This window comes from Celerinatantimonas yamalensis (assembly GCF_046054155.1).
GTDB lineage: Bacteria > Pseudomonadota > Gammaproteobacteria > Enterobacterales > Celerinatantimonadaceae > Celerinatantimonas > Celerinatantimonas yamalensis.
Genome location: NZ_JBEQCT010000012.1, coordinates 1 through 57671, shown reverse-complemented (window position 1 = coordinate 57671; position 57671 = coordinate 1). Strand labels below are relative to the sequence as shown.

At 47.9% G+C, this 57671-nt stretch carries 47 protein-coding genes (1 of these 47 running past the window's edge); 33 read left to right on the top strand and 14 right to left on the bottom strand.

Features of this window, described 5'->3' with window-relative positions; translation table 11 throughout:
• From hypF to ABUE30_RS17715, 3 genes are all read left to right on the top strand, one after another.
• On the top strand, positions 1–1778 hold the 3' portion of the coding sequence (gene hypF / locus ABUE30_RS17725) for a carbamoyltransferase HypF (RefSeq protein ID WP_408625174.1). It extends 523 nt beyond the left edge of the window; 1778 of the gene's 2301 nt are visible here — the last part of the coding sequence; its start codon lies off the left edge, out of view; it ends in the stop codon at positions 1776–1778.
• Between the two features lie 28 nt (positions 1779–1806).
• Complete coding sequence (locus ABUE30_RS17720; protein WP_408625173.1) at positions 1807–2829, top strand: HoxN/HupN/NixA family nickel/cobalt transporter; 1023 nt, start codon at positions 1807–1809, stop codon at positions 2827–2829.
• A 68-nt stretch (positions 2830–2897) separates the two neighbouring features.
• Entirely contained in the window at positions 2898–3677 is a 780-nt protein-coding gene (locus ABUE30_RS17715) for an N-acetyltransferase (protein WP_408625172.1), read from the top strand.
• A 111-nt stretch (positions 3678–3788) separates the two neighbouring features.
• On the opposite strand, the gene ABUE30_RS17710 is transcribed toward ABUE30_RS17715, so the two are convergent.
• Positions 3789–4268: a MarR family winged helix-turn-helix transcriptional regulator gene (locus tag ABUE30_RS17710; RefSeq protein WP_408625171.1), complete on the bottom strand. Its 480-nt coding sequence runs from the start codon at positions 4266–4268 to the stop codon at positions 3789–3791.
• Positions 4269–4337: 69 nt separating this feature from the next.
• Between ABUE30_RS17710 and ABUE30_RS17705 the strand changes: the two genes are divergently transcribed.
• The 7 genes from ABUE30_RS17705 to ABUE30_RS17675 all read left to right on the top strand — a co-directional run bounded on the left by ABUE30_RS17705 (position 4338) and on the right by ABUE30_RS17675 (position 10558).
• On the top strand, positions 4338–4838 hold the full coding sequence (locus ABUE30_RS17705; RefSeq protein WP_408625170.1) for a carboxymuconolactone decarboxylase family protein: 501 nt from the start codon (positions 4338–4340) through the stop codon (positions 4836–4838).
• Entirely contained in the window at positions 4835–5272 is a 438-nt protein-coding gene (locus tag ABUE30_RS17700) for a GNAT family N-acetyltransferase (RefSeq protein WP_408625169.1), read from the top strand. The genes ABUE30_RS17705 and ABUE30_RS17700 overlap by 4 nt, the downstream gene beginning before the upstream one ends.
• A 355-nt stretch (positions 5273–5627) precedes the next feature.
• A complete protein-coding gene (locus ABUE30_RS17695) occupies positions 5628–6443 on the top strand; it encodes a phosphodiesterase (RefSeq protein ID WP_408625168.1) in 816 nt (271 codons plus the stop codon).
• Positions 6440–7510 carry an ABC transporter ATP-binding protein gene (locus tag ABUE30_RS17690; RefSeq protein WP_408625167.1) on the top strand — a complete coding sequence of 357 codons (1071 nt, stop codon included), beginning with the start codon at positions 6440–6442 and terminating at the stop codon, positions 7508–7510. The genes ABUE30_RS17695 and ABUE30_RS17690 overlap by 4 nt, the downstream gene beginning before the upstream one ends.
• Positions 7507–8814, top strand: coding sequence for an ABC transporter substrate-binding protein (locus ABUE30_RS17685; protein ID WP_408625166.1), 1308 nt, complete (start codon positions 7507–7509; stop codon positions 8812–8814). The genes ABUE30_RS17690 and ABUE30_RS17685 overlap by 4 nt, the downstream gene beginning before the upstream one ends.
• Before the next feature lie 54 nt (positions 8815–8868).
• Complete coding sequence (locus ABUE30_RS17680) at positions 8869–9732, top strand: carbohydrate ABC transporter permease (protein ID WP_408625196.1); 864 nt, start codon at positions 8869–8871, stop codon at positions 9730–9732.
• Complete coding sequence (locus ABUE30_RS17675; RefSeq protein ID WP_408625165.1) at positions 9722–10558, top strand: carbohydrate ABC transporter permease; 837 nt, start codon at positions 9722–9724, stop codon at positions 10556–10558. The genes ABUE30_RS17680 and ABUE30_RS17675 overlap by 11 nt, the downstream gene beginning before the upstream one ends.
• Positions 10559–10633: 75 nt before the next feature.
• Here ABUE30_RS17675 and ABUE30_RS17670 read toward each other — a convergent pair whose 3' ends face one another.
• Both ABUE30_RS17670 and ABUE30_RS17665 read right to left on the bottom strand, forming a co-directional pair.
• Positions 10634–12427, bottom strand: a complete 1794-nt coding sequence (locus tag ABUE30_RS17670; RefSeq protein ID WP_408625164.1) for a glycosyl hydrolase family 28 protein — start codon at positions 12425–12427, stop codon at positions 10634–10636.
• 73 nt (positions 12428–12500) lie between these two features.
• Entirely contained in the window at positions 12501–13532 is a 1032-nt protein-coding gene (locus tag ABUE30_RS17665; protein WP_408625163.1) for a DMT family transporter, read from the bottom strand.
• A 128-nt stretch (positions 13533–13660) separates the two neighbouring features.
• On the opposite strand from ABUE30_RS17665, the gene ABUE30_RS17660 reads away from it, so the two are divergent.
• The 3 genes from ABUE30_RS17660 (at position 13661) to ABUE30_RS17650 (ending at position 15184) form a co-directional block, all read left to right on the top strand.
• Positions 13661–14257, top strand: coding sequence for a class I SAM-dependent methyltransferase (locus ABUE30_RS17660; protein WP_408625162.1), 597 nt, complete (start codon positions 13661–13663; stop codon positions 14255–14257).
• Positions 14258–14319: 62 nt separating this feature from the next.
• Positions 14320–14664, top strand: coding sequence for a hypothetical protein (locus tag ABUE30_RS17655; protein ID WP_408625161.1), 345 nt, complete (start codon positions 14320–14322; stop codon positions 14662–14664).
• Positions 14665–15049: 385 nt separating this feature from the next.
• A complete protein-coding gene (locus ABUE30_RS17650) occupies positions 15050–15184 on the top strand; it encodes a hypothetical protein (RefSeq protein ID WP_408625160.1) in 135 nt (44 codons plus the stop codon).
• A gap of 92 nt (positions 15185–15276) precedes the next feature.
• On the opposite strand, the gene ABUE30_RS17645 is transcribed toward ABUE30_RS17650, so the two are convergent.
• Positions 15277–16113 carry a DUF2076 domain-containing protein gene (locus tag ABUE30_RS17645; RefSeq protein WP_408625159.1) on the bottom strand — a complete coding sequence of 279 codons (837 nt, stop codon included), beginning with the start codon at positions 16111–16113 and terminating at the stop codon, positions 15277–15279.
• Positions 16114–16326: 213 nt separating this feature from the next.
• Here ABUE30_RS17645 and ABUE30_RS17640 point away from each other — a divergent pair, with 213 nt between their 5' ends.
• The 11 genes from ABUE30_RS17640 (at position 16327) to ABUE30_RS17590 (ending at position 30182) form a co-directional block, all read left to right on the top strand.
• Positions 16327–16995, top strand: coding sequence for a 2OG-Fe(II) oxygenase (locus ABUE30_RS17640; protein ID WP_408625158.1), 669 nt, complete (start codon positions 16327–16329; stop codon positions 16993–16995).
• A gap of 622 nt (positions 16996–17617) precedes the next feature.
• Entirely contained in the window at positions 17618–19468 is a 1851-nt protein-coding gene (locus ABUE30_RS17635) for a methyl-accepting chemotaxis protein (protein WP_408625157.1), read from the top strand.
• Positions 19469–19963: 495 nt separating this feature from the next.
• Positions 19964–20971: an N-acetyltransferase DgcN gene (gene dgcN, locus ABUE30_RS17630; RefSeq protein ID WP_408625156.1), complete on the top strand. Its 1008-nt coding sequence runs from the start codon at positions 19964–19966 to the stop codon at positions 20969–20971.
• A gap of 14 nt (positions 20972–20985) precedes the next feature.
• Positions 20986–21954, top strand: coding sequence for an N-acetyl-D-Glu racemase DgcA (gene dgcA / locus ABUE30_RS17625; RefSeq protein WP_408625155.1), 969 nt, complete (start codon positions 20986–20988; stop codon positions 21952–21954).
• 19 nt (positions 21955–21973) lie between these two features.
• On the top strand, positions 21974–23794 hold the full coding sequence (locus ABUE30_RS17620; protein WP_408625154.1) for an ABC transporter ATP-binding protein: 1821 nt from the start codon (positions 21974–21976) through the stop codon (positions 23792–23794).
• A gap of 63 nt (positions 23795–23857) precedes the next feature.
• Positions 23858–25402: a glutathione ABC transporter substrate-binding protein gene (locus ABUE30_RS17615; protein ID WP_408625153.1), complete on the top strand. Its 1545-nt coding sequence runs from the start codon at positions 23858–23860 to the stop codon at positions 25400–25402.
• Between the two features lie 20 nt (positions 25403–25422).
• Positions 25423–26343, top strand: a complete 921-nt coding sequence (locus ABUE30_RS17610) for an ABC transporter permease subunit (protein WP_408625152.1) — start codon at positions 25423–25425, stop codon at positions 26341–26343.
• 7 nt (positions 26344–26350) lie between these two features.
• The gene (locus tag ABUE30_RS17605; RefSeq protein ID WP_408625151.1) at positions 26351–27232 is read left to right on the top strand and encodes an ABC transporter permease subunit; all 882 of its coding nucleotides are present in this window, start codon (positions 26351–26353) and stop codon (positions 27230–27232) included.
• Positions 27233–27274: 42 nt separating this feature from the next.
• Positions 27275–28348, top strand: a complete 1074-nt coding sequence (locus ABUE30_RS17600; protein WP_408625150.1) for a DmpA family aminopeptidase — start codon at positions 27275–27277, stop codon at positions 28346–28348.
• A 21-nt stretch (positions 28349–28369) separates the two neighbouring features.
• A complete protein-coding gene (locus ABUE30_RS17595; RefSeq protein WP_408625149.1) occupies positions 28370–29191 on the top strand; it encodes a M55 family metallopeptidase in 822 nt (273 codons plus the stop codon).
• A gap of 13 nt (positions 29192–29204) precedes the next feature.
• The gene (locus ABUE30_RS17590) at positions 29205–30182 is read left to right on the top strand and encodes an isoaspartyl peptidase/L-asparaginase family protein (RefSeq protein ID WP_408625148.1); all 978 of its coding nucleotides are present in this window, start codon (positions 29205–29207) and stop codon (positions 30180–30182) included.
• An 89-nt stretch (positions 30183–30271) separates the two neighbouring features.
• Here ABUE30_RS17590 and ABUE30_RS17585 read toward each other — a convergent pair whose 3' ends face one another.
• Complete coding sequence (locus tag ABUE30_RS17585; protein WP_408625147.1) at positions 30272–31516, bottom strand: MFS transporter; 1245 nt, start codon at positions 31514–31516, stop codon at positions 30272–30274.
• A gap of 260 nt (positions 31517–31776) precedes the next feature.
• Between ABUE30_RS17585 and ABUE30_RS17580 the strand changes: the two genes are divergently transcribed.
• Both ABUE30_RS17580 and ABUE30_RS17575 read left to right on the top strand, forming a co-directional pair.
• Positions 31777–32676 (top strand): LysR family transcriptional regulator, encoded by a 900-nt coding sequence (locus ABUE30_RS17580; RefSeq protein WP_408625146.1) that lies wholly within the window; start codon positions 31777–31779, stop codon positions 32674–32676.
• A 404-nt stretch (positions 32677–33080) separates the two neighbouring features.
• Positions 33081–33950 carry an aldo/keto reductase gene (locus tag ABUE30_RS17575; protein ID WP_408625145.1) on the top strand — a complete coding sequence of 290 codons (870 nt, stop codon included), beginning with the start codon at positions 33081–33083 and terminating at the stop codon, positions 33948–33950.
• A 113-nt stretch (positions 33951–34063) separates the two neighbouring features.
• Here ABUE30_RS17575 and ABUE30_RS17570 read toward each other — a convergent pair whose 3' ends face one another.
• Positions 34064–35767, bottom strand: coding sequence for a methyl-accepting chemotaxis protein (locus tag ABUE30_RS17570; protein ID WP_408625144.1), 1704 nt, complete (start codon positions 35765–35767; stop codon positions 34064–34066).
• A gap of 439 nt (positions 35768–36206) precedes the next feature.
• On the opposite strand from ABUE30_RS17570, the gene ABUE30_RS17565 reads away from it, so the two are divergent.
• The 7 genes from ABUE30_RS17565 (at position 36207) to ABUE30_RS17535 (ending at position 48374) form a co-directional block, all read left to right on the top strand.
• Positions 36207–39872 carry an ATP-binding protein gene (locus ABUE30_RS17565; protein WP_408625143.1) on the top strand — a complete coding sequence of 1222 codons (3666 nt, stop codon included), beginning with the start codon at positions 36207–36209 and terminating at the stop codon, positions 39870–39872.
• Positions 39869–40489 carry a hypothetical protein gene (locus tag ABUE30_RS17560; RefSeq protein WP_408625142.1) on the top strand — a complete coding sequence of 207 codons (621 nt, stop codon included), beginning with the start codon at positions 39869–39871 and terminating at the stop codon, positions 40487–40489. The genes ABUE30_RS17565 and ABUE30_RS17560 overlap by 4 nt, the downstream gene beginning before the upstream one ends.
• On the top strand, positions 40489–41730 hold the full coding sequence (locus tag ABUE30_RS17555; RefSeq protein ID WP_408625141.1) for a hypothetical protein: 1242 nt from the start codon (positions 40489–40491) through the stop codon (positions 41728–41730). The genes ABUE30_RS17560 and ABUE30_RS17555 overlap by 1 nt, the downstream gene beginning before the upstream one ends.
• A gap of 196 nt (positions 41731–41926) precedes the next feature.
• On the top strand, positions 41927–43171 hold the full coding sequence (locus ABUE30_RS17550) for a pepsin-like aspartic protease (protein ID WP_408625140.1): 1245 nt from the start codon (positions 41927–41929) through the stop codon (positions 43169–43171).
• Between the two features lies 1 nt (position 43172).
• Positions 43173–44000 carry an avidin/streptavidin family protein gene (locus tag ABUE30_RS17545; RefSeq protein ID WP_408625139.1) on the top strand — a complete coding sequence of 276 codons (828 nt, stop codon included), beginning with the start codon at positions 43173–43175 and terminating at the stop codon, positions 43998–44000.
• A gap of 343 nt (positions 44001–44343) precedes the next feature.
• Positions 44344–47067, top strand: coding sequence for a response regulator (locus tag ABUE30_RS17540; RefSeq protein ID WP_408625138.1), 2724 nt, complete (start codon positions 44344–44346; stop codon positions 47065–47067).
• Between the two features lie 404 nt (positions 47068–47471).
• Entirely contained in the window at positions 47472–48374 is a 903-nt protein-coding gene (locus ABUE30_RS17535) for a diguanylate cyclase domain-containing protein (protein WP_408625137.1), read from the top strand.
• Positions 48375–48399: 25 nt separating this feature from the next.
• Here ABUE30_RS17535 and arnF read toward each other — a convergent pair whose 3' ends face one another.
• The 8 genes from arnF to aphA all read right to left on the bottom strand — a co-directional run bounded on the left by arnF (position 48400) and on the right by aphA (position 56917).
• Positions 48400–48813 (bottom strand): 4-amino-4-deoxy-L-arabinose-phosphoundecaprenol flippase subunit ArnF, encoded by a 414-nt coding sequence (gene arnF / locus ABUE30_RS17530; protein ID WP_408625136.1) that lies wholly within the window; start codon positions 48811–48813, stop codon positions 48400–48402.
• Positions 48810–49124, bottom strand: a complete 315-nt coding sequence (locus ABUE30_RS17525) for an EamA family transporter (RefSeq protein ID WP_408625135.1) — start codon at positions 49122–49124, stop codon at positions 48810–48812. Before ABUE30_RS17525 ends, arnF begins: the two co-directional genes overlap by 4 nt.
• Entirely contained in the window at positions 49121–50773 is a 1653-nt protein-coding gene (arnT, locus tag ABUE30_RS17520) for a lipid IV(A) 4-amino-4-deoxy-L-arabinosyltransferase (RefSeq protein WP_408625134.1), read from the bottom strand. Before arnT ends, ABUE30_RS17525 begins: the two co-directional genes overlap by 4 nt.
• Positions 50760–51668: a 4-deoxy-4-formamido-L-arabinose-phosphoundecaprenol deformylase gene (gene arnD, locus ABUE30_RS17515; protein WP_408625133.1), complete on the bottom strand. Its 909-nt coding sequence runs from the start codon at positions 51666–51668 to the stop codon at positions 50760–50762. Before arnD ends, arnT begins: the two co-directional genes overlap by 14 nt.
• Entirely contained in the window at positions 51665–53650 is a 1986-nt protein-coding gene (arnA, locus tag ABUE30_RS17510) for a bifunctional UDP-4-amino-4-deoxy-L-arabinose formyltransferase/UDP-glucuronic acid oxidase ArnA (RefSeq protein WP_408625132.1), read from the bottom strand. Before arnA ends, arnD begins: the two co-directional genes overlap by 4 nt.
• Position 53651: 1 nt before the next feature.
• Positions 53652–54638 carry an undecaprenyl-phosphate 4-deoxy-4-formamido-L-arabinose transferase gene (gene arnC / locus ABUE30_RS17505; RefSeq protein ID WP_408625131.1) on the bottom strand — a complete coding sequence of 329 codons (987 nt, stop codon included), beginning with the start codon at positions 54636–54638 and terminating at the stop codon, positions 53652–53654.
• 5 nt (positions 54639–54643) lie between these two features.
• A complete protein-coding gene (gene arnB, locus ABUE30_RS17500) occupies positions 54644–55786 on the bottom strand; it encodes a UDP-4-amino-4-deoxy-L-arabinose aminotransferase (protein WP_408625130.1) in 1143 nt (380 codons plus the stop codon).
• Between the two features lie 417 nt (positions 55787–56203).
• Complete coding sequence (aphA, locus tag ABUE30_RS17495) at positions 56204–56917, bottom strand: acid phosphatase AphA (RefSeq protein WP_408625195.1); 714 nt, start codon at positions 56915–56917, stop codon at positions 56204–56206.
• Positions 56918–57671 lie beyond the last annotated feature (754 nt).

The window sequence follows — 57671 nt, the reverse complement described above, 5'->3', positions numbered from 1 at the left end:
AATCAACCGCCTGCCCAGAGTGTGGCCCAAAGCTGCATTGGTGGACTGAAACAGAGCGTATTATTGCTCATCCATCAGATCCAGATGCACCGTTAGATGCAGCTGTCACCGCGCTTAAGCGTGGCAAAATTATTGCGCTCAAAGGACTAGGCGGCTTTCATTTGGTCTGCGATGCGAGCAATCAGCAGGCCGTCATGAAACTGCGGCAGCGCAAAGCACGGGTTAGTAAGCCACTGGCAGTGATGGTGGCCGATCAAAGCGGTTTGACTCAATTGCTTGAGCCTACACAAATAACCAATGCCCATTATTGGTTATCATCGTCAGCGGCGCCCATCGTACTGGCTGATAAAGCTTGCGTGTGTGCGCTAGCTTCAGCTGTGGCACCCAATCTGGATGAAATCGGGGTCATTTATCCGTCCAATCCATTGCAGCATCTGCTCGCGCGGGCGCTGCGCCGACCCTTGGTGCTCACCTCCGCCAATCGTTCCGGTGAAGCGCCGCCGCTGGATGATGAGCAGGCATGGCAAGATTTGAGTCACTTAGCCGATGGGTTATTAGGCCATAACCGGCGGATTGTTAGCCGCATGGATGACTCGCTGCTGCGCCTTGATGGTGGGCAGGGGCTGATGATGCGGCGCAGCCGCGGCTTTGTGCCGCAAGCCGAATCACTTGTGGAGGCACTAGGCCAAAGCCCTTGTGTGTTGGCACTTGGGGGCGATCTGAAAAATACCTTTGGGCTGCTCAGTCATGGCCAAGTGACGTTAAGTAGTCATTTTGGTGATCTGGCGGTGCACTCCATTGAGCAGCAATGGCAACAAGCGATTGAACACTACCTACAGGTCTATCAGTGTCAGCCTCAACACATTGTGATTGATGCGCACCCGGGGTATGCCAGTCATCGCTTTGGGCAACGATTGGCGGCGCGCTGGCAAGTGCCTGTGCAGCGTGTGTTCCACCATCATGCGCATGTCGTCGCTGCCATGGTTGAAGCAAAGCTGAGCGCTGCGCAATCGGTGGTCGGGATCTGCCTCGATGGCCTAGGAATGGGGGAGCAGGGCCGGCTTTGGGGCGGCGAGTGTTTGGTGGCCAACTACGCCCACTTTGAGCATATCGGTGGGTTACCTGCGGTGGCCTTACCGGGTGGTGATCAAGCTGCCACGCAGCCATGGCGTAATCTACTGGCGCAGTGGCACTCGTTTGTACCCGATTGGTCTGCGCATTGGCCACAAGCGTTAACCGATTGCCCAGCCGATGCGCTTAGCCGCGCGATTGCGAGCGGTTTAAATTCGCCGCTGGCCAGCTCCACCGGCCGGTTGTTTGATGCGGTGGCTGCATATCTTGGCATTCATGCCCTACAACTCGATTATGAAGGGCAGGCGGCTATCATCTTAGAGCAGTTAGCGCGCCGGGCGATCGATGTGCGCGCGCAGGTAAGCATGCCAGTGTATCGGGCGAAAAATGGCAAACTGCAACTGGACTTAGCCGCCTTTTGGCGTCAGTGGTTAGTTCTGGATGGGTCGCCAGCACAGCGAGCTTGGGTTTTTCATGATGCTTTGGCCGCAGGCTTTGCCCAGATGGCCAAACAAATCGCTCGTGAGCGAAGTATTGATACTGTGGTGGTGTGTGGTGGGGTGATGAATAATCGGTTGCTGCGCGAGCGATTTAAATTTTATCTGAGTGATGTCAATGTGGTAATGGCCGAGCGTTTTCCAAGTGGTGATGGAGCATTAGCACTGGGTCAGGCTGCGGTTGCTGCCGCTCGCCTTGGTGCGCTGTGATGTATCGGTTGATGAATAAGGAAAATGAATGAACTATTTTGGCAATAAAGAGAATTCTCGCGGCATCGTCCTTATCGGGGGGTTATTGGCTGCGAATGTGGCTGCTTGGTTGTGGGCGGTGATGGTCTTTCATCAACATGCGGCGTTACTTGGCACGGCGCTCTTAGCGTGGACCTATGGGCTGCGTCATGCTGTCGATGCAGATCATATTGCCGCAATTGATAATGTCACGCGCAAGTTAATGCAACAACAGCAAAAGCCACTAGCGGTAGGGGCTTTTTTCTCACTAGGCCATTCGACTATTGTGGTGCTGGCTTCGATTGGCATTGCTGGCCTAGCCAGCCATTTTACCGCCCATTGGCAGTGGTTGCATGATGTTGGTGGGGTGATCGGTACCTCTGTGTCAGCGTTGTTTTTACTGGTGTTAGCCGTGGTCAATTTGGCGATTTTACGTGATGTTTGGCGGCGTTTCCAAGCGGTCAAAAATGGTCAACAACAACATGATGTTGATCTCGATACGGTTCTTGCTGGTGGACTGATGAGCCGCTTATATCGCAAACTCTTTGGCCTTGTTGAACACAGTTGGCAGATGTATCTCATTGGCTTTTTATTTGGCTTGGGGTTTGATACGGCCACCGAAGTGGGGTTGCTTGGTATCTCAGCGGCTGGTTCGTCCAGTGGTTTGTCGGTGTGGTCGATCATGGTTTTCCCAGCGTTATTTACCGCAGGGATGGCGCTGGTTGACTCGCTGGATAATATGGTGATGGTACATGCCTATGGCTGGGCTTTTGATAAACCGCTACGCAAGCTTTATTACAATATCACCATCACTGCAACCTCCGTGGTCGTGGCACTTGTTATCGGCGGATTAGAAGCGCTGGGGCTCATTGCTGACCAATTAAACTTACAAGGTGGTATTTGGGATGGTGTGGCACTGGTCAATGATCACCTCGGTAATGCAGGCTTTATTGTGATTGGTATTATGGTGGCGTGTTGGGTGCTTTCATTGCTGAACTACCGCTGGCGCGGGTACGATGATATGGTGGCTTAGCTGATTCATCACCGTTTAAATGGTTGCATAGGATCAGCGCCCTTTTTGCTGTCAATGAAGGAGACTCGATGAGTCAACCAACTAGAGCCATTCAGCAAGCTTGTTATGATCGCTATTTTCGATTTAATAATATGCGGACTCTATCAACCGCACAACCTAGTGCACTGCGTTTAGTCCGTCGACCGGGCGTGAGTGCATTTGTTGACGGAACGCGCCGTTATGATAACCAAGTATTGATCCACCAAGCCAACGCGAATGGCTCGATCGCTGAGGTGATAGCGCTTTATGCTGAGACTCATTCACCTGAAATTAGCATTGAACCCGATGCGATGAGTCTATCGCTGTCGCACTCTTTATCTGCCCATGGTTATCTGCCTAGTTATGCCCTGGAATTTTTGGCTTTAGAGACGGCCCATTATCAGGTCCCTGCTAGACTTGCTGCGCTGAACGTAGAGATGTGGGATAACAGCCACGCCGACGCATTTTTGCAACTGTTAAAAACGTCTGGATTGGCCTGTGATGATGCGATTTGGGCCATCAAGCGCCGCTATTATTGTACCGAAACGTTTCGCTGTTTTGTCGCTTTTATTGATGATGTCCCGCGCGCGTGGGCGACGTCGTTTATAGAAGGTGATTGTGCCATCTTTGCCAACGCTTTTACCCAAGAGCCTTCGCGTCGTCATGGTTGTCAAAGTGCACTGTTACATGCGCGCATTAACGATGCCAAGGCGCTTGGCGTAGCGCATCTGTTTACCGATGTGATGCCGCATTCGGTTAGCAGCAAAAATTGTAGAGCGGCTGGTTTTTCAACACTGACACACCGCACCGTATGGGAGAAATATGTGTAGCGATGTCAGGCTCTTACCCGCTGAGCCCAGACATTTCATCTATAAAACGATGAGATGTCTGGGCGCAACCGTTTTTTGCTTGTGATACCGCTTATCCCGCTTATCTTATATTCACAATGCTTTGTGGCCTTTGGCAACATCAACCAGCCAACGTCTGACAATACCTTCTTCATCTGGCGTGATGCCGTCGAGTAGCTCTTTTTCTACCGATTCGGCAATTAATTTACATTGTGCCAGCAGCGCCAAACCCTCACTGGTCATATCGATGAGTTGAATGCGCCCATGTTCTTTATTTGGGTGGCGGGTAATTAATTTCGCTTTTTCTAAATTGCTGAGAATGACACTCATTGTTTGCGGCGTTAGTAAGGACAATTTAGCTAAATCTGCGCCGGATGCCCCAGGATAGGCCACCAACATGGTTAATACTGAAAACTGTGGCAAGGTGATTGCCAGTTGCGCCAATGCTTTCTCCATTCGAATTCGCTGCGCTGCGTGAGCTTGACGTAGCAGGTAGCCTATATGACCTTGCTCACCTCGTTTTTCTTCGCCAATGGCTGGAATATTAACGCGCGTGTTTTTCTTATTGCTCATAATGTAAGAGTTCTGATATATTCAAATATGTTCGAATTCTTATATTATAACTTTGTTGGAGAGAAAGAAATGACAAGTAGTGATAAATCCGCTCGTATTGACTATGCATCTTACAAGAGGTTGGCACCAGCGGTTGTGGCGGCGTTAACTGCGTTAGGTCAAGCCATTGATGATTCGGGCCTTGAAAAATCATTAACTGAATTGCTAAAAATCAGAGTTTCTCAAATCAATGGCTGCGCGTTTTGTCTGCAATTGCATCTGAACATGGTGCAAAAATTAGCGTTGCCTATCGCAAAAATCAATTTGCTCTCGGTGTGGCATGACGTGGATTGTTATTCAGTGCGTGAGCGGGTCGCACTTGAGTGGGCTGAAACATTGACAATGATGGCGCAACAATCTGTTGATTCAGCATGTTTTGACAAACTAACACAGCAATTTTCTATCGCTGAGATAGGCTATTTAACTGCGGCTATTGCCAACATCAACGCGTGGAATCGCATCGCTGGTGGACTGAAATTTACGCCTATGATCCCCGCAGCCCAGTTGATTGCAGTGGAGCGCCAAGCATGAAGCCACAGCGTTATCAGCTTAAAGAAATAACAGCGCCAAGTGAGGTCGAAGTGCTTTATCCATTGGTCACTCAACTGCGTCCTAATCTGCAAACAGTTGACGAATTTATTCAATGCTGGCAGCGCCAGCGCCAGCAAGGGTATTGCATTATTGCACTCTATGATAAGCAGGTAGCGGTGGCTATGGCAGGTTATCGGGTTGAAGAAAACTTAGCCCATGGGCGATTTCTCTATGTTGATGATCTAGTGACAGACCAACATGTGCGAAGTCAGGGCTATGGGGAACAGCTATTGGTCTTTTTACGCGATCAAGCCATTATATTAGGGTGCAAAAAGATAGTGTTAGATACCCCGTTGAGTAATGCGTTAGGGCATCGTTTTTACTTTCGCTGCAATCTATTGGCAACTTCTTTGCGTTTCGCTCAGACAATTTAAGCCACCATTTATTGCCGCCGGGCTAGCTCATTTTAAAACGTCATGTGACGCCGAATACTTCAAGTCAAACAGCGCTAGCTCATCACCCAAAGTCATTTGGGTGTCAGCGGATGGCTCAGTGAGCCGTTGCCTATCAGTATTGCGACGATTGGGGTGGGATGTAATTCCAAGATGAGACAATCCATTGCCAACGGCGGCTGTAAGTCCTTAGAACGTTTCGTTTATTACTAATTAATTTTATATTAATCAATAGTCTACGCCGATTAATGTCACCGTTCTGTCATTTTAACTTCATTGCAATGTCATCAAATCACTCTAATTTGGCAGACATGAAAAGGCACTGAGGTAAGTAACGATGCGAATTGCCCAATTAAGTGATATGCATTTTGTGAGCGCAGGTGAGCGCTTATATGGCAGCGTTGATGTGAATGCCCAAAATGCCGATATTATCCATCAGCTTAATCAGCTGCATGAACCCGTGGATGCGGTAGTCATTACGGGTGACATCAGTAACGATGGAATCAGCGCACAGTATCAAGCAGCAGCCAAAATTTTAAGTTATATCCGCTGTCCGCTGTATGTGATTAACGGCAACCATGATGAGCGCGCGGCATTTATTGATGCGTTCGCGCCGTTATGCCCACCTTTGCAACAAGCTGGCGAGATGCGTTATGCCGTGGAGTATCCGTTTCATCGCTTGTTATTTGTTGACTCAACTGTGCTAGGACAAACATACGGGCATTTGAGTGAAGCATCTCTTGACTGGATTGAGGTGCAGCTTAAAAGTTGTGATAAACCAGTGGTTGTCTTTATGCATCATCCCCCGATATCAATGAACTCGGCGCATATGGACCCTATCTGTTGTCTAAACGGTGATACCTTGCTTACATTCGCGCAGCGTTATTCGCATTTCAGCGGTATATATTGTGGGCATAATCATTGTTTTAGTATCACCAGTTATCAGCAATTAATCATTGCGGCGGCCCCAGCAACATCAGTGCAAATCCCCGTTTATCAAAATGATAGCACCCCCTATTATCAATTTGGCCAAGCATCATGCCTTATCCATACCGTCACCGATAATGGCCGATGGGTGAGTTATCAACATCATTTTAGCGGTCTGCAAGGGATGCGCCGTTTTCCTTGGGTGAATGAAAGAGTAGTTCAATGAGCCAGGTTAAATTAACCCATATCCATAAAGCGTATGAAACAGCTACGGTTATTAATGATCTTAGTTTAGAGATTGCAGATGGCGAGTTTTTAGTCTTAGTGGGTGCCTCCGGCTGTGGTAAGTCGACCTTATTGCGGATGATTGCCGGTCTTGAGCCGGTGTCTTCCGGGGCGCTCTATTGTGATGGTAAAGAGATCACTCATAGCTCGCCAAAAGTCCGTAATTTTTCGATGATCTTTCAAAGCTATGCGTTGTTTCCGCATATGAGCGTGGAGCAAAACATCACCTTTGGCATGAAAGTGCGTGGAGAAAAACTGCGGGATAAACGCGATTTACTCGCGCAGACGGTGGCGATGTTACAACTGGATGAATTACTCAAACGCCGCCCTAAAGAACTATCGGGTGGGCAACGGCAACGCGTTGCGATGGCGCGAGCTATTGTGCGCGATCCTCGATTATTTTTAATGGATGAGCCCCTCTCAAATTTAGATGCCAAACTGCGCCATGAAGTGCGCGATGGCATCATGGCGCTGCATGCGCGACTGAAAACCACCACTGTCTATGTGACCCACGACCAAGTTGAAGCGATGACTATGGCGGATCGCATTGTGGTGCTTGATAAAGGGGAGATCCAGCAGATTGGTTCGCCAGAAGCGCTCTATCACTCGCCTGCCAACTTATTCGTTGCGAGTTTTATCGGCTCACCGAGCATGAACTTATGGTCACTTCCTTTGCAAAATCAACAGCTACAGCTGTGTGATTGGACGGTTCAGTTAGATGTCGATGAGTCGAAAGTGTGGTTGGGACTTCGCCCTGAACATATCAAGCTCGGTCCCAGTGCTGATGGTCGTTATCAAATGAGTGGTCAGTTACTGCGCCATGAGCTGCTGGGTCATGTTCGACTGGTGTGTTTGCAAACAGCGTTTGGTCCATTGCAATTTTTTTGTGAAAACGATGTGTCGCTGCCCGATGTGGATGCGACGGTTACTTGTCACTTTTTACCAGAGCGGGTTCACCTGTTCTCTGGTGCGACTCAACAACGGATAGCCGATAAGGATCTTCTATGAACAAACAGACGTTGCTCGCAGCCATCATTGCCGCGGGAACTATAGCGCCGACGATGGCCGCAACCCATATTGATATGATGTTCCCAGCCCCTGTGGATGGCAAGTTGACTGTCGAGATGAATAAACTCATCAAAAACTTTAATCAAGAACATCCCAATATCAAAGTGCGACCGATTTTTACGGGTAGCTATGATACGACCAAACAAAAAGCAGAAGCTGCGGCTAAAGCTGGCAATCCACCTGCGTTGGTGATCATGTCTGCCAACTATACGGCTGACTTGGCAATTAATGATGAAATTTTGCCGATGGATGCACTGTTTAAATATGGTAAAGAGCATGATGCGACAGCCTTTTTAAAGGCGAATTTTTGGAAGGCCGTACAAAAAAATGCCATGTTTGATGGTAAAGCGTATGCCATCCCATTTCACAACTCCACACCTGTGCTTTATTACAATAAAGATCTGTTTAACAAGGCAGGGATCGCTCATGCGCCGAATACTTGGGCTGAACTGCGTGAAGATGCTCGCAAACTTACTAATTTGAGCCAAGGTCAATGGGGCATCATGTTGCCATCGACCAACAATGACTATGGCGGTTGGGTTTTATCATCATTTGTACATGCCAATGGCGGCTTTTTCAATAACCCGGATTACCCCGGTGAAGTCTATTATAACTCGGTCACCACCATCGGCGCGTTGGATTTATATAAAGATTTAATATTTAAAGATAAAACGATGCCAAAAGGGGTGCTTGATAGCAAACAGATCGATGCGCAGTTCCTCTCGGGTAAACTGGGTATGACGGTGATGTCGACCGGCTCTTTAAGCTTTATTCGTAGCCATGCGAAATCATTCCACCTTGGGGTCGCAATGCTGCCGAAAAATGTTCGTCGTGGGGTGATCATTGGCGGCGCGTCATTGGTTTCATTTAAAGGGATTAGCACGGATCAGAAAAAAGCCGCCTATACCTTGTTGCAGTATTTGGTGAGCCCGAAGATCAACGGTCAGTGGTCACGCTTTACCGGTTACTTTGCCCCGCGCAAACAAGCCTATGATCTTCCTGAAATGAAGGCCTTTTTAAACAAATACCCAAGTGCATTGGTGGCCTTTAAGCAGCTTAAATACGCCTATCCTTGGTATTCTACTTATGAAACGGTAGCCGTTCGTCAAGCGATGGAAAATCAGCTCGCAGCGATGATTAGTAGCCCGGATATCACGCCGCAACAGGCCGCTGCCACTGCACAGGCCAATGCCGATAAAATCTTAGCGCCTTATCAGCAGCAGACTGCACTTGATCAACAATAATCTATCTAAGAGCCCGCGTTAAGCGGGCTTTCATCGCTCAAGGAGGCTTTGGTGCTGCGTGCTCGTCCTTATTTATTACTGCTACCGACGCTCGTTTTCTTAGGGCTATTTACCTACTTGCCGTTTGTTCGTTCGGTCATTGATAGTTTATTTGATACGCGTTTGGTTAATCATGTTCACTTCGTTGGGTGGGCAAATTATCAGCGACTGTTTGCCGATCCGGTGTTTTGGCAAGCCAGCTATAACAACGTGATCTATATTGTCATGACGTTGGTGCCTAGTTTGTTGTTAGCGTTGGCTCTAGCCCTATTGCTACAACGTAATACCCGCTTTAACCAAGGGTTACGAGCGGTGATATTTATGCCGATGGTCTTGCCGCTAGTCAGCGTTGCTACCCTGTTTTTATTTGTCTACCTGCCGTCCATGGGGTTGTTGGATTACTACTTGAGCCAATTATTTGGCTGGATGAATACCAATTATTTGGGGCTTAAAAGCTCTGCGCTGATCGCCATGGCCGCACTTGGCGTATGGAAGTTTACCGGCTATTACATGTTGTTCTTTTTGGCGGGGTTGCAGGCGATTCCAGATGAGGTGATCGATGCAGCACGTATGGAAGGGGCTAATCGTTTTCAGATATTCTATTCAGTTACCTTGCCGCTGCTGCGTCCGACCATCAACTTTGTTGTGACAGTGGCATTTATCTACGCGGTTACGCAAATTGATCATGTGGCGGTGATGACGCAAGGTGGCCCCGATCAGTCGACTAATGTCTTGCTTTACTATATTACCCAATTGGCGACCCAAACCAATGACTATGGCAAAGCTTCGGCAGCCACCTTCGTTTTATTAGTGGTGATGATGGCAGTGACGGTGTTTAATTTACGAATGCTTGAGAAGGGAACTCACTATGCACATTAATCGCAAGTTGACCCTTGGTGCGGGCATTGGCGTGCTCGTGATGCTGTGTTTGGCTATTTTGTGGTTGTCGCCAATTTTATGGATGGTGAAATCTTCATTTGGGCAAACGCTGTTTGGCGGTGCGATGGCATCGCTGATACCAAGCACGCCAGTGACCTTGAGCCATTTTAGTGAGGCATGGCAAAGTGCTGATTGGTTGCAATTGTATGGCAATACGCTGTTTTTTACCTTTGGTACCTTGTTGGTTCAACTGGTTGCGATCACGGTGGTGGGGTATGTGTTTGCTTACTATGAGTTTGCGGGTAAAAATCTTTTGTTCTACGGGTTTTTAATGCAGATGATGATTATGCCCGTGATGGTGATGGTGCCGAATTTGCTGACGCTTAAATCGATGGGACTGCTTGATACCTTAACGGGTGCTATGTTGCCTTATTTTGCTTCAGGGATTGGGGTGTTTTTAATGCGTCAGACCTTTTTAAATATTCCTAAAGAGTTAGAAGAGGCCGCCGTACTTGAGGGGGCAAACTGGTGGCAGGTACTTTGGTATGTATTGATCCCGATGGCTCGCCCAGCGATGCTCGCCTTTGCCGTGGTCAGTGTCACCTATCACTGGAATGAATATCTGTGGCCACTGATGGTCTTAAGCGACCCGAGTAAACAACTTTTGACCATTGGCTTAGTCTCGTTTGCCATGGGCGCAGAATCTGGCGGTGATTGGGGACTGGTCAGTGCTGGAACCTTGATGGTGTGCGCACCACTAGTGATCGCCTTTTTATTGTTTCAAAAACAGTTTATGCGCAGCTTTGGTTTCTCTGGAATTAAATAATTTTTGCCTATCTTCGCCCATCTTTGCCCATCTTTGCATGGTGCGAGGATGGGCGCGATGATAGTTCTTATTAAGTTAGTTCATCAAGTGGCCGTTGATGGTGACATTGTGAACATGTTGTACATGCCAGGGCTGTTTGCTGTTGCTAAACCGCACATCCGTGAAGTTGCTATTTTTGAGATCTTCAATAAAGGCTGCGCTCACACGACGCAACTTAACATCATTGAGATCAATGGCGTCATACCAGATAGCGTGTTGTTTTTCCCCTTGAATGTTGATGGACGGGTCATTTCCGGTGATGGTATCCATGCTGACATGATTCATTTGGATATGGCCAATGGATACGGGTACAGTTGCCGCTGGATAGTCAATGGATGCATTTGGATCACTGTATTTAAGGGTGACCGTCAGGGCATTTTGGCTGACATTTTTCATTGCGATATTATTAAACGAGATATTTTGTACGCTGCCCCCAATGCTGGTTGTGCTTTTAATGCGAAGGCCAATATTGGAGCCATCGACCACGCTATTTTGCGCACTGATATTCGCTATGCCAGCGCCCGTATGGCTGCCTAACACAACGGCGCCATGGCCATGATGGAAGAAGTCATTAAAGATCTGCACTTGTTCGGTTTTAGGTTGACTTTTCGCCAGCTTGCCAGTGCCAGCGGCAAAGTTAATGCTGTCATCGCCTGTATCAAAATAGCTGTTAAATATTTGGGCATCTTGACTATTGCCCAGTTCTACCCCATCGCCATTATTGGCATCATAGGTTTGTGCGTAGATGCTGTTAATCACGATATGTCGGCTAGTGAGAACCATCAGACCATGGTAGGCCGGATTTTTAATGGTGATGCCACTGATATAAAGATGGTCGACGCCGCGTAGCGTCATCAAACTTGAGCGCATTTGTCCGTAAGCTAAGTGCAGCGACATGCCGTTTTTGAGCGCCTGATCTACCTGATTTTTAGCTAAGATGCCATCGCGTTGGTAACGTTCACGGCCACTAAATGGATAGTGAGGCTGCATTTGGCCTAAGGTGTCGGTGTAGGTTTTTGTCACTGTTTTCCAACCATTGCCATCGATGGTGCCTTGTCCCACAATGCGGATATTTTTAAATGTCCCTGCGACATGATGGTTCGGGTCAATGGCGTTAATCAGGGATGCGGGTCGCATCGTTTTTGAATAGGGGTAGAGCTTATAAATGGGGGGATAGTCTTGAGCTCGACTTGAGCCTAATAAGGTAGCCCCTTTGGCAAGATAGAGCGTCATGTCACTTTTCAAAAAAAGTGCGCCGGTGCGATAGGTTCCCGCAGGGATCACTAATTTGCAGTTTTTCGGACAAGCGTTGATCGCTTTTTGAATTGCACTGGTGTCGAGCGTGTTGCCATCGCCGAGTGCGCCATAGCTTTTTACTGAGAGTGTGGTTGGGCGTGCAGTTGTGGTGACAGTGACAGACTGGCTTAATGGCGAAATCTCACCTTTATCATCGATGGTTTGTACTGCAAATTGATAGTGATGTTTAGGCAAAAGCCCGGTAATGGTGGCACTTTGCCAAACAATGGGTGTGGCAAAATGGTCGCTGTCTTGTTGATAAAAAGCCTTGATATAAGGGGCACTGGCAGCATACGTCGCATTGTTCGCTTGAGCGGTTGCGATTACTTTGCCATTTTCAATAATTTGATAATCCCGAATATGGCGAATATCAGTGGGTACTTGCCAAGTAACGACGACACTCTGATCATCAAAAGCAAGGGATGGGATCTGCACTTGGGATGGCGCCACTGGGGCGGCCATTGCCAAACAAGGCAGCCATAAAGTCGCGAATCCCACAAATGTTTTAGGCAATGCAAGCCATTGATGCAGCATTGTATGCTTCGTCATATAATTGAAAAGGTGTTTTAATTATATAGATAGCATCGCTTAATAAATGTTTTGATGATCACAAAGCTGTGTATACATATTTATCTGTTTTCGTCATCCCGTTATCACGAATAGATATTTTGACTATCCATTGCTGAATCGGCGTTATGGTTACGTTTTGCTGCGATGAGCTAAGACGATGCCGGCGACGAAGTACATACCAATGCAGCGCTTCACCAAGAATGATGGCTGACAACGACACGCCAAAGATCGGAATGAGAAATAAAAAAACCGAAATTTGACTCACCCGATTGTGCGCCATTAAGGTATTCCAGATCAAAAAAGCGCAGGCAGACAGCGCCGATAGATAGGTTAACAAGATCAGTGAGAGGGCCGACCAAACCCATGGCATTAAGCCGACTTTGATAGCGCCAACCCCAGTTAGCGCTGCGCCACCGAGAAGCATCTGCCACGCGGTTAAGGTGAGCACGGGCAGCCCCGGGCGAATGTTGCGTTTGCTTAATACATTGCCATAGGCACTAAAGAGCATCGCGATGAGCATCAACGCTTCACCAACCCCTAAATGTAATGCCCAGCCATATTCCATGACCTGATAAAAACCGATGCCACAAAAGCCGATGATGGCACTGATGGCTTTGCGCGCCGAGAGCTTGTCATCGGCAAATAATACATGGGCAATAATGAGTTGAAAAAATGGCGCGGCGCTGGCCACAATGGCACTAGAGATGCCACTGGCTAACGCCAAACCTAAATAGAAAAAGATATATTGCAAGAACGTTTGGCAACTGCCTACTTTGACGACGCGCAGCAGTTTATCAGCGCTAAAGCGCCATGTTTGTCGGTGCACCAGGCTGCTCAACAGCAGCAAAAACAGCCCTGCTCCGCTAAAACGATAACCAGCAAACAGAATCTGGGTAAAGGTTTGGGAGTGTTCAATCCCTAGATTGACATAACCTAGTTTGACCATCGGAAATGCGCTGCCCCATAACAACGTGGCGATTATCGCTAGCAATAAGCGCGAGCTTGGACGATTGAGCAAGTTTTGTGGCTGAGATGAGGACAGGATTCTAGAGGTGGGTAAACTTGACATGATCTTTCAGCTCGAATGGGTCACAAAACATCACCTTAGCGAGATGAGCTAGTTAGGTAAAGCAAAGCTATTGCACTCCCTCTGCGTGTCTAATATATTAGGTTATTCTAATTAAAAAGAGGTTTTATATGTGGAATGAACGCTTTGCCCAAGAGCAATATGCCTATGGTTTAGAGCCCAATGTGTTTTTGGTTGAACAAATCCAGCAGTTAGCACTACCGACTCGCCGCGTGTTGATGTTAGGCGAGGGCGAAGGGCGCAATGGCGTTTATTTGGCGCAGCAAGGGTATACCGTTGATGCCGTTGATGGCTCACAGATGGGTCAGAAAAAAGCACTGCAACTGGCTAAGGCGCGTCAGGTTTCGCTTAATTATACTGTCGCGGATTTAGCCCACTATCAAATTCAAGGGGAATATTCTTTGATGGTGATGATCTTTTGCCATCTTCCGCCGGTTATTCGCCAACAGCTGCATCAACAGATGTGTAAGCACCTAGCTCCTGGCGGTGTGATCCTCTATCTGGCCTATAGCCCTGAACAACTGCAATGTGGCACGGGGGGCCCTAAACAGTTGGATATGTTGGTATCACTGAATGAATTACAGCAAGATTTTGCTCAGCTTAAGCCAATCGTCTGCCAGCAGCGCCAAAGAGAAATTCATGAAGGACTTTATCATAATGGCATGGCTGATGTGGTCGAGTTGGTCGCGAGTCGCTCTTTAAGGTAGCCGTTGCGTTGCGGGATGGTTCTGATACATTGAAATTAATTTGATTCAGATAGGCTTGTGAGATGCGCACGATTCGATGGCGAGTGGTTGGATTAATGACACTGATACTAACGGGTTGTGCTCGCCATCACGAGCTAGCGAGCGCCAATTTGGCGGATCACTGCTTGGTCATCGGCGATTATCAACTGCATTTTTCTCGCATGGATGAAACGCTGCAGCAAATAGCCCATGGCTCAGGGTGTTTTATTGAATTGAAAAATCCTAAGGTTTGGCCGCTCAAAGCACATCCAGTCATTGGACGTTTGAGCGTGATGCAAGCGGTACAACAGGCGATTCAAGATCAACCGTTATTATTGACGCATCCCAAGCCAGATCTGCTCAAATTAACCATTAAAAAACCGACGTGATAGATAGGCTAGTAAATTACCATGGTAGTGGGACTGCGATTCGGCTTTCGCTTCTTTTTAATGGGTGCCCAAAGCAGTGGCCATTGGCTTGGCCGACGTATCTTCATGAGCCATTTATAGAACTCTAATCGATATGGTGTTCTCAATCTGTCGCAGTTCGAGATGCTTGCCTAATGTTAGGGCGTGTTGATATTCGAGATTAGACGGGCTCGTTTTAACAGCATTTCTGACATTTATAATGAATTATGAATTGCTTATGTAAAAAACATACCCTGCGGGTTCTTTTGCGCCAAAGCTCTCCAACTCACTGTAAAAATGTAATCATCTGGTCTGTAAATTACCACAATTGTGCATATCTGTATGCGGTATAACAAGAGAGAAAAGCATGATTATTTATGGCGTGATGCCGACGTTACTGCAACGAACAAAGATCCGCGCACAGCTACGAGTGCATGGCGTTGCTGAACAGATCAGCTGCGAGTCACAACTGGGCGAAGTTGTCACCCGCGCCGAAGCGTAGTTAGCAGCGACATTGCCGCTCAATGACAGTGAATTTAAATGGTTGCATCTTCACTGTCGTCATAAGGCTAGGCCGCTGGGCGATGATAATGCTCAGCTATTAAAGTCATCGAAGCCGCCGCCATCATCCCAGCCTCCTCCATCAAAGCCGCCGCCCGAGAAAGGATCATCAAAGCCGCTGTCCACACCGTTGTCAAAACCGCCTTGATTATCGGCAAAACCATTCCCCATGCCGTTATCAAAGCCACCTTGATTATCGGCAAAACCACTATCGTTATTCAATCCTTGATCAAAGCTCGCATCTTGACCGTTGTTATCCATGCCATCGGCAAACTGATTGGTTGGGTCGTTCACTCCATTGTTCATATCTGCATTCATATCGGTGGGGTTGTCATTGATGATATTGACGATATCTTGGCTTTGATGATGGCTAAACATATCCATCATCATATTGCCTAGAACCACGCCGCCAGCCACTCCTGCAGCGGTTTGCAGAGCACCGCCTAAAAAGCTGTTGCCACGCCCAAATCCGCCCCCTTGTGGTGGATAGTTCGGCTGTCCATAGTTAGATTGCCCATTTGCTGGTTGGTTGTAATTTGGCTGCGCGCCACGTTGGTTCCAACCTGTATTCGGATTGCCTTGTGGCGCTGATTGATGATTGCCGCCGAATAATCCAGATAAAAATCCCCCGCTTTGGCGAGGTTGTGCTTGCTGCTGCGCCTCGAGCGCCTCGAGACGCTGGTGTAACTGTTTAATGGTCGCCTCTTGCATGATCATGGTTTGGGCCATGTAGTAGGGAGCCGTAGGGTGGGCCACTAAATGTTTTTCAATGAGTGATTGAGCCTCACTATCGCGGTTGCTATTTTGTGCTTCCGCTTTTTGTAAGCGTTCAAACAAACTATCGATCACTTGTTTCGTATTCTGGTCCATCGTAATACCTCAAAAATACAACGATTTTCTTATTAGTCCACAAAAATGCATGGAGGTTCAATAGCCAATGTGCTATTTCAGCGATTTATAACTTGCGCCATTGCTGCAACTGCCCTATAAATCAAAAAAGTGTACCACACTAGTGATACCTGCCAACAATTGCGCTCCGTTAAGGTATCTACCCCAAAGAGCACCTAATAGGACATAGAGATTATGGGTGCCATTGCATACCAAGCGAGTGATTTTGGGCCCACTTATCCACACGATCTGTTTGAGCGCATCGCCAATGATTTGCGCGGCAAAGGGTATAGTATTCAGCCTCAGGCTATTCCTCCTCATTTGGTTTGGCAACTGACCACCCAAGTGCGCCAGATTGATGATGAATTTGCCCCTGCAGGAGTCGGTCGGCGCGATGATTTTCAGCGCAATCAATTTATTCGTCGCGATGAAATTTGTTGGATCAATGGCGATACTGCGACTGGGCAAAGCTGGCTCGACTGGACGGCCCAGTTACAACAGTTTTTAAATCGGCGCCTGTTCTTGGGGTTATTTTCATTTGAGAGTCACTACGCCCATTATGCCCCCGGCGATTTTTATAAACGCCATTATGATGCGTTTCGCGGCCAAGCTAATCGTGTTTTAACAGTGGTGGCTTATCTCAATGGTGACTGGCAAAGTGATGAGGGGGGCGAGATGGTCCTCTACCTTGATGATACTGACCAACAAGGCATCAAAGTGCTCCCCGCATTGGGGACGGTAGCGATTTTTCTAAGTGAAGAGTTCCCCCATGAAGTACTTTGTGCCAAGCGGCATCGCTACTCGATTGCTGGTTGGTATCGGCTCAATAACTCGCTGGCTGGGCGGATTGACCCACCGCGCTAAATTTTGGGGTGCGGCGGAGGGCTTTATTGTTGCGTGAAACGTTCTTATTGACATAAGCAGGGGCGCCCAAGACGACCCTGTTAGATGGTTAGTCCCTCATCTTGATGAGCCGTTACTGGGGGTTGTATGGGGGAGCTCGGCTAAACTGCTTGAGTGCAACAGCGAGTCGATTGGTGATTGGCAAATCCTACATCCCAAGCCGTCATTTCTCGTTATACCTTTCCCCTTTTAGGCGCCGCCTACGCAATTGATATTTAAATCGGTGGCTTCTACTTGAAATTATAGGCCATTAATTATACTGTTTTAAATATCAAAGCATCGTTGGTAACTAGTTGTTCATACAGTTTTTTTCATGCGCCAAAGTGGTGAATTCTTCTCTGATATGCACAAAACCAGTGCAGCTTTTCGCGCATATAAACAACCGCGATTGCTCCAGAGATCACCTTTCAAGATGACCTAAATATTTAACACTAGTCAATTTGAATTCATGGTACATAGTAGCCGTGATGATTATGCCACCGCTGTTGATGATTAAATGCTAGCAAGTGAATCTAATTCAATTTTTGACTAGCGAGTTGTTTTTGCCGTTATTGACCGTTGTCTAGAATGATGGAGCAGTCTTATGTCAATTAAACAAAAACTTACGTTTAGCGTCTTTGTGGTGCTAGCCCTGCTAGCCCTGGGACTTTTTAGCGTACAGCGTATATTAATACACAACAATGTGATGACATCGCTGCAGTCAGATGCCAATCAACTTGGGCAAACTACTGCTCGTCAGCTTGGCGAGTGGATTCAAAGTAAGACGCATATCGTAAAAACCATGAGCCACTTTAAGCGTGGTGATCACTTTGTGGCGAGCCTTCGACAGGCCCAATTAACGGGTGAACTCAGTTTGACCTATCTGGGCACTGAGCAAGGTCAATTTATTAGCGGCGACCCGAATTATCATTTACCGGCTGATTACGATCCAAGAGTTCGACCTTGGTATAAGCAGGCTCGTCAATTTGGACTGTATAAAACCGAACCCTATTTAGATATGGGTACTCATCAGTTAGTGATGAGTATTTTGCAAAAAGTGCCCGACGGTGTGTTTGGCGTGGATTTATCGCTAGAAAAAATGGTGGCGCAGCTCAAAGCTCTTAGTCATCATAATATGGAAGCCTTTTTGCTCGATCAACAGGGTAAAATTCTGGTTTATCCCGATGCCAAATGGGAACTTAAATCAATTCAGCAGTTAAGTCCTGAGCTTAGCGCAGCATCAATAGCACAAAGTGACCAACTTCATGCGGCCACTGTGGCCGGAACTGCCAGTTTGGTTAATTTCACCCCGGTTCCCAATACGCAATGGGTGCTGGCGTTAAGCTTTAATCGGCAAGCGGCGTTTAGCGATTTTGAAAGTACTCTGTGGCATATTATTTTATACAGTGCGATTGGTTTTGTGATCGTTGTGGTGGTGGTTTATGTGGCAATTTCGCGCGCTTTTTTACCGCTGCAAAAATTGCAACAGGCGATCGATGCGCTCGGTCAGCAGGGCAATGCTGACTTGACCCATCGTTTGCGTTTTGAGCGTCAAGATGAGATAGGCAAACTGTCGAAAAGCTTCGATGTGTTTTTAGAACGGCTGCATCAAATGCTGATTGCGGTTCAAGCCGATACCCAAGCGTTGTATGAAAATGCGCACCAAAGTGCGCAAAATGCCGAGAAAACGCATCAGCAGCTTACCCATCAACAGCAAGATGTTGCGCAAGTTGCTACGGCATTGCATCAGATGAGCGCGACCGCCAATGAAGTGGCTACTCACGCCGAACAAACGGCTGACGCGGCGCAAAGTTCATCGACAGCCAGTGCCACTGGTCTACAGGTGATTGGCGCCAATCAGCAGCAAATTCAGAGCCTTGCACAATCACTTGAGACGACTGCCGAGCATGTTTTGCAGCTTGATCAAAGTAGTCGCGAAATAGCCACAATTTTGGCTACGATTCAAAATGTGGCCGAACAAACCAATCTGTTAGCATTGAATGCGGCTATTGAAGCGGCGCGGGCAGGCGAGCATGGGCGTGGATTTGCAGTGGTGGCCGATGAAGTCCGTTCACTGTCTCAAACTACCCATAGCGCAACCGAGCAAATCCGCGATATGCTCAAGCGGCTCTCAGAAAATACCCAAAAAACGGTTGCAACTATGACGGATAGCCAAGAACAGGCCCAACTGAGTGTTGCCGAAGCCAATAAAGCTAAAATTGAGTTGGAGAAAATCGCGCAATCCATCACAGAGATTAATGATATGTCGATTCAGATCGCAAGCGCTGCCGAGCAACAACGCGCCGTAACCGATGATATCTCTCGCAATACGCAAGGAATTTCTGATGTCGCCGCGCAGTTACAACTGCAATCCGATGACAGCTCCGAACAGGCTAGACAATTCAATGCGATTGCTAAACGTCTGCATGATCAAGTGAGTCAATTTAACCTTTGAGCCAAGCGCTGTGACGTCGGGAGGTTTCGTTAGTGGGCTGGCTGACAACCGTTAGGACCGCGTGCAGCATCAATGAAATCAAGCGCATAGTCTTCGCCGCGAGAGGTTGATAGTGCGTGATGATACGCAGTGTTGCCTCTATTGGTGTGCCTCCATGTCGAGCTGTTTTTTGTCCCTTCGCTTCACTCAAGCCATATCGGCTAGTTTGGCAAAAGGCGATGCTGCAAATTTTATAATTAACTGATTGTTTATGTTAGTAAATATAAAATAAATTGGTTTGAATCATTGCCTTTATTTTTGAAGTTCCATGCGTTAGCGCTAGTTTAGATGATCGATACGATCGCTATGGATATAACCTCTAGGTATAACCTAAGGGTATAACCTAAGGGTATAACTTAAGGGTATACCCTTGCCATATTTAAGTATTCGCCTTCTCGATAGATTCTGGAGATATTGAGAGTCATTCAACTTCTATCAATCATCATCAGGACAGATATGGACATACCTCAACCTTATCTACTTTTTATCGGCGATGTGACCGATCCCCTTGCCGCTAAAACCGCGCGGGGTATTCATGCCTGGCGTCCCGAACAATGTATCGGACAACTGCGACTAGATGGGTGTGATGTCACGTTAGATCTCCCAGACTTATCGCTTAGTGAAGCGCTTGCTCAAGGGGCAAAAACCCTGGTGCTTGGCACCGCTAATGCGGGTGGCTTTTTACCTGAACATTGGTTGGTGAGTATTCGTGAAGCGATTCGCGCAGGTATGAATGTGGCCAGTGGGTTGCACCAACGTTTAACGGATATTCCTGAGCTTGTCGAATTAGCCACTCGCTATCAGGTGCAGTTATTTGATGTTCGCCATACTAAAGAAGCGTTAAAAGTTGGCAATGGCAAAGCGCGCACTGGCAAACGGGTACTGACCGTTGGTACTGATTGCGCAGTTGGCAAAATGTATACCTCGCTGGCACTTGAACAGGCTATGAAAGCGTGTGGGATGTCGGTTGATTTCTGTGCAACCGGACAAACTGGGATCTTAATTGCAGGCTCAGGAATATCGATTGACGCCGTGGTATCTGATTTTATCTCAGGCGCTGCTGAGCGGTTATCCCCCGATAATGATGCCAATCACTGGGATATTATCGAAGGACAAGGGTCGCTATTTCATCCCTCTTACGCAGGCGTGAGCTTAGGGTTGTTGCATGGCTCACAGGCAGATTGGTTGGTGATGTGCCATGAAATGGGACGACCATATACTCGCCACTTGCCACACCATCCGTTGGTGAGCCTTGCCGATTGTATTGCTGAAAATCTGCATTGTGCCCGGGTGACCAATGCAAACGTTCAACTTGCTGGCATCGCGGTGAATACGTCATCTTTTCCAGAACAACAAGCACGTGATTATTTGGCACAATTAACGACTCAATTTAATGTTCCAGCGACTGATCCGGTGCGTTTTGGCATTAATGATATCGCCGAATTTTTACTTCACCACGGCTAAGCGTAGGAGGCCACATGCGACAACTTGAGATAAACCAGTTAAAACTTCCTTTAGCCCGACCTTTTATCATATCGCGTGGCCGCCGAGATGCTGTGGACGTGGTGCGCGTGAGTATCGAAGAAAATGGCTTTGTCGGCTGGGGTGAGTGCACCCCAACGGCTCATTATCAAGAAAGTGTGAGCAGTGTTATCGAACAAATTGAACAGTTGCGTGAGCCGCTTACCCAAGGGTTAAGCCGAGCCCAGCTACAAAAACAACTTGTCAAAGGCGCTGCACGCAATGCGCTCGATTGTGCCTTATGGCGTCTGGAAGCGCAGCAGCAGGGACAATCCTTATGCCAATATGCGAATGTTGCAGAACCTGCAACACTCATCACGGCACAAACGTTAAGCCTGGCTAGCCTTGAAGAGATGCGCCAAAGTGCGCGAGTAGCGCTAGCAAGTGGTGCCAACCTGTTGAAAATTAAGCTTGATGCGCATCAAGTGCTGGATAAGGTGGCAGCGATTCGTGCTGAGGCCCCAGATGCAACGCTGATCATCGATGCGAATGAAGCGTGGGGAAGCTTATCACTGCCAAACTTGTTTGACAGACTTACTGAATACAATATTGCGATGATCGAGCAACCGCTGATGGCGGGGTCGGACCAATCACTCGCGTCATTTGATCATCTGATCCCCGTTTGCGCCGATGAAAGCTGCCATGACAGCAATGACATTGTTGCACTGGCAGATCGCTATGAAATGGTGAATATCAAACTGGATAAATGCGGTGGACTGAGTGAAGCACTGATGATGCTTGAAACCGCCAAAGCCTGCCAGATGCGAGTGATGGTCGGTTGCATGCTTGGCTCATCGATGGCGATGGAAGCGGCCTTGCCTGTGGCGATTCAAGCGGAGTTAGTAGACCTTGATGGGCCGCTCTGGTTGGCCGCTGATAGTGCGCCGCATTTGTGTTATCGCACTGGCCACATTGAGCTGCAATAAACGTTAATCAAGGAGCGATATGACTGATTCCCCATTATTAGAGATTACCGATTTAACGCTGAGTTTTAAAAGCCGAGAGGGGCTCAATCGGGCATTAGACGGTGTCTCCTTTAGCGTACATCGTGGTGAGGTGGTCGCGGTCGTTGGTGAAAGTGGTTCGGGAAAATCGGTAACGTCATTGGCGCTGATGGGCCTATTAAGTGATAACGCGGTGATTGAAAAAGGACAGGCTATTTACACCCCAGATGTGAATCGCCGCTACGATCTCACCTGTATTGATGAGCGGACACACCGCTCTATTCGTGGTCAGTCGCTGGCGATGATTTTTCAAGAGCCGATGACCTCGCTCAATCCAGTACTCAAAATTGGTGATCAGCTCACCGAAGCACTCTTTGATCACCATCTTTGTTCACGCGAGCAGGCGTGGCAAAAGGCGCTGGCGCTGCTTGATCAAGTCCGGATTAACGATGTGGAACGGGTGATGAATAGTTACCCGCAGGCGTTATCGGGTGGAATGCGTCAGCGGGTGATGATCGCTTTGGCTTTGACCTGTGATCCTCAGATGCTGATTGCCGATGAGCCGACTACGGCGTTGGATGTGACCGTGCAAGCGCGCATTTTGCAAATTCTGCGCGAGTTGCAACTGCACAGACAGATGGCGGTGATGTTTATTACCCATGATATGGGGGTTGTAGCTGAAATCGCTGATCGCGTCGTGGTGATGTTTCGCGGCAAAGTGGTTGAAACGGGATCAGTTGAGCAAATTTTTAAAGCCCCACGGCACCCCTATACCCAATCACTGTTGGCAGCGGTCCCTAAGCTTGGGGATATGGCGGATTCACACTGGCCCAAACGGTTTGCCATTGTGGGTGAAGATGATCCTAACGTGGTATTAGAGCAACAGCGAACTGCCGATTATTCAGGCAAACCACTTTTGGATGTTCGCGGTCTGCAAGTCTACTACCCGATTCGCTCTGGTATTTTGAGCAAAACCACCCACGAAGTGCATGCTGTCGAGCAGATCGACTTTGACATCTATCCGGGTGAGACGTTAGCCATTGTTGGCGAGTCAGGCTGCGGCAAATCGACCACCGGGCGGGCTTTGCTACGCTTAGTTGAGCATCAAAGTGAGTCGATTCATTTTCAGGGTAAAGAAATTTCACTACTCAATGACCGAGCTTTTAAGCCGCTGCGCCAATCGATGCAGATGGTCTTCCAAGACCCGTACGCCTCGCTCAATCCGCGTCTCACGGTGGGGTTTACCATTGCTGAGCCGCTGCTTATTCACGGGATGGCAAAATCGCTTAAAGAGGCATCGCCGGTCGTGGCACAACTACTAAAGAGCGTTGGCCTGGAACCCGAACATGCTCGTCGTTATCCCCATGAATTCTCCGGAGGGCAGCGCCAGCGGATCGCGATTGCTCGTGCCATGGCGCTGCAACCGAAAGTGATTATTGCCGATGAAGCTGTCTCAGCGCTGGACGTATCGATTCAGGCGCAGGTCATCAACTTGATGATGGATCTGCAACAAAAAACTGGGGTGGCTTGGATTTTCATTTCGCACGATATGGCTGTCGTGGAACGTATTGCCAATCGAATTGCGGTGATGTATCTGGGGCAAATCGTTGAATATGGCTCACGGCACGCTATTTTTAACCATCCTCAACACGAGTATACCAAGCGGCTATTGGCGAGTGTGCCTATCGCCGATCCGAGTCGGCGAGTGGCGCGCCAGTTTGACGATGATGAGCTACGGCCATCGCCAATGCGGCCACTTGGCGCGGCAGTTACTAAACCACATTATAAAAAAGTTGCAGAGCAACACTGGGTCGCTATTTGACTCCTTTAGAGTAAGCGAGCATTTGATAGTCAATCACAACACAGGACGTTGAGGAAATTACTCATGCAAAGTAGCAAGTACTACCGCCGCGCAACGCTCGCGCTGGCTTTAAGTTTGGGAATGGGATGTGCTTATGCACAGGGCCTTAAGATCTCTATGTATGCCGATATCACGGGGCTTGACCCGCATGATACGTCGGATAATGTCAGCTACTCCGTGCAAAGTGGGATCTTTGAACGGTTATTCCAGTTCGATGCCAACATGAAGTTAATTCCGCAGTTGGCAACTAGTTATACCAGTAATGCTGACGCCACTGAGTTTGTGTTGCATCTGCGCCATGGCGTGACCTTTCAAGATGGCACAGCATTTGATGCCGCCGCCGTGAAAGCGAACCTTGACCGACTGGCCAATCAAAAGCTCGGTCTTAAACGGAACAGTTTGTTTAAGCTAGTTAAAACGGTGACAGCAGTCGACCCATATACGGTCAAAGTTGTATTAAGTGAATCGTTTGGGGCATTTATTAATACCCTAGCGCATCCTTCTGCGGTGATGTGGAGCCCAGCAGTGCTGGCTAAATATCCCAGCGAAGCGCAACTGCGTAAACATCCAGTGGGAACAGGGCCGTTTAAATTTGAGCAGTGGCAACAGGGACAAGATGTCAAACTGGTCAAATATGATCACTATTGGAAACAGGGCTGGCCGAAAGTCGATAGTGTGACTTTTTATCCAGCACCGGAAGACTCAACGCGCGTTGCCGCGCTTCGCTCAGGTCAGGTCAATGCGATCTATCCATTGCCGGCCGATCTGGTGAATGTTGTCAAACATGATGACAAGCTGGCCGTGCAGCGTGACCCCAGTATCTACATGTATTACATCGCATTGAATACCCAGCATAAATCGCTGGCGAGTATCAAAGTCCGTCAAGCGATCAACTACGCTATCAACCGTAATCTATGGTTGAAAGTCGGCTATGCAGGCATGGGAACGCCAGCTGAGTCGGTGATTGCGCCGCGGGTACAATTCTTTGCCAAGCAGTCGACGCCGAACTATCAGTTTAATCCCGCCAAAGCTAAACAACTGCTGAAAGAAGCGGGTTATGGCAATGGCTTAAAACTGAACTTGTGGACTTCGAATGCGACCACATCGGTACGCAGCGCACAGTTCTTTAAACAGCAGTTAGCGCAGGTGGGTATTCAGGTCAAAGTGGTACCGATGGATTCGGGGGCGCGCGATGCCAAGTTATGGAGCGTTCGCGATCCGAAAAAAGCGCAGTATGATCTCTACTACGGCGGCTGGTCACCTTCAACGGGTGATGCTGACTGGGCGCTTCGGCCCCTATTTGCGACCGAGTCATGGGTACCCACAGCGTACAATGTTTCGTACTACTCCAATCCAAAAGTGGACAAAGCGATTCGAGATGGTTTAGCCACAGCCGATCCGAAAGTACGTGCTACAGCGTATGCTCGCGCTCAGACGTTGATCTGGCATGACGCGCCGATCGTATTTTTGGGGACGCCGGATAACTTGGTTGGTAAACAGAAAAACTTAAGCGGCGTATCGATGCTGGCTGATGGTACCTTACTGTTTACTCAAGCCCAGTTTAAATAATCGTTAGGAGGGAGAGCCCGATGTTAACTTACGTGATCCGCCGAATCCTCGAAATGATCCCGGTGTTGTTAGTGGTCTCCCTGTTGGTCTTTGGTTTTATCAAGTTGTTGCCTGGTGACCCAGCTCGCGTGTATGCCGGGCCGGATGCTACCCAAGCGGCCATTGAAATGGCCCGCGTGCATCTGGGTCTGAATCAACCCATGGCAATGCAGTATTTGCATTGGCTAAGCGGCTTGGTGCATGGCGATCTGGGGACCACCTATCGCACTCAGCAGTCGGTTGCACAAGTGATAGGCAAAAGCTTTATGCCAACCTTGTATCTCGCAATGGCAGGGTTTGTGTGGTCGGTAGTGCTGGGGTTATTAGTGGGAGTTGTCTCGGCGCTCAAACGTGGCAAGTGGCAAGATTGGACCTTAATGAGTTTAGCCATCGGTGGCATCTCGTTGCCACCGTTTTGGTTAGGATTGTTGCTCATCCAGTTTGTTGCGATGCCCTATGGGATCTTTGCTGTCAGTGGCTTTAATAAGCCTCTCGATATTGTGTTGCCGGCCTTTACGCTAGGGGCGTCGGTAGCGGCGGTGATGGCGCGTTTTACTCGCTCGGCATTTTTGGAAGTCGCGCAAGAAGATTATGTGCGTACCGCCAAGTCAAAGGGACTACGTGAACGACTCGTCACCTGGAAACATATTATGCGCAATGCTTTGATTCCAGTGATTACCATGTTGGGGCTGCAGTTTGGCTTTTTGCTGGGTGGCTCGATTGTGGTGGAAACCGTATTCAGTTGGCCGGGATTAGGGTGGCTTTTGATCCAGTCGATTCAAACCCAAGATCAACCTGTGATTCAGGCACTCGTCATGCTGTTTGTGCTGGAATTTATTGTGATTAATTTGCTGGTCGATCTGTTGTATGCGGTGATCAATCCCGCCATCCGCTTGAAATAGGAATGCTATGGACTCGTTAATTGAAATGAATCAGCAAGATAACATTCGCTCGCCGTGGCGGGAATTTTGGCGGCGCATCTTAGCAAACCCAGTTGCTGTCGGCTCGGGTGGTTTTATTGTGCTACTGGTGCTGGTGGCAATTTTTGCACCTTGGCTGGCGCCTTATAATCCGCTGCATAGTGATTGGAATGCGCTGGCAACTGCGCCCAACTGGCAGCATTGGATGGGCACCGATGATCTAGGCCGTGACCTATTAAGCCGGATCATCTATGGCGCACGGATCTCTTTGTATGTCGGTTTTTTCTCGGTCACGCTAGGCATGGTTGCAGGGATTTTGCTGGGCCTATTTGCCGGCTATTATGGCGGCTGGTTAGACATGCTGATTATGCGTGGCGCCGATGTCTTATTTGCTTTTCCTGGGATGCTGTTAGCGATTGCGGTGGTGGCTATTTTAGGGCCAGGTTTAAACAATGTCATCGTTGCTGTGGCGGTCTTTAGCGTGCCCGTGTTTGCACGTATTGTGCGCGCCTCGACGCTCTCTCTTAAACAAGCGGCGTATGTCGAAGCAGTGCGTTGTGCAGGCGCCCGCGATCGACTTATTTTGCTGCGCCATATCTTGCCGGGTACGCTCTCTAACGTCATTGTATTTTTTACCATGCGTATTGGCACCAGTATTTTAACCGCTGCTAGTTTAAGCTTTATCGGTTTAGGTCCTGAGCCCGATGTGCCCGAGTGGGGCAATATTTTGGCGATGGGACGTAATATGATGATGGCAGGTGTGTGGCATGTGAGTTTATTTCCAGGGTTGGCGATTTTTGTTACCGTGCTCGCGTTCAACCTGCTTGGGGATGCGCTGCGCGATACGCTCGACCCAAAATTGAAGAACTAATCTAGATGGGCTGCGCTAACGCTAGATAATCAAGGGATATCGATGACGACAGAACAATGGCGTAGTGCTCGGTTGCATAATTTGCTTGAGCGCTGGCAATGCACGCGTCAAATAGGCTGCACGCAACTGGTCGCAGGCCCCACCAATAGTATCAGCGACGTTGCTGGGGTCAGAGTGGGGCATGTCACCCTTGCTGAGGGCGACGTTCAAACGGGTGTGACGGCCATCGTTCCCAATGCCGACAATTTATTTGCATCGCCACTTTGTGCAGGCGCTGCTGTGCTCAATGGTTTTGCCAAGCCGATGGGGCTGACGCAGCTCGATGAGTTGGGCATTTTGCAAACGCCGATTATGCTGACTAATACCTTCTCGGTGGGACGCGTTTATACCGGACTGGTGCGGTATATGCTTGAGCAAGCCCCTGAAGCGGGACGTGAGCAGGCTACCATTAACCCACTAGTTTTAGAGTGCAATGACGGCTACCTCAATGATCAACAGGCCTTTGCCGTGAGTGAGACGATGGTTCACGATGCGTTAGCAGCGGCAAATACCTCGTTTGAGCGCGGCAGTGTCGGCGCCGGGCGAGGAATGAGTTGCTTTGGTTTGAAAGGCGGAATTGGCACCAGCTCGCGCTACATTCACCAACTAGACGCCACGTTAGGCGTGTTGGTGTTAGCCAATTTTGGCCGCTTGTCGGCGCTACGCTTAGATGGGATGGCGCTTAGCGAGTGGATCGAGCCGTGTTTAACTCAACCTACCGCGCAGCGTGATGCCGGCTCTATCATTATTGTGATGGCAATCGATGCGCCGTTAAGTGCCCGTCAGCTCAAGCGTATTGCCAAACGTGCTGGCGCTGGACTGGGTCGCCTTGGCAGCTATTGGGGTCATGGTTCCGGCGATATTGCATTGGCGTTTTCAACCGCCTCACAGCCGTGTCATGATGTCGATGATAGCCACATCGAAGAGTTACTCTGCGCCAGTGCAGAGGGTTGCGAATTCGCGGTTTTAGATGCTTTGCTACAGGCAACGCCAGTACAAGGATTTCGCGGTCATTCAAGAAGCACACTCAGTGATGTACTTGATAAGCTGGCCGCGCAGCATGGGTTAAGTCACTGATACTGATACCAAGGAGTGATGATGAAGATTTTTATTTCCGCCGATATTGAAGGGATCGCAGGTGTTGTTTCGGCGCGCCAATGCGCGCAGGGTAATGGCGAATATGAGCTTGCCCGTGCACTAATGGAAGGCGAAGTGAACGCTGCCATTGACGGCGCATTTGTCGGTGGGGCTAGTGAAGTGGTGGTGGCGGATAGTCACGGTGCAATGACCAATTTGCGAGCGGCAAATATCGATTCACGTGCCCGCTTGGTGCAGAGCAAACCGCGACCATTGTCGATGGTTGAGGGGATTGAGCAGCATGCTTATGATGGCCTATTTTGTATTGGTTATCATAGCGGGGCCGGTCAAGCAGGGGTGCTAGCCCATACCATCAATGGCAGCGCTTTTTTTAGTGTGATGATTAACGGCGAGCCAATGGCCGAAGTGGATATTTATGCGGCTGCAGCCGCCGAGCAGCAAACTCCGTTGTGGCTAGTGAGCGGGGATCACCTGTTTGGTCAATGGGTTGAACACTACTATCCGAGCGCCAAATTTGCGTGTGTGAAACGGGCGATCTCTACCTCTGCCGCTGATTCGTTAAGCCCAGATGCGGCGCAGCGGTTGATCCGTGCCCAAGCCATAGAAGCGCTGCGTCAAGCCGTGCCGATGCTAACTAGTCGAATTAGCGCACCCTATCAATTGCAGCTCACCGCCAGTAAGCCGGTCTTGGCCGATCTGTTTGCCTTGATCCCTCACGTTGAGCAACTGGATGCGCGCACGGTGACCTATACCAGTGCGACGATGCGTGAGCTAGTTAGTTTGCTCTGTGCATTTTCCTATTTAGCCAGTACTCAAGCTTAGGTGAGAAACAACGATGATTAAACCCGTGATTGTTATTCATGGCGGCGCCGGGGCGCTGTCGCGCAGCACCATGGATGAAGCCCTTGAACTGCGATATCGACAGGGGCTACAAACCATTGTGAGTGCAGGACAAACACTATTAGCACAAGGCGCAAGTGCGCTGGATGTGGTGACCGAAGCGGTGCGTCAGCTCGAAGAACACCCGCTGTTTAATGCCGGCCATGGCGCGGTGTTTACCCATGAGCAAACCCATGAGTTAGATGCCTGCGTGATGGCAGGTGATACCCTTAATAGTGGTGCTGTGTGCGGGGTCAGCCATATTCGTAATCCCATTTTGGCAGCAAGGCAAGTCTTAGAAAATAGCGAGCATGTACTGTTTACCGGTCGCGGCGCCGAGCAGTTTGCTCAATCAAAAGGTCTAGAGATGGTAGCGGCTGATTTTTTTTCAACCCCTGAGCGTTTAGCACAGCTGCAACGCATTCAAAGCAGCGACAAGGTGATGCTCGATCATGACTCTCTGGCGCTTGCTGCCGACAAACCGAGCGACCCGCTTGATCCAGATAAAAAATATGGCACTGTCGGTGCCGTCGCTATTGATGCGAACGGGCATCTGGCCGCCGCGACATCGACTGGCGGTATGACCAATAAAATGGTCGGACGTGTTGGCGATTCGCCTATTATCGGAGCCGGCTGTTATGCCAATGATGCCACTGTTGCGATCTCATCCACGGGCACGGGTGAAGCTTTTATGAAAACAGTGGCCGCTTTTGATGTGTCAGCGTTAATGGCTTACACCGGCGCCTCGTTGCAACAGGCAATGACCCACGTGGTGATGGATAAGTTACCGAAAATAGGTGGCAGTGGTGGGATGATTGGCGTGGATCATCAAGGTCATATTGCGCTCATTTTTAATAGTGAAGGGATGTATCGCGGTTATGGTTATGTTGGCGAAGCACCGCGAGTTGGCATCTATCGTGAGAGCGAGGTTTAACCTTTCTTAGGTCGGTGATTTGGCCAACCGATCCGCCGCAGATGGCTTGGCGAAGCATAGAAAGTTGCTTGCCAAGCCATATTCATCAATTAAGCGCGCGGTTTGACTGTTTTGAAGCGCGTAAAACCTATCATCCAGATCCCTGCTAGCAACACCGACAAAATCAGTAATCCAGCAAAGGCGGCTTGGAAACTGACTATCCCAACTAGCGCGCTGATCATCAAGGCGCTAATCGTTCCCACACCCATATTGAAAGAGTGACTCAGACTTGCAACCAGTGGTGCTTGGGTTTCATCAAAAAAGCGCAGTCGGCCATCAAAAGCTAACATTGAAAGGATATTTGAGACAATATGGGCCGCAATCACCAGCACTAAAATAGCCGTCAGATTGCTAAGTTCGGCGATGATGTAATAGCAGCTACAAAATACCACTAGTGTGGTGGGTGTCATCCAGAAGCTTTGGGTCAGTCGCTGCATCGGCAAATAATGGGCGATGACAGGTCCCAATAGCTGCCCGAGAGTCCGACACAGGGTAAACACCAAAACTGGGGTGAAGGCCAAGCCAAACTGCATTGAGGCAAAATGCTGGGCACTCACCAACGCCGGCCCTAAACTTAAAAACGCGCAGCCAAATAACGCTAATGCAGGCCCCATAAAAAGGACCTGCTTTTGCTGTGCACTCAGCGCTTTGAAAACCAAACGTTGTGTCGAAGGTGCTGGGGTAGCGGCAAAGTCACTGGCAAAACGGTGGGTTAAGTACCACAGCGCAATGCCTTGCAAGATGAAGGTAAGCGCATCGATGAGTATCATCATATTGACTGATATCAGTGCAAACAGCACGACTGCGAGCAGCGTTCCAAATAAACTTTGAATGGCAAACACGGTGGTATCAAGCGCAGTGAATAAGCTGATTTCGTCACTTTGAAACTGACGTTTAAAATACAGTGCAAGGTGGGCACTAGTCGCCCCGCCCAAAAGTGATAGGATCAAATTACTGCTGAGCAGCAAAGCTAGATTTCCCTCGTGATAACCTAACCAAGTAATCAGTAAGGCAACAGAGGATAACACATTGGCCAGCAACAACGCTTGAGCAATAGTGAATTTGGCGCGGTAGTAGCGGGCTCCGAAGGCAGCTAATACGCCGGGTGTAGTGCTACTTAAGTAGGCTAAGGTAAACCAAGTACTGCCTGCCTGCACGCGCTCCAAGGTGCCGTAAACAGCCAGATTGGTCATGAGTGAACCAATTGTGCTTAAAGTGTCAAAGGCCAACCACCCACTGAAACTGGGGTGAGTGCGTAGCAATACATAGATACGCTGAAACAGTCGTCTTTTCATAGTCAAATCCATATAGATAGCCGCTGCAGGTCCAATTGTGTACCGCAGAGTTTTATTCCAAAGAAGGGAACATCATGGGTTGATAGAAAAGCGCGATCTACATCGGTGGCACTATCCTTGGCTTGAAAAATTAGTGAGCTGGACAAGAGATTACGGGCAAATATGCTTAGAATCAACCGCTAATTTTGGTGAATTAACTTAACAGGTGTATAAATTGCAAGCATCTTATGAAAAGGAGTTTGAGCGGTCAGGAGAGAGCAATGCGATTACGACAAATTGAAATATTTCAGGCTATCTATCAGGCAGGTTCGATTAGTGGTGCGGCGCGCTTACTGAATGTTTCTCAACCCAATGTAAGCCGAATTCTTAGCCATACCGAGCAGCAACTCGGGTTTAGTTTGTTCGAACGTCACGCGCAAGGGATGCAGGTGACCCAAGAGGGGGAGATGTTGATCCCGCAAATTGAAGCGGTGTATGAGAAATTAAAAGAAATCACTGCACTGACGAAACGATTGGGTGAAAATGGTGCAAAAACTATCCATATTGGTGCAGCGCATGCGTTTGGTCAGATGGTTGTGGCTCCCAGTGTGGTTGACTTTCGCCAGCAGCACCCTGGATTACAAATTGAGCTGATGACTGAACACTTTGCGGCGTTATGCCAGTTAGTCCTCGCTAAAGATGTCGATTTTGCCTTGGCATTTGGTCAGCACGTCCCTGCGCGGTTATTCGCTGAACCGCTATTTCAAGCCAATATGGTGGCTATTTTACCCCTTGATATGCCATCGTCTGCTATGGTGACGCTCAAATGGTTATGCCAGCAAGGGCTAATTATGATGCAGCCCAATGATCCACTAGGGGAAGTGTTGCACCGCGCTATGCTACGCCAACGGTTGTCGGCGCAAGGCACATTGCAGATTAAAAGCTACTCGGTGATTGCCGATATGGTTGTCGCTGGCGGCGGTGTTGGGGTGGTCGATCTATTCACGGCGCGCTGCTATGAACATAAATTAAAAGTGGTGCCTATCGCCGATCCACTGCCATTTGAGGTCATGTTCTTAAGCCGCGCGGATAGCCCACAATCACGGGCAACGTTAGCGCTGAAAACTTGCCTTAAGACCCATTGTCAGCAGATTGCTAAGCCGTTGCAACTTTCCGCTTAAGTTTGACGCAGCGAACACCATAGCCTCCGTGTTAGCCACAATCATATGTTCTTGGGAACGCTGCACTCACCGTTAAGTGCAGCGTTCCGCACTTTAACAAATTTAGTTAAATCACCGTTACGTTGCCTAAACCGATATATTTAGAGCGCAGACTAGCTTAGCGATGTATCGCTATGCTGCTCCACGAGCGATTTAAAGCAGTTAGCGTCGGCGACTATCGGTCTATTGGCGCACAAAGATGAGAATGTTAAGCGTCATTCAGTACAAAGAACTCTTCTGGCTTGTTCATATCATGTTATGCATGCTGCCCTTGTAATTTCTTCGATTGCCCCTCAATCTATATTTGCTCAATACACTCTATCAGCAGAGTGATAAGGGCCTCACAAATTGAAAACGGAGGGGATATGACACAACCCAATGCACGTTTATCAGGGGATTTTAAACTCGGTGGTGAGTTAGCCGTTCATCGACTTGGTTTTGGCGCGATGCGCATTACCGGTGCCGGAATATGGGGTGACCCAGCAGACCCTGCTGAGGCACTGAGGACATTAAAGCGAGTGCCAGAACTTGGAATTAACTTCATTGATACCGCCGATGCATATGGCCCCGATGTCTCAGAACAGTTGATTGCCAAAGCGCTACACCCTTATACGGGAGTTGTCATTGCCACTAAAGGCGGCAACTCGCGTACCGGTCCTAACCAATGGATCCCACTGGGGCGGCCAGAATATTTGTTGCAACAAGTGCATAAGAGTCTGCGCAACTTACACGTTGAGCAGTTGGACTTGTGGCAGTTACATCGTATTGACCCGAAGGTGGCGCGTGAAGAACAGTTTGATGCCATCAAACAGATGCTTGAGCAAGGACTGATTCGCTTCGCGGGATTAAGTGAAGTCAGTATTGAGGATATTCAGGCAGCCCAGCAGTATTTTCCGGTTGCTACGGTGCAAAATCGTTACAATTTAGTTGATCGCAAACATGAAGATGTGCTTGATTACTGCCAAGCGCAGGGGATTGGCTTTATCCCTTGGGCGCCTTTAGATAGCGGCGATTTAGCTGGCTCTGGCACATTGCTGGCTCAATTAGCTGAGCAATATCAGGTAGGGCCTAGCCAAATTGCGTTGGCGTGGCTACTTAAACGTAGTCCAGTGATATTGCCGATCCCAGGAACCTCCAAAGTGGTGCACCTAGAGCAAAATGTCTCGGCTGTTGAGGTGACACTGACAGATGATGAATTTGCCCAGCTTGATCAATCCGGAAAAGCCGCATCATAGTGTAAATAAGAATAGATGAATGAGTCAGATGATTGTAGCTGGTAAGAAATGATGCTCAGTCAACACCACCGTGTTGTTGACTGAGCTTTTTTATGGCTCTTATTTATTTTCAATTATCTGCGTTGCAGCTCTGGCGAAAGCTGTGGCGGTCGACGCGCCACACTAGCGCTCACCGATGTGTCATGGTTGTGTGCTCCGTCCAGCTTTGTTCGTAACTGAAAATTAGACAACGTTTGATCAAGTATGCTGGTTTGCTGTTTGAGGGCGGAACTGTTTTGAGCGATCTCTTGGAGATTGTTATTAAGGGTATCTAAATGCTGACTCGATGAGAGCACATAGTCATTCATCTGTTGACAGATCTGATGCTGCTGCTCGGTGGCACTGGCAATTCGTCCGTTGCGATCACGCAGGTCATCCACCCCACTTAAAATAGCACTGAAGTGATCGCCTGCATGATTGATCACATCTAAACAATCACTAGCGATGATCATACTTTGTTCACTGCCATCAACGACGGCCTGAGCTTGATGCTGCAGAGTTTGGATCATTTTGGCAATTTGTTCAGTTGCTTGTTGGGTACTTAGGGCCAGTTTGCGCACTTCATCGGCAACCACTGCAAACCCGCGACCATGTTCACCGGCGCGCGCCGATTCAATCGCTGCGTTGAGCGCCAGCAAGTTGGTTTGATCAGAAATCTGAGCAATGGTGGCGACAATCGACTGAATGTCTAACACGCCGTTGCTAACTGCTTTAATCGCTTGCTGACTTTGCTCTAATTGCTGATTCAGATGGGTGATATGGCTCACCCCCTCTTTGATTTGAGATTGCCCTTGTTGGCTTTGCCGATAGGCAAGCTGTGCTTGATTTGCGGTATCTTGGGTGGTTTCGAGTACATGCGATACTCCATCTAACAGTTGTGACATCGCTTGCTTGAGTTGTTCCGTTTGATGCACCAGTTGATCTGTTTGCCCAGAGGCTTGGTTGAGCCGTGCATCAATCTGATTGGACTCGCTCGCGACATTTTCTCCCATGGTGACCTGTTTATGCATCAGATCATTGAGGGTCGATTGGCCCTGATCGAGATAGTGGGCGAGGGTAGCAAATTCATCTTGACCAGATATTAAAGTTGATTGACGAAAATTACCTTGTGCAACCAGTTCAATCCCCGCGCGTAACCCTTTGATCCGTTTTCGAATATGTCGCGCAATGCCAAATATACCGATTAGTACAAATAAACCGCACAAGCCTGTCAGTGAAAAGATCCCGATATTAAGCTGTTTGGTTAATAACGACGAAGTACTCAAAAATGACCCACCGATCAATACCGAGCCGTTTTCGGGGAGTGGGTACAAATAAGATAGCTTGGTTTGCATTTTATTGACGATGGGGTTGCGAGCGCTGTAAGCCACCAATTGTGCCTTATTGGTTTGGCTGACGCTGGCGATGGCTTGTTGTAATGTTCGACCATCTTGCAATTGTATTTTGGTGAGCAATTGGCCCTCTTTTTTGTGATCGATGGGGTCGATCAAAATGCGGCCACTTTGACCATCAACCAGCAAATAATAACCGGAGTCTTTTTCCCCCCATCGCGCTGAATTAAGCAGGTATTTAAGGGCAACAAAGCTGCCAGACATCTTTTTCGCCACATGACCTGTGATCGTCACCTGCTGAATCAACGTGCTTTTTTCAAAGTTGACGATTTTCTGAGTCAGTGTATGCGTTGCCACTAATGCGCCGATTAACAATAAAAGAATGACACTGCCACTTTGTAAGGAGATCAGTGTTGTGAGTTTAAATCGGCGATAGATAGCGTCCATGGATTCCCCTTTAATATACCGCTTGCGTAGCCATTCAATGCCGAATTAATCGCTACAACCAGATAAAACCTCACTTAATTTGCCCGCTACGCAATAGACCTGCAATGACTAAATATGAGTTTATTGATATGGCTTGCAATAATTAAATTGCCATTTAATTACAACAATAAATTTTTTAAAAATTAGATCTCGTCGCTATTCATGAGTGTAAACGATTACATATAATGCTCAGTTGCCTGTGACCTGTTTTCTTCGGTTAAGCAAAGATGCTAGCGTGCGCGAGGATGGGATGTTTGCCCTATCGTAGTCTTGAGTCTTGGTTGATTGTCGCCGCGGTTGGGTGAATGACTGGCATTTCGCCTTAATCCATGAATAATATGGGCATTGATTGTTGATGCTGAGCATTTTCTCTTGGTGTCATTCGATGAGAAGGGTTTTCATGTCACAATTGCGCCGCATTATTTTACTGCATACTCATCTAACAGGCGTGGTCGAGATCGATCTCGACGATCATACTAACTTCTGTGGTACCAATGCCTCAGGAAAAACTACTCTGCAGCGCTTGATCCCCGTCTTCTATGGGGAGCAGCCCAATCGTGTGGTGCCCAAAACCCGCAAAAAATTTGATGAATTTTATCTGCCTTACAGCAACAGCTACATTATTTACGAGTACGAACGCGATAATGGCTCGGTTTGCCAAGTTGTATTAACGCGTAAAAGTGAAGGCGGGGTGGATTATCGCTTGGTTGCGGCTCCCTATCACAGCGAGTGGTATCTACAAGACAGCGCTCAAGAACTCATCGCCTATAGCTATGCGCAGTGGAGCAGTGCCATGCGCCTGCGAAGCGACGTCCAAATGTCGGCAAAAATCAGTGCGACCAGCGAATATCGCAGCATCATCCAAAATGATGTTGGCGCGCTACGCGCAAGTGGAAGCGAGATTATAAAATTGCGCCGTTTGGCGACCCAATTTGGGTTAGTCAGCCATACGCATAAGCTGCGGCATATCGAAAAATTAGTCAGCGCCGTACATGCCAAAGAGGGCAAAATGGATACCCTCAAGTCGATGCTAGCGGCAATTTTTGAAGAAGATGGTGTCACTGTACCCACGACTAAAGTGAAAAATGCCAAAGCCCGAGAGTGGATTACTCAGATGCGCCAGTCGATGCGTCTGGAACGATTGCAACAGGATTTTGCACAGCTCACCCAATTAGAGCGTCAGTTGGATGGTACACAGGCTCAGCTTGGCCGCTTATTGCCACGCTTAGACGTTGATCATCAGCAACAGATGCAGCAACGCGCCGATTGGCAAACCTCACGACAAGCGATTCACCAGCAGTTGCAGCAATTGCGTGATGATTTCTCCGAGCAGCAACAAACATTCAATGGTCAGTTGAGCAAAGTCGAATCTGACTTGCAGGAGAGTACGCTGCGCTTAGATGATCTGCAGCAGCGTTACGAGCGTTATGAACAGCGCCATATGTGGCAATTGCAGCAAGAGAGTGAGGCGCTACCACTGCAGCGAGAAACGTTGGCCGAGATCCAAGAGCAATATCAATTGATGCTCGACCTGCAAGGCGATTTGGCCCACCAGCTTGACCAGCAAAAGGCCAAATTAGCGCAGACTCTACAACGTTTAAGTGAGACCAACCACAGCAAAACAAAGCAACTGCAACAGCAAAAGGATGCGCTTCGCGAACAGCAACAGGCCAAACAAAACGAATTAGAACAGGCGTTTCAAGAGCGGCTACAAACTCAGCAAATGCAGTTCCATCAAGAACTTTCGGCGGTGCAGAGCCAACTCGCTGTCCTACAAAACCAATTGACGCACTCACCGCTGAGCGCAGCTGAGTTAGATGAGCTGCATGTTAGTGAACGGCGTTTGGAGCAGGCGCAGATGAACCATCAACAATGCGCCGAGCAGCTCAGTGCATTGCAGCAGCTCTGGCAACAAGCTCGGGAGATGACAACCGATGCCGATGGTGCGCTCAGTGTGGCTCGTCAACAGCTGCATCGCAGCGAGATGCAGTTGCAACAATTGCAGCGTCAACTTACGCCCGACACGGGTAGTTTACGCGCGTATCTGCAGCAGCATTATCCAGGTTGGGAGCAAAACGTTGGTAAGGTTATTGATGCTCGCTTACTCGAACGCGCCGATTTACAACCTAATATTGGTGATGTTGGTGACTCACTCTTTGGTGTGCAATTGGCGCTAGGCGCTATTGATCCGCCAGATTATGCGCAAGATGAAGCCGGTATTCGCCAGCAGCTGCAGCAAGCATCGCAAGATGTCGATCAAGCGCGGGCGCGCAAACAGCATGCAGAAAAAGCCCTCCGCAGTGCGCACGATGATGCTGAGGTTAAGCGCCAGCAAGTTGAGTCAATGCAGTGGCAACTGACTGAGGCGGGGCAAAATATTGAGTATGCACGTGATGCGCGAGTGCGACTGCAAGACAAGCTGCATGAATTCACCGAACAGCGCCAAGTGCAGACGCGGCGCACACTTGAGCAAACTCAGCAGCAAAGTGAGCAGTTGCAAGTGCAGCAGCGTGATGCACTGCAGGCACTCAAAGATGATCATCACCAGCAGATGATGGAGTTTCAAGTCGACTGGCAAAGTGCTTTGCAGGTGTTCGATGAACAATTTGAAATGTTGGAGCGTCAGCTTGAAGATAAACGTCACAATCATCACCAACAGCTCAAAGAACTTGAGCAGGCATTTAATGAAGAGCTTTCCGATAAGGGAATCGACCCGCACCGTATTGCGCAATTAAAACAGCGTCAGCAACAGCTCAGTGAGTCGATTAAAACCATTGAAAGTCGGCAGGATGAATTAACCGCTTGGCAGCGTTTTATTCAACTAGATTGGCAGCAGCTGCGCCCCAAATTGCTAGAACAAGAAACACAGTTAAAGCAGCAGATACGTCAGTTAAACGCGCAACTGAGCACGCTTAAATCCACTTTTAATACCCAGCGCAAAGCGCTCGATGCGCAGCGTGATAAAGCTCAAGAGCAGCTCCAGCAAGCCGAACAATGGCTCAACCAGTTGACCCCCTTGCTGAGCAAAATGCGTATATTAGAGCTACCATCTTCAGTTGATGGTGCAGCAGAACTGGACGGGGATCTGAGTGAGCGACTAGCCCGCGCCAACCAAGCGCTCGCCCAGCGTAGCCAGTGCGAGAGCCAATTACGCGCGCAGCTTGAGCAGTTTGAAAGTATTTTGAGCAAAGATGCTGGGGCCGAGTTCTTAGATCGCTTAGACTACGAAAAACGCCAGCTGCTCGATCCGAATGATATTCGTCTTCAACTGAAAATTTTAGCCGATCTGTTGCGAATATTGCGCGACCAACAGCAACAGCTGCTGGAGATGGGTGAGAATATTGGCGGCGATTTGCAAAAATTCTTTACTGTTTTTAGAGATATTAATCGGCGTATCACTCAGCAAAGTAGTCGCTTAAGTGATGCGGTTGCGGATGATTTGACCCTTGAAGGAATTGATAAGTCAGAGGTGCGGATTATCTCAACTATCGATGAACTTGGGTTTTGGCAACCACTTCAAGAGTTCGCCAAGCTCTATGATGATTGGAGCGCTTCAGGTAAAGCACTCCCCTCGGATGCCTATCTTGATGCGCTGGCGGATGTTGTGGACTTGCTGCGCGCTGATGAGCAATATCGGATGGAGTCACTGTTGCGCCTCGAGTTACATCTGAGTGAAGGTGGCTCAGAGCTAGTTATTAAAAATGATCGCCAGCTGCTAGAATCATCCAGCCACGGCATGGCCTATCTCATTTTGTGCAAATACTTGCTAGCCTTTACCCGTTTAATGCGCGCCGATGCCGATGTGACGATCCATTGGCCTATCGATGAAATTGGCACGCTTGCCTACCATAATGTTGAGAAACTCTTTCACGCCTGTAGTGATAATCATATTGTGATTGTAGGGGCCTTTCCCAACCCTGAGTCTGATGTGTTGTTATTGTTTAAACATCGCTATTTGCTGGCGCCAAGCCAAACCGATCCAAACCAGCGGCAATTAAAACGTATTCAGCCCAAAATGAGCCGGCTCGCTGAGCGATTGATTCAAACTGCGGAGACGAACCTATGATCCAGTATGGTCCTTTACTTGAGCGGCTGCTTGCCGGTGAGTTTATCTGTCAGATCAGTGATGAAGATGCGTATCGACGTTTAAATGATGAACAAACCCAACAGCAAATCAATCAGTACCTGCGGCCACTCAATCGGCGGTTAGTGGGGAGTGAACGGCAAAGCGTTTACTATTTAGGCTATGTGGATCTGACCCGCACGGCCCGTGAGCAGCTCTCAAAGCAGTTTTCGGAAACCATTCAAGCGTTATTGCCGTTATTAGAATGGCTATTATTGGTGCAAGAAACCATGGGGAATGATCGCGCACTAAGCGCAGGTGACACCATTAAACTGCAAGAATTTGTGCTGCGCGCGGAAGATAACCAAGGGTTGCGCCAGCGGCTGAATCTGTTAGCCAACCATCGTTTTTTTAATAGTCACAGTGACGCCTTAGATAATCAGGTTAAATTGATCTTTCGCCGTCTCAAAGAGTATGGTTATTTGGTACAGCCCCATGCCCAGCGCCAATATTACATTGTGACCGCTAAGATTGATTATCTAATTGAATTAATTAATTTTATTCGTAGCGAAGAGCACTTGCCTGTAGCGGATACGCCGACCCAAGAGGAATTGCTCTAATGGCGGTAGAAAATCGTATCAATGCGTCTAATTTACTGCAAATAGGCACCAAACGGTTAAGCCTATTAGGCAAACATGCACAGGCGTTGATGCAAGGCTATGTCGATGGTTATATTGAGGAAACCGCACTGAGTGAGTTGGCCCTCAAAAAGCTGGTGGATGCCCGCCTTGTATGGCGCCCCAGTGCACAACACCCTTTGGCACTTCGGCCTTTGGTCAGCGAGTTGATAGCGAGTATGGTGGCTGATGAAAATCGCCGCCAGATCAATGCCGATGTTGCCGAAAAGCTTGAGCAGATCCGCATTCGAGTACAGGCTTATCATGATGCTCAAGCTCGGGGTGATTACGCGATGAGTGAGTTACAGTTGCAGCGTTTAACCGAGCATGTGCATGATTTGAGCGGACAGTTTGAAGAAGCGATCGATAGCCTTTGGCATCGACTGAATAGCGACTTTGGTTTTGTCAGTAGTTTAGACGATAAGATCCGTGAGAATGAACGGGCACAAAAGCAGCTGCGCCGCTTGCTTGATGGCTTAGAGCTGCTCGATTTTACTGAGTTAATCGCACTGTCGGAAGGCTCTAGCCAATTGCGAAAGCTATTGGTCAGCGGGCTGCAAAACCATTTTAGCGATCACCACAGTAGTCTATTGGAAGTACAAAAACGCTTGGTGGTGCTGATGGCTAAATTTCGCCAGCAGCAGTCTCGCTCGCTATTGATCGCCAATATGGCCGCCTTTTTACGCGAGCATCCTCATTATCAACCCATCGATTACCCGCATAGAACGATAGTCCCTGAGCTGTTCAATCAGGCCAAAGCGATTCAACCGGCCGCGGCAGTCGCACTGGATAAGACCTCGGATTATCACGTGTTAGCCGAGCTTTCGCGCGCTATACCAAGACCCGTTACTGGTAAATCGCTGCAACTGCCAAGTGCCAGTGCCTTGCCAGCGATTGCAAATGAACCGATTACACTGCGTCAACAGGCGCTCAAACAGGATGTGGAGAATTTCTATTTACACGCAATCGAGTCAGCTCAAGCGCTGCGAGCATTGGACTATTTGGCATCCCAGAAGCTCAGCTGGGATGGTGAAATTTGGCTCTACCAGATCATTGCTGAATATCAGTCATTGCCGCGGCGTATTCAGCGGCAGTTATCACTGCATTATGATGAAAAACCAGCATCAAGTTTTAACCAACTGCAACTTATCGTCGATATTACGATGAAAGTGCGCAGTCAGTGATCTTTTTGTCGCTCTAGTCTAATTTATTGATGAGCTTGTATTTTTCTCATAACAGATTGATCTAAAATCTATTAATTGTTTTATTACATATCATTAAGAATAAATATAACTTTCATTAGCAATTCGATGCACATCTGTTAAAAATAGTGAGTTAGATCTGATCAAACCACTTCATTTTGTAGATAGGGATGTTGTTATGCTAGAGCGCGAAGAATCGACGGATCACAGTGGTAACGAGAGTGGGCTTTCGCTGCCACTCTATAAAGGTCCATTCCAAAATAACGGGGCGTCGCCTTGGTATGTAAAAATGGGGGTGGGGACGCCCGCTCAACCGCTGAAGTTTTCATTTGATACCGGCAGTAACTTTAATTGGGTGACCTCATCACTATGCTCGCCCTCAGGCTGCAAACATTATGGGAATGAGCGATTTTTTGAGCAAAGATCCCATAGTTTTAGGTGGGTGAATGATTCCCCCACCCAAGTTGATTTTGGGCCATGGGGATCGATGCAGGTGCAATCTGGCCATGATTATGTCGAGATGAAACCCGCTGAGCCGCATTTGTCACCTAGAGTGGCAACCGATCTCTATCTATCGCAAGAATACACTGGGCAACAGTTCGCTGAATTGGATTGGGATGGCGGAATCGGTTTACCAAGCTATAGTTATCAACCCGTTGATGTGCCGCACTCACAAATTGGCTATCGTGGTTTGCATTCAACTAGCGCTCAGCCATCGTTCCATTTTATGGAAACCTTGTTGGCACAAGGCGTGATCAATGCCCAGCAACCATTTGTGAGCTTTGACACTGATCCGCAGAATGCTCGTGGTCAGGTTGTATTTGGCGGTTTAGATGCGAGTTATGCACAGTCTCGTGAGTATTTGTTTTTACCATGGAAACGGTATGACGCTACGCCTGCGGTGGCCTCATTGTATTACATTTGGACCACTGAACTTGAGTCACTTGCCATCGCAGACAAAACGTTATGCTCTCGCCAGAGTAGTTCGACCCCGCTGTTCTTTTGTCTTGATTCTGGTTCATCGCAGTTTAAAGGCGATCCTGAAGTGATGTTTAATGCCTATCAGTATGCCAGTCTGCTGGGCGGCGATTTGACTCTCACTTTAGGCTCAACCGATACAGGTGCACTCGGCAAGTTGTGTATTACTGAAGCGCTCTATAACGTTCAGGTTGAAGCCGGCGAGTTTGCAGGCTTACAAGTGCCCCAATTTGAACCGATGCAAGGACTTGATGCTCTAGTGTTAGTCGGTTCGGTGCTGATGGATTATCTTTACACCGTCTATGAATATCAAGTGGTGGTAGATTCTCTGGGGAGCCAAAAACTCGAACCCGTCGGCATGTGGATTTTTAATAAACAGACGGGTCCGCAGATCATCCAATCTCGTCAAAATCAGCCGGCGCAGATCTTTCATAAGGGATATTAATATGAGTGCTCCATCATTGCTTTTATCAGGTCGCTGGGAAAATAGTTATGGTTCGCTGATGGATATCAGCGTTTCAGTCAAGGGTCATATTGTGGGGACCTATGCATCTACGACTGGCGCCTCAGGGCGTTATTGGGTGATCGGCAGCTGTACCCCGATTGATCCTAGTGCGCAGATGGGCCAATCGGTGGTAATCGCTATCTATTGGCGACCGATAGACACGGCAGCCGATGATGCAACCTACAATGCAAGTTGGCACTGGGTGTCGACCTATTGTGGGCAGTTGCATTGGCTAGAAACTGCGTCTGGGCAACGATCACTAGAATTATCGGTCGTGAACTCACTTGTTGCACCGACCCCCTATGATGGCAATGATGTGGGTGATTATATTGATAAAATCACCTTCACTAAGAGCGATCACCAAGGTGAAAGTGAAAGCAGCGGGTTGAGGCTCCCTGAGCTGAAGATGCAGAAACTCAAACCAAATACCTTAAATGGTCGCTGGGCGAATACGACGCAGACAGTGGAACTGGACATATCAGTGGATAGCGCCTTTGGTTGGCTAAGTGGTTTGCTCACGGACAGTGACCAAGCAATACCTATTTTAGGTTTTACGGATACGTTGCCGTTGACATCATCAGGCATTCGGCAAAGTGTGACCTTGTGTTCATGGGGCGATGGGGCCCATATTCAGCCAATATCGTTAAGTGGTTATCTCGATCTTGCCACCGATACGTTGATTGTCACCGCGTGGCGCGCGAGCGGCACCTCGATTGGGGATGCTTATTTACAGGCAAATGCAAGTGCGCTGATATTGATGCGTCAATAAGCTGAAGTCAATACCGCAACAATGATCATCATATTAAACTCGCTGCTAATAAATCGATTCAGCAGGGGAACTTTGCTGCTAAAAAGCGTGTATTTTGGTGATAAACAGCACAAAATACAGCGGCATTTTTGGCATAATGACGTGAGATGGCGTTCTTCTTTAGCGTTTGTTGTAAGATCGAAGCGATGTTGGGAGATACGACTTGACACACAAGCCCGATAAAATCATCAGAGAACAGTAGGCCGTTCTTTTTGCGAGCATGAGTTTGATGAACTTCTATATGTGTATCCTGTGATGCACCAGTGATGTGTTTGATCAGGCGAATTTCTCCCTGGAGTTGAGAATGAAATCAAATCTGCTTGATAGCAGCCAACACGATCAAGTGATTAACGAATGCGTTGCTAATATTTGGGAACATTCTGTTGATTTAATGTTTATTATGGCTGTGGAAGAAAATGGCGAATTTTCACTTTACGATAATAATCCAGCATCGCGCGAAATCATGGGAATTGCTAACGACGCGCCTATTCACCGTTTAAATATCCGCCAAACGTGGAGCGATGATATTGTGGAGGGGTTATATGCCACCTATCGCAAAGCCATTGCTGCGCACAGGCCTATTTCGTTCGAACAATTCGCGACACATTATGACAAGAGTATTTTTGTTAATACGCTGTTTGTGCCGATCTTTGATGAAAATGACCAACCTCTTTTTGTCTGTGGGGTAAGTCGGGATATCTCCGATATTAAAGCGGCGGAACAGATGGCTTTAGATGCCAATGCTAAGCTCCATGAGTACAGCCAAGCACTGGAAAACGTGAATAAAGATTTGGACGCTAAGGTAAAAGTTCGCACTCAAGAACTAGAGCGAACCACGCAAGAGCTGGAGGTTGCTCTTGAGGCAAAGTCATCATTTGTCGCTCGAATGAGCCACGAAATTAGAACACCCATCAATGCGATGGTTGGATTGTGTAACCTGCTTAAGAAAACGGGGCTCAATGAGACTCAGCATGATTATATTGACAAAATCATTGACTCGGGGGAGGTACTGACTCGACTCGTCAACGATATTTTGGATGTCTCCAAGCTTGAAGCTGATATGCTAACTATTGAGCAGATTGAGTTCGATCTCGAGCAAATCATGCGCCAATCGGTCAACATCAGTAATTTTAGTGCCTATGAAAAAAACTTGGAGCTGGTGTTACAAGTCGACCCTAACGTGCCAGCCAAGCTGATTGGTGATCCATTGCGTATTCAGCAGATCGTGATCAACTTAGTTAGTAATGCGATTAAATTTACCGAAAAGGGCGCAATATCGCTGCACGTCGGTGTTCAACCGAGTGAACATAAAAAGCAAATCGTACTGTGCTTTGATGTTCAAGATACTGGCATTGGTCTTTCACAAGAGCAACAGATGAATCTGTTCCAGTCCTTTTCTCAGGCTGATGGCAGTATTACCCGTAAATATGGCGGCAGTGGTTTAGGGCTATTTATCAGTCAAAAAATCGCTAATCTGATGGGTGGCAAAATCACTTTAGCAAGTGAGCTGGGCCAAGGGGCGTGTTTTACGGTTCGTATTCCGCTAGGTGTGGTGCAAAGTATGCCGATGGTTGCTCGTTATCATCAAGGGCAGGGGCATCGCGTGCTGGTGGTTGATGATCTTGAGCTTTCACGCAAAGCGTTGCATGGTTTGTTGAGTGAGTTGGCATATCAGGTCGAAGTCGCTAGGAGTGGTTTTGAAGCAATCGATCTGATTGCACAAGCTGTGGCTGAAAACCACCCATTTAGTGTCATTTTGTTAGATTGGAAAATGCCGCAGATGGACGGTGTGCAAACCTCGCGCAAAATCAAAGCGCGATTTAAAGCGCAGACACCGCCTATTTTGATGATCTCCGCCTATGAAAAACAGGCTATTCAAGAGCATCTTCAGTCAGGGTTGATTAGTAACTTTATCGAAAAGCCTATCTCGCCATCCTCATTATTTGATGCGGTGGAGACGATGCTCAATCATCATCCAGTTTCACAACCAAAGCTCCCAGAAAAAGGCTTAGAGTTATCCGATTATCGCATCCTACTCGTTGAAGATAATACAATTAATCAACAGGTTGCACTTGGGTATTTGGAAGATTCAGGCATTCAAGTTTTGGTGGCGGGCAATGGCGAAGAAGCCCTAGAGATATTGGCTCATCAGCGCGTTGATTTGGTGCTGATGGATATCCAAATGCCAAAGCTCGATGGCCTGTCAACCACGGAGTATTTACGAAACAAAATGCAGTTCACCCAACCGATTATTGCGATGACTGCCCATGTCAGCGAAGGGGCGATCAATGAATGCCTGAGTTGTGGAATGAATGCCCATATTGGTAAACCTATCAATTCTATGGAGCTCTACCAAGTGTTGGTGGAGTATCTTGATCTGAGTTTACCCGAATCAAATACAGTGCACTCTGCAGTGGTCCATAAATACCCTCAAGCGGGTTTGATCAGCCAATTAACTGACTTGGATCTACTCGATGTTCCCGCCGCGTTAAAACAACTGCGCCATCGCGACGATCTCTATCTCTCCTTGGTTGAAACTTTCTATAAGCAATACGCCAAGCGCCAGTTTGTGGATGAAATGATGATGATGACCCGCGAAGAATTAGCGGATACGGCGCATGCCATTAAATCGAATACGGCTTATATCGGCGCATTGTCTCTGTCATCACAATATGCTGTTTTAGAGCAGCAATTGCGTCAAGAACAAGAGATCGCTGACCCAGTGGTATTATTTCGTGAGTTAGAGCGGTTGATTTCTTTACTTGAACCGCTATTTTCGCAAGAGGTTGGTACGGTTGCGATCTCGCCAGAAGATAAGTGTAAATTATTCAAAGAGTATTTGGGTAATCTACTCGTTCAGTTGGATCATTCCGATTTTGCTGCTGAGTCGACATTACGAGCGATTCAATCATTGATGAAAAACTGCCCAGAACAATCTGATATTGATGAAATTATGAATTATGTTGAGGCGATTGAATTTGAACAAGCGTTCACCATTGCTAAGCAAGTCTATGATAACTTGCCATAATAAAATGTAGCAGTTGGGAATACTGTGCCTAATCATCCGTTGATGGGACGGCCTTTATTGATGTTTTGATGGCACTCAATTGTACTGAATGAGTGTGATGATACAAATAATTGAGCAGTTGCTGAGTTATGTTGGCTTGTGTAAAGTAACATATATCTCAAGTGGTTGTACGAATGTGCCCAAGAGAGTGTCTGTCTTTCATTGGATTTGTGGCAGGGGAGATTAAAGTGAATTGATGATCGCTAATCAATTTATTTTTGCCAATGTATGGCTACCTCACTCACTGAGCTGGTCCGTTTTTGTCTGCGTGGATAGTTATGATGGATTTAATCACGATATATGGATATATATTATGAAACGTTCCTATTCAATCACTGCGATATCTGAGTAGAGATAACTAATCTATGCAAATTGATACGAGAGTAGAACCGGTGCAACGAGTATTAATTGTTGACGATGAAGTCATCAACCTGAAGGTACTCAGTAACTTGCTTCGTGATGAAGTGAAAGTCGTGTTGGCCAAAAGTGGTGAACAAGCCATCCATCGGGTCAAAGAATGCCCCCCAGATCTCATTATTCTTGATGTTAAAATGCCAGGGATGGACGGCTTTGAAACATTATTGGCGCTGCGGCAAATTGCAGCGGTAGCGCAGGTTCCTATCATCTTTATTACGGGTATGAGTGATGACCATTATGAAGAGAAGGGGTTATTGCTCGGCGCGGCCGATTATATTTTTAAGCCATTTCATCCAGGCATTGTCAAAGCGCGTGTTCATACGCATCTGCAACTAGCTCGTCAACGGAATTTATTAGAGCAACTGGCTAATCGCGATAGTCTCACCTCTTTGGCGAATCGGCGCTACTATAAGAAGTTCTTACAGCAAGCATGGCTGAATGCTTCACAAGCCCAAGAGCCTATTTCATTGGCCATTTTAGATATTGATAACTTTAAGCAATATAACGATCACCATGGGCATGATGAAGGGGATAAGTTATTGCAGAATGTTTCGGCTTTGCTCGAATCGCATTTTTGCCAATCACGACAATTGATCTCTCGATTTGGCGGCGAAGAGTTTGTAGCGTTGATGCCTGGGTTATCGCAGCTCCAAGCGCGGGATTTTATTGGCGAAGCGGTGGCTATAGTGGCTTCAGATAGTGACGTGACCATCAGCGCTGGCGGTGCTTCATGTGTGCCATCTGATACATATACGAGCTCTGACTTATTCTCGCAAGCTGATAAAGCGCTGTATCTTGCCAAAGACAACGGGAAAAACTGTGTGGTTTGGTCAAGCGAATATTTTGCTTAGTTTGGCTGTCGGCAGCAGTTCTAAGCTAATGCTTATTAGCTTCTTGGTGAGTTTTCGTGCCTTGGCTTGATCGATAAGTAATCAAACTCACGCCGAGTAATATCAGGCAACTGCCCAACAGTGTGGTCAGCGAAAGTGACTCGGCAAAGAGCCAATGAGCGCTCATAGCCACTAAGATATAACTGATACTCAGACACGGATAAGCTACTGATAGCGGCAGTTTAACCAGCGCTAGCATCCAGCACCCCATCGACAGGGCGTAACAGGTTAACCCCAACAGTACCCACGACAGAGCATGCCAGTGCATTATTAGCCGCTGCAAATTGAATAGTAGTTGCCAAGACAGCGGTGGTAGCTCGCTCATGCCAAGTTTCATGGTGAGTTGAGCGATGGTAACCAGCAACACACTGGCAGCGATAGCGAACCAAGACTTTGTCATAGATGACCACCTAAAATGACCACACCGATCACCACACATATTACTCCGAGCCACTGACGGCGATTGACCGATTCCTGAAAGAGCCAGCGCGATGCAAGCATTACCAGCACATAGTTAAGGCTTAGCATGGGGTAAGCAAGGCCAACGGGTAGTTTTTGTAAAACAGCCAGCCAGCATAATGCACCGAGCCCTAAACAACCTATAGCCGCTATTAAAGCCCGCCAGTGGTGTGAACCACTGACGGCTTGTTTTTGCAGAAGTTGGCCGCTGGTTGTTAGTAGCAACGTGAGGCCGAGTAAAACAATAATCATGGGTGCTGCTGATAAATGTACAGATAGAAGCGACCATCATTAAATTTTAAAGTGGGTGCGGGCAATTTGCTAAACAACTCGTCATTCGCGTTGGCATGCATGGCTAAGACCACCTGTTGGTGTTGACGACGGATGGCTAACGCATCGGCAAATTGAGCATAAGTGTAGTAGCGTTTTTTGGCGCTATGCTTCACGCCATAATGCAATTCACCATAGCTATTTAGCAGGTCAATATCACTACGATCAAGCTGCCAACCGATATCACCAATCAATGAGACCGAATTGGTCACGACCCAAGCATTGGGTTTAATCATTGTTAAGTATTGGGTATAAAAAACTTGGGGTAGTTTGCTGTTCACCACCTTGCTCGGTAAGGCAAAGGGGATACAAAAAAATAGTGCTAGCGGTACCGCAGCTAAATAGTGAGCAATATTTTTACCGCGTTTGAGACCAATCAGTGGTACTACGGCCCACCAGATAAAAATAGCCAACCCGAGCACAAAACCGCTTGTTTCAGCAGAATGATACAAGGTGCCTTTGCCGACCCATCCAGATTGGGCAACCAGTAGCGCCACACCAAGCAATATCCCTAATCCAACATTGATCCATGCGGTTACACGCAGTACTCGGCTGTTGGACTTAATCAGTTCATATAATCCACAACCTATTAGAATGGCCAATGGCATGAACAGAGGCAAAATATAAGTCAGCAATTTGCCCTTGGCGATCGACAATAAGATCAGCGGCAACACAAAACAGCAGGCTTGATAGAGAAAAAATGAGCGATGGGTTGGGTCACCGAGGCTCTTTTTAATCGCACTTGGTGCTAAAAAGCACCAAGGCATTGTGGCGGGTAATAGCAGTGGGATATAGAACCAAAACGGATGGATATGCTGGGCATTGTTTGCGGCAAAGCGGCGAATATTTTCATTCCAAAAGAAAAAATTCCAATAATCAGGCGCGTGAATCGCCACTGCAATCGCCCATGGTAGCGAGATGAGTATCGCGGCTAACATCGCTATCCAGCCGTAGATTAAGACTTGAGGCAAGCGGCGTATCATGGTCATAAAAGGAATGATGGCGATCACTAACATCGCGAGGCCGACAAAGCCCTTGGTCATAAAAGCAGCGCCGCAAAAAAGACCAAATAATGCATAGCGGCCGAGTAATTGCCTGCGAGTTTGTGAGCTCATTGCATAATAAAAACTGGCAAATGCCGCGCTCATCCACAGTGTGAGTTGGCTGTCGAGAGTGTTATAAGTCCCCACGCCAAATACCAGTGGGCAGGTGAGATAGACTAATGTTGAATAAAAGGCTTTGCCTTCGTTTTTAAGGGCTTTGACGACAAATAGATAGAGGATCAGTGCCGTTAGGCCAATACTCAGTGCTGGAGCAATGCGTGCGGCAAAATTAGTGTGGCCGAAAATTAACTGGCCTAGGTTGTTCATCCAGTAACCTAGCACTGGTTTTTCAAAGTAATGCATCCCCATAAAATGGGGCACAATCCAACTACTTCCTGAAATCATCTCGCGACTAATTTCCGCGTAGCGGGTTTCATCGGGCATCCAAAATGGATGCATGCCCAGTGGCAAAAGATACAATGCGATAAAGCCAATTAGCAATACCCATTTATTTTCAATACGACGCATGATGTTCCTCTTGTTCACCTTGCCAACCAACCCAACCTTCTCGTCCGGGCAATGGGCCGCGGCGAACTGATGTAGTGATGCTCGGGGGAGTTAGAGTCAATAACTCACGCAAGCTCAGCGGTTGGATCTGTCGTTGCTTAAATTGTTCTAAAAGCTGCTCAAACTGCTCGCTCATTACAATCCCTTCAACCTCAGCATGGATGGTATAGATAGCGAAGGGTTGGTTTTCGATGGCGTCACAGATAAAAGGGTTGAACTGTTCGATGGTACATTGTCCACCCACGACTTCATCAAAGGTCGGTACACTGACCGGTAACTGGGCACTGCCTGGGTGACCATCACTACAACGCGGATAAAACGGGGCGCTGCCACGACAATCACTATTGTAGTCAAAATTAAATTGCTCTTTGAGATCGATGACGCGTTGATCGGCTCGCCATCCCGGAGCGGCACTCGTGCGCACGGGTTCACCCAAAATATGACTCAATTCGTCATAGCCACGCTTGAGTTGCTCGAGCATCTTGTCATCACTCCAGCGTTCAGTATTGGCTTGCCAGCCGTGGTGATCCCAAGCATGTAGGCCAATCTCATGACCTTGCTTTTGGGCCGCGAGTATGGCGTCTGTGGCATGTTTGCCAATGAGGCGGCCAGGCCAGCAGGTACCTGCTAGGAGAATGTCCAACCCATACAGACTAGCAGCGTTTGAGCGTAAGCATTTGAGCAAAAACCGAGGTTTAATCAGTCGCCACAGATGGCGGCCCATATTGTCAGGGCCGACTGAAAAATAGAAAGTAGCACGGATGCCGTGGCGCTCAAGGATCTCTAATAAACGAGGGACCCCAACTTGGGTCCCTTTTAACGTGTCTACGTCAATGCGCAGCCCGACTGGTTTCATGAGGCCGGATCCTGAACAACCGTTGTTTGTATGAAGTAATCGAGGGTTTTCTCGATCGTTTCATCCATATGGATCGTTGGCTGCCACTCGAGCAGTTTACGCGCATTGCTGATACTTGGGCGGCGATGTGAGACATCTTGATAGCCATCGCCGTAGTAGCTGCGACTCTCGACATCTTTAAAACCGGCAAATGGCGGGAAATTACCACGCAGCGGATGCGCTTCAAACTTAGCCAATAAGGTTTCGGCTAGCTCACGAATGCTTGCTTCATTATCTGGATTGCCGATGTTGATGATCTGCCCATCACAGCGACCATTTTTGTTTTCGATCACGCGAAACAGTGCTTCGATACCATCATTAATATCGGTGAAGCAACGTTTTTGCTCACCGCCATCAATGAGCTGAATTGGCGTGCCTTCAATCAGATTTAAGATCAACTGTGTAATCGCCCGAGAGCTGCCAACTCGCGCTGAGTCCAAGCTATCTAAACGTGGCCCCATCCAGTTGAACGGACGGAACAAGGTAAAGCGTAATCCATCCTGTTTACCATAGGCCCAAATGACTCGGTCCAGTAACTGCTTAGACACCGAATAGATCCAGCGCTGCTTGTTAATTGGGCCGACAATCAGTCGTGAAGTATCTTCATCAAACTGCTCATCATCACACATCCCATAAACTTCAGAGGTTGATGGGAAGATGATGCGTTTATGGTATTTCACGCAATAGCGTACAATTTTTAAGTTCTCTTCAAAGTCCAGCTCAAAGACGCGCAGTGGATTGCGAGTGTATTCGATAGGCGTTGCAATGGCGACAAGCGGCAAAATGACGTCACATTTTTTGATGTGATATTCCAGCCATTCGCTGTGAATGCTAATATCCCCTTCAACAAAGTGAAAATGTGGATGTTCCAGCAATCGTTCAATGGCACTGGCACTGATATCCATGCCATAGATTTCATAGTGATCTTCGCGCAGTAACCGTTCAGTTAAGTGGTTACCAATAAAGCCGTTTACTCCAAGGATCAACACCTTGGTCCGTTTTTGATGTGCATGCATTGCCGCTTTTGTGCCTAATCGCATGCCTTGCGCTAAGCTCATTTCTTGGCTGAGCTGAGCTGCGCGCAGATATAATCCGCCTTCACTTTGGCCGGCTTCAATTTGCAAAATGCCATCCCCGCAGGCGATTTGAAGCGGGTGAGTACTCAAAATGGTGCCAGGTGCGGCAGTCGAAGCCTGTTCAATGGCTTTGCCTTCCCAGATCAAAAGTTTGCGATCGCCGATAAAGCTGAAGGCACCAGGGTAGGGTTGGGTCACGGCGCGAACGAGGTTAGCGATCTGCTGGGCACTTTGTTGCCAATCAATTTTTCCATCTGCTGCACTGCGGCGACCAAAATAGCTCGCTTGGGTATGATCTTGCGGCGTATGCGTGGCGCTGCCATCGAGCAATTGTGGCAAAACAGTTTGCAATAAGCTGTCGGCGGCCTGATTGATTTTGCCATGTAAGGTGAGGGCTGTATCGTCAGGGGCAATTGTGACCGCTTGTTGGGCGACAATATCTCCTTCATCGGCGCGGGCGCTCATTTGGTGCAGTGTCACGCCAGTTTGTGACTCGCCGCGAAGTAGTGCCCAGTTGACTGGTGCTCGGCCACGATATTTAGGCAACAACGATCCATGCAGATTGTAAGCGCCTTGACTGGCACAATCGAGCAACGTCTGACTGAGCATATCGCGATAGTAAAATGAGAAGATAAAATCAGGCTGCATGGCCTGAATGCGCTCAATCCACAGCGGATGGTTCACGTCATGGGGGGCATAGACTGGTAGGTTGTGCTGAGCACAGACTTGGGCGACTGAGGCAAAAAATAGCTGCTCATTTGGCGCATCGGTATGGGTGAATACCGCCTCGATCTCAACACCTGCCTTGATGAGCTGATTGATACCGGTACAGCCAATATCGTGATAGGCAAAAACGACTGCTTTCATATTAATTATTCTCTTGTGAATTAGGAGTATTCAGCGGATTTTGACGAATAATCTGCTGAATGAAATAGCGAGGTCTCGCCCTGACATCGGTGTACATGCGTCCGATATACTCACCGAGTAACCCCATCCCTACAAATTGTGCGCCGATAAAAATGAATAACACGGCAAAGAGTGTAAAAACGCCATCGCCGGCCCATTGTGGACCATTGAGCAGCCGCAGCGCTAAGAGTAAGAAGGCAAACAAAAAGCCCAGTCCTGCTATTACGCTGCCGACTAAACTTAATAGTCGCAGTGGCGTTGTCGTCATGCAGGTGATTAAGTCGAACATCAGATTAATCAACCGCATAAAACCATATTTGGACTCACCGTATTCGCGTTCAGCGTGGTCCACATCAATCTCCGTGGTGCGACGCGCAAAGCTGTTAGCCAAAATAGGTATAAAAGTACTGCGCTCATGGCACTGTAACATCGCCTCAATAATATGGCGGCGATAAGCGCGCAGCATGCAGCCATAATCGTTCATCTGTACCCCAGTTGCGCGGCGGACGGCCCCGTTAATAATCGCAGACGGCAACCGACGAAAAATTGAATCTTTGCGGCGACGGCGTACTGTGCCAACGACATCAAAACCGTTGCAAGCGGTTTCGACTAAGCGCGGTATCTCCTCGGGTGGATTTTGCAAATCGGCATCCAAAGTAATGATCAAATCGCCGCTGGATTGTTCAAAGCCCGCCATTATCGCGGCATGTTGTCCATAGTTTCGATTGAGTAAAATGCCGACAAAGTGGCTATCTGGCTGATTGGCTGCTTGTTGAATTAAGTCAGCAGAGCCATCGCTACTACCATCATCGATTAGGATGATTTCGTAATCTTGGGTGAGCTGGGCACACGCGCTTTGAGTGCGTTCAAGCAGCTCGGGCAAACTTTCCTGTTCATTAAAAACAGGGATAACCACAGATACGGAGGTGATATCTTTTTGCGCTAACACAATAATTAGTTCTCCAGTATTTCATTGATGGCGGTGATAACCCGAGTGACATCGTGTTGAGTCATATCAGGGAATAAAGGTAATGAGCATAATCGAGTTGAATTCCACTCGGTGTTGGCTAGCGAGACATCAGGGAAGCGCTGGCGATAGTATTGTTGATGATGGATGGCGCGAAAATGGATCCCTGAACCGATATTGCGCGTTTTCAGCGCCTGCATAAACTGTTCTCGATTGATGCCGCAGCGTGTTTGGTCAACGCGAACAATCATCAAATGCCAAGCGTGTTGGTGTGGGTAGGTCGGCACTTGTAGCGGTTGCAGTGGGGAGCCTTGGAAGGCATCAAGGTAGTGTTGGGCTAATTCGGTACGTTTTTGGTTGATGTCACCCAAGCGAGCAAATTGTCCCAATGCTAACACGGCATTCATATCGGGCAGATTATATTTAAACCCTGGGATAATCACTTCGGCCTGTGGCTTGCGCCCTAGCGTGTCTCGGTCAAAGGCATCGACGCCTAAGCCATGAAAGCGCAGCATCCGCAGTTTTTCTGCTAAGTCATCATTATCAGTGACAATCACGCCGCCCTCTGCACTCGTGACATTTTTGATGGCATGCAAAGAGAAGATCGCCGTTCCTGTTTGGCCGATTATTTCATCGCGATAATGGGTACCAATGGCGTGAGCGGCATCCTCAATTAAGGGAACTTGGTGGCGCTTAGCCAATGTTCGTAGCGCATCAAGATCAGCGGGCGCGCCAGCATAATGCACCGGAATAATGGCGCGAGTATTAGGCGTGATGGCCTGTTCAGTTTCGGCGACGTTTATCATCAACGTGTTTGGATCAACATCGACAAATACCGGTGTAGCGCCCAATAAACAAATCACATTGGCTGTAGAAACCCATGTTTGCGAAGGGGTAATGACCTCATCGCCAGGGCCAATACCAAGTGCTAGCAAGGTGAGATGCATGCCTGCGGTCGCTGATGAAAGCGCAATTGCATGGCGACATCCCAGATAATCACAATAAGCTTCTTCTAAGGCATTTGTTTTCGGACCTGTTGTGATCCAGCCAGAACGAAGCACTTGTGCGACAGCATCAATATCTGACTCACTAATTGCGGGACGAGAAAATGGAAGAAACTCTGATTGCATTACAATATTAACTCCATGACTGGCTATCCATCAGTGTAGATCAAGATGCTCTATGGATGGTGCGACTGAGTAAGTTATTTATTAGTTTTTTAGGGAAAACAACTTATCAGAGCAAATCCCTTTAGTCACCAATAACTGACTAGTTGAATACAAATATGAGAGAGCATAACCATAGCGATATAAATATTTTGTGAAAAGCTAGCATTTAAATGCTTCGAGGGGTTATAAGTATTTTATGGAATTTTTATTAAAATTTTATGACAATCAATAAACTGCAGTGAGTGGAGTTCACGTCCAATGGGCTACCCGCCGCTAGTGCGGGTGTTTTTCTCAGAAGGTTGAGCATTGTGCTATAAAAAGTCAGTCAAAGCGCTGGGCATCTGCCCAGCAACTTTTTTCGCGAATAACGACTAGTACTTAGTACTGCGAATTTTTTAAGATGCGCTCACCATAGATGCCATTTTCAGGGATCGGTTTATAACTGGAGTTGGCTGCGCGCATCACTCGAATGCCTTCAGCTCCAGCTTTTCGGGCTGAGATGATATCGCCATCGGCATCACCGTAGTAGATCTTGATGTTGTGGGCTTTAATATAAGGTGTTTTGGTGTATGTGGTATGGCTAGATCCTGCAAAAATGACCGCATGCATCTTTTTCACATGAAAGACTTTCTTTAAATAGTCGGTGGTAAAATGACATTTAGATGGCGTACGGCCGGTAATAAAATAAATGTCATCGCCGCGTTGTTGGTGCATGGCAATTAGCTGCTGAGCAATATGCTTAGGCATACTAAACCTATCCCATCCACAGTTCGCTTTGTCCCAAAATTTTTGATTCTTCAGATAGCTATAGCCATTAGGTGAGAACTCTTGTTGGCCACGATAAAACACTGGCGAACTAAATAAACTGGTATCGTCGATATCAAAGCCAACCGCGATGGGGCTTTTACCTTTTAACTCATTTTGGATATCGGCGACCGAGATCATGGTCAGCCCTTTCGGAATACCGGCATTGAGTAGTTCGATGGTCGAGTAACCTTTGTGCGTACCGGGCGTTTTAGGGTCGGCATGTGCCGCGCTGAACAAGGTATATGTAAGTAATGCTGTAGCTGTTAATAATGTGTGGCGCAAAATGTCATCCTTTTCAATTTACTTAACGTTGATCCGTGCCCCGCTGGAATTGACTCCCTAGGGTGGGTGACCAAGCCTCACCGGGGCTTCCTAATGATACCATCACTATAAACTGCTTTAGTCAAAATGATCAATGCCGCGTAGTTCTGTCGGCCATGGAATAAAATTTCGCGTGGCAGTGCATGATTTCAAGCTGATGGAGCTCCGCGAGTTCCTTGCCTTTGCCAAGCGCTGTGAATAAGTAAATGGTCAGATTAAGTGGCGTTAGTTAATAGACAAACAGCTTTCTCATCCATAAATGTATTCAAGTGATACGTTACTTGCCGACCCTTGCTGATCTTCAGTTGGATGATGGTTATAGCGAGTCGACTAATAAAAGGGATTCAATGGGACAGGCTAGCCAAAACATTGTTTTGGTTTTCTGCAGGGATTAAATGCACACCACTAATCTGTAATGGATTGAAATTGTTGCCTGCAGAACTCAATGACCACACTTTAGGGTGTGTTGACGTTTCTCTACTTTGCTATTTGTGGGCAGTAAACAACCGAGCAAGAAGTTGCTCAGCTGGGCAACTTCTTGCTCGATCTGGGCAACTTCTTGCTCGATGGTTGTTTTATCATCAACTCTGTTTTTACCATTGGTATAAAAAACAATGCCTTACAATTTATAAAAAGTTGGCATGGATGTTGTTTTACTCTTTAGTGTTTCATCAATAAACTATTAAAGAGGATCACATCTCATGCCAACACCTTGTTA

Bases quoted from the DNA above. Each gene is read 5' to 3' on its own strand.
- ABUE30_RS17550 (WP_408625140.1), top strand. From the start codon at position 41,927: ATGCTAGAGCGCGAAGAATCGACGGATCACAGTGGTAACGAGAGTGGG.
- ABUE30_RS17570 (WP_408625144.1), bottom strand. From the start codon at position 35,767: ATGGACGCTATCTATCGCCGATTTAAACTCACAACACTGATCTCCTTA.
- ABUE30_RS17525 (WP_408625135.1), bottom strand. From the start codon at position 49,124: ATGATTATTGTTTTACTCGGCCTCACGTTGCTACTAACAACCAGCGGC.
- ABUE30_RS17635 (WP_408625157.1), top strand. From the start codon at position 17,618: ATGTCAATTAAACAAAAACTTACGTTTAGCGTCTTTGTGGTGCTAGCC.
- arnF (WP_408625136.1), bottom strand. From the start codon at position 48,813: ATGACAAAGTCTTGGTTCGCTATCGCTGCCAGTGTGTTGCTGGTTACC.
- ABUE30_RS17655 (WP_408625161.1), top strand. From the start codon at position 14,320: ATGCGCACGATTCGATGGCGAGTGGTTGGATTAATGACACTGATACTA.
- ABUE30_RS17620 (WP_408625154.1), top strand. From the start codon at position 21,974: ATGACTGATTCCCCATTATTAGAGATTACCGATTTAACGCTGAGTTTT.
- ABUE30_RS17675 (WP_408625165.1), top strand. From the start codon at position 9,722: ATGCACATTAATCGCAAGTTGACCCTTGGTGCGGGCATTGGCGTGCTC.
- ABUE30_RS17540 (WP_408625138.1), top strand. From the start codon at position 44,344: ATGAAATCAAATCTGCTTGATAGCAGCCAACACGATCAAGTGATTAAC.
- dgcA (WP_408625155.1), top strand. From the start codon at position 20,986: ATGCGACAACTTGAGATAAACCAGTTAAAACTTCCTTTAGCCCGACCT.
- ABUE30_RS17580 (WP_408625146.1), top strand. From the start codon at position 31,777: ATGCGATTACGACAAATTGAAATATTTCAGGCTATCTATCAGGCAGGT.
- ABUE30_RS17610 (WP_408625152.1), top strand. From the start codon at position 25,423: ATGTTAACTTACGTGATCCGCCGAATCCTCGAAATGATCCCGGTGTTG.
- ABUE30_RS17590 (WP_408625148.1), top strand. From the start codon at position 29,205: ATGATTAAACCCGTGATTGTTATTCATGGCGGCGCCGGGGCGCTGTCG.
- ABUE30_RS17565 (WP_408625143.1), top strand. From the start codon at position 36,207: ATGTCACAATTGCGCCGCATTATTTTACTGCATACTCATCTAACAGGC.
- ABUE30_RS17715 (WP_408625172.1), top strand. From the start codon at position 2,898: ATGAGTCAACCAACTAGAGCCATTCAGCAAGCTTGTTATGATCGCTAT.
- ABUE30_RS17605 (WP_408625151.1), top strand. From the start codon at position 26,351: ATGGACTCGTTAATTGAAATGAATCAGCAAGATAACATTCGCTCGCCG.
- ABUE30_RS17650 (WP_408625160.1), top strand. From the start codon at position 15,050: ATGATTATTTATGGCGTGATGCCGACGTTACTGCAACGAACAAAGATC.
- ABUE30_RS17640 (WP_408625158.1), top strand. From the start codon at position 16,327: ATGGGTGCCATTGCATACCAAGCGAGTGATTTTGGGCCCACTTATCCA.
- ABUE30_RS17670 (WP_408625164.1), bottom strand. From the start codon at position 12,427: ATGCTGCATCAATGGCTTGCATTGCCTAAAACATTTGTGGGATTCGCG.
- arnD (WP_408625133.1), bottom strand. From the start codon at position 51,668: ATGAAACCAGTCGGGCTGCGCATTGACGTAGACACGTTAAAAGGGACC.
- ABUE30_RS17710 (WP_408625171.1), bottom strand. From the start codon at position 4,268: ATGAGCAATAAGAAAAACACGCGCGTTAATATTCCAGCCATTGGCGAA.
- ABUE30_RS17705 (WP_408625170.1), top strand. From the start codon at position 4,338: ATGACAAGTAGTGATAAATCCGCTCGTATTGACTATGCATCTTACAAG.
- ABUE30_RS17690 (WP_408625167.1), top strand. From the start codon at position 6,440: ATGAGCCAGGTTAAATTAACCCATATCCATAAAGCGTATGAAACAGCT.
- ABUE30_RS17665 (WP_408625163.1), bottom strand. From the start codon at position 13,532: ATGTCAAGTTTACCCACCTCTAGAATCCTGTCCTCATCTCAGCCACAA.
- arnA (WP_408625132.1), bottom strand. From the start codon at position 53,650: ATGAAAGCAGTCGTTTTTGCCTATCACGATATTGGCTGTACCGGTATC.
- ABUE30_RS17575 (WP_408625145.1), top strand. From the start codon at position 33,081: ATGACACAACCCAATGCACGTTTATCAGGGGATTTTAAACTCGGTGGT.
- arnT (WP_408625134.1), bottom strand. From the start codon at position 50,773: ATGCGTCGTATTGAAAATAAATGGGTATTGCTAATTGGCTTTATCGCA.
- ABUE30_RS17595 (WP_408625149.1), top strand. From the start codon at position 28,370: ATGAAGATTTTTATTTCCGCCGATATTGAAGGGATCGCAGGTGTTGTT.
- arnB (WP_408625130.1), bottom strand. From the start codon at position 55,786: ATGCAATCAGAGTTTCTTCCATTTTCTCGTCCCGCAATTAGTGAGTCA.
- ABUE30_RS17600 (WP_408625150.1), top strand. From the start codon at position 27,275: ATGACGACAGAACAATGGCGTAGTGCTCGGTTGCATAATTTGCTTGAG.
- ABUE30_RS17700 (WP_408625169.1), top strand. From the start codon at position 4,835: ATGAAGCCACAGCGTTATCAGCTTAAAGAAATAACAGCGCCAAGTGAG.
- ABUE30_RS17615 (WP_408625153.1), top strand. From the start codon at position 23,858: ATGCAAAGTAGCAAGTACTACCGCCGCGCAACGCTCGCGCTGGCTTTA.
- ABUE30_RS17560 (WP_408625142.1), top strand. From the start codon at position 39,869: ATGATCCAGTATGGTCCTTTACTTGAGCGGCTGCTTGCCGGTGAGTTT.
- ABUE30_RS17720 (WP_408625173.1), top strand. From the start codon at position 1,807: ATGAACTATTTTGGCAATAAAGAGAATTCTCGCGGCATCGTCCTTATC.
- ABUE30_RS17695 (WP_408625168.1), top strand. From the start codon at position 5,628: ATGCGAATTGCCCAATTAAGTGATATGCATTTTGTGAGCGCAGGTGAG.
- ABUE30_RS17645 (WP_408625159.1), bottom strand. From the start codon at position 16,113: ATGGACCAGAATACGAAACAAGTGATCGATAGTTTGTTTGAACGCTTA.
- dgcN (WP_408625156.1), top strand. From the start codon at position 19,964: ATGGACATACCTCAACCTTATCTACTTTTTATCGGCGATGTGACCGAT.
- ABUE30_RS17685 (WP_408625166.1), top strand. From the start codon at position 7,507: ATGAACAAACAGACGTTGCTCGCAGCCATCATTGCCGCGGGAACTATA.
- ABUE30_RS17535 (WP_408625137.1), top strand. From the start codon at position 47,472: ATGCAAATTGATACGAGAGTAGAACCGGTGCAACGAGTATTAATTGTT.
- ABUE30_RS17585 (WP_408625147.1), bottom strand. From the start codon at position 31,516: ATGAAAAGACGACTGTTTCAGCGTATCTATGTATTGCTACGCACTCAC.
- ABUE30_RS17545 (WP_408625139.1), top strand. From the start codon at position 43,173: ATGAGTGCTCCATCATTGCTTTTATCAGGTCGCTGGGAAAATAGTTAT.
- ABUE30_RS17660 (WP_408625162.1), top strand. From the start codon at position 13,661: ATGTGGAATGAACGCTTTGCCCAAGAGCAATATGCCTATGGTTTAGAG.
- ABUE30_RS17555 (WP_408625141.1), top strand. From the start codon at position 40,489: ATGGCGGTAGAAAATCGTATCAATGCGTCTAATTTACTGCAAATAGGC.